The following is a 56284-nucleotide window of genomic DNA, read 5'->3' as shown; positions in this document are numbered from 1 at the left end:
TCAGCGAAGCCAACCAGTATTTCGAAAGCCTGTTCGGCTGGCCGGTGCAGGACGCTATCGGTCGAACCACGCTGGAGCTGGGCCTTTGGGTCAACCCGGAGCAACGAACGCAGCTGGTCAAGGCTACTAAGTCCAAAGGCGAGCTGATCAACATGGAGGTGCAGTTTCGCGCCAGCAACGGACAGGTTCACGACGGCATCCTCAGCGCGAAAAAGGTCGAACTCGAAGGCCAGCCTTATCTGCTGAGCACGTTCCTCGATACTACCGAACGCAAAATCGCCGAGCATGCCCTCAAAGACAGCCAGGAGCGCCTCGACCTGGCCCTGGATTCGGCGCAACTCGGCACCTGGGATTGGCACATTCCCAGCGGCATGCTTTACGGCTCGGCGCGGGCCGCCCAGTTACATGGGCTGGACCCCAAACCCTTTCATGAATCCTTCGATGCGTTTTTCGAAGGCGTACCCGACGAAGAACGCGACACCATGCGCGACGCCTACCGCAGTTTGCGCGAAGGCCCGGCCGGCAATTATCAACTGACGTACCGCGTGCAGTTGGCGGACGGCAGTTCGCGCTACCTGGAAAGCCGCGCCAGACTCTACCGTGATGACCACGGCAACCCGCTGCGCATGGCCGGCACACTGCTGGATATCACTGATCAGGTGGAACGCGAACAGCAACTGGTGGCGTCGGAAGAGAAATTCGCCACCTTGTTCCAGGTCAGCCCGGACCCGATCTGCGTCACGCGCCAGGACACCGGCCACTTCATTGAGATCAACTCCAGTTTCACTCAGACATTCGGCTGGAATACCCTCGACGTGATCGGCCGTAGCGCCGATGAAATCGGCCTGTGGGACGCTTCGGCGAAAAGCCTGCAAAGGATCGAGCGGGTCATCCGCGAACAGGGCCTGAACAATGTGGCGATCATCGTTCAGCACAAGAACGGGCAGTCTCTGACCTGCGTGATCTCCAGCCGCCAGATCAGCGTCGGCGACCAGCCGTGCATCGTCACCACCCTGCGCGACATCACCCAGCAGCAACGCTCGGAAGCGGCGCTCAAGGCCAGCGAGGAGAAGTTCGCCAAGGCCTTCCACTCAAGCCCCGACGCCATCACCATTACCGAGCGTGACACCGGACGCTACCTGGAGGTTAACGACGGCTTCTGTCGCCTGACTGGCTACCGCGCCGATGAAGTGGTCGGCCGCACGGTGTATCAAGTGGGCATCTGGGCCGATGAGAAACAACGCTCGGCGTTGCTGGCAGAGCTACAGATCAAGGGCCGGGTTCACCATCAGGAAATGCTCGGGCGCAACAAACGCGGCGAGCTGCTGACCGTCGAAGTCTCGGTGGAGCCGATCAACCTCAACGAAACCGCCTGCCTGCTGCTGACCGCCCGGGACGTCAGCCTGCTGAAAAACGCCGAAGCGCAGATCCGTCACCTGGCCTACCACGACCCGCTGACCAACCTGCCCAACCGCGCCCTGTTGATGGATCGTCTGAGCCAGCAGATCGCCCTGCTCAAGCGCCACAACCTGCGCGGCGCGCTGATGTTCCTCGATCTCGACCACTTCAAGCACATCAACGACTCCCTCGGCCACCCGGTGGGCGATACGGTGCTGAAGATCATCACCGCGCGCCTTGAAGCCAGCGTGCGCATGGAAGACACCGTCGCGCGCCTGGGCGGTGACGAGTTCGTGGTACTGCTCAGCGGTCTGGAAGGTTCGCGCAGTGACGTCAGCGCTCAGGTCCGGGAGTTGGCGGACACCCTGCGCGAACTGCTGTCCGAACCGATGTTCCTCGACGGACAGCGTCTGCAAGTGACGCCGAGCATCGGCATCGCGCTGATTCCCGACCACGGCTCAACCCCGACCGACCTGCTCAAACGCGCCGATATCGCCCTCTACCGCGCCAAAGACTCGGGCCGCAACACCACGCAGATGTATCACAACACCATGCAGAAGGCCGCCAGCGAACGCCTGCGCATGGAAACCGACCTGCGTCTGGCGCTTTCCCGGGGTGAGTTCAGCGTGCAATACCAACCCCAGGTGGATGCTCGAAACAACCGCATAACCGGTGCCGAAGCCTTGGTGCGTTGGCACCATCCGCAGCTGGGCGCGCAATCGCCCACCGAGTTCATCAAGGTACTGGAAGACAGCGGGCTGATTCTGGAAGTCGGTACGTGGATCCTCGACGAAGCCTGTGCGGCCTTCAAACACCTGATCGCCAAGGGCCTGATCGATCCGCTCGATTTCAGCCTGTGCGTGAACATCAGCCCCCGGCAATTCCGTCAGAACGATTTCGTAGAACGCATCGAACGCAGCCTCGGCAGCCACGGCCTGCCCTGCTCATTGCTGAAACTGGAAATTACCGAAGGCATCGTCATCCAGAACCTGGACGACACCATCAGCAAAATGCGGCGCCTGAAAAAACTCGGTGTGAGCTTTGCCATGGACGATTTCGGTACCGGCTATTCCTCGCTGACCTACCTCAAGCGCCTGCCGGTAGACACCCTGAAAATCGACCAGTCATTCATCCGCGACGCGACCACCGACCCCAACGATGCCGAAATCATTCGCGCCATCGTCGCCATGGCCCGCAGTCTGGAGTTGGAAGTCATCGCCGAAGGGGTGGAAACCCTGGAGCAGCTGGAGTTTTTGCAGGGGCTGGGCTGCCATTTGTATCAGGGGTATTTGCACAGCCGGCCGTTGCTGGTGGAGGAATTTCAGAAACTGCTCAAGTGACGGTAACAAAAAAGGGCGCCAGTGGATGGCGCCCTTTTCGTTGCTCTGACTCAGTGCTGCAGAGCCGGTTTTTCGGTCCCGTTGATCGGGATGCGTTTGGCTTTCGCTTCTTCCGGAATCACACGCAGCAGGTCGATACTCAACAAACCATTGCGCAGTTCGGCGGCCCTGATTTCAATATGGTCCGCCAGACGGAACGACAGTTTGAAGGCGCGCTGCGCGATGCCTTGGTACAGATAAGTGACGTTTTCGTCCGCGTCACGCTTGCCGCCACTGATGGTCAGCACACCTTTCTCCACTTGCAGGTCCAGGTCTTCTTCCTGGAAACCGGCGGCCGCTACGACGATGCGATATTGGTCATCACCATATTTTTCAACGTTGTAGGGTGGATAGGTGCTGCCTGGCTCATTGCGCAGGGCGGTTTCGAACAAATCGTTGAAACGATCGAAACCTACCGAGGAACGGAACAGTGGGGCCAGGGAAAATGCAGTACTCATGATTCAAATCTCCTGAACATAATCAGCAAGTTTTTTTGTCTCCGCGACCCGATTTCGGCATCGCGTAATCCTTAAATAAGGACCGCTGATTGCTTTTCAAGAGATTTTTTTTAAATTTTTTTTTAAGTAGATTCAGGCCGCCTCAGATACCTGCAGACCCAGTAAACGCGAGACATTATCCAGTTCGGTCTCACGACGCAGGACGGTGAACAGCTCTACCGCCTCGGGATAATTGCGGGTCAGCATCGCCAGCCACTGCTTCAAGCGGCCCGGCGATTGGCGCGGCGTCATCTGCGCCTTGGCTTGCAGCCAGAAGTCCTGAATCAGCGGCAGCAGCTCGGCCCAGGTCATCTCGACGACGTCCTCACCGGCGCGGGCGGCGGCGATTTGCCGGGCCAGATCGGGGCGCGATACCAGACCGCGACCGAGCATGATGTCTTCGACGCCACTGATCTCGCGGCAACGACGCCAGTCTTCAACACTCCAGATGTCGCCATTGGCAAACACCGGCACCTTGACCACGTCCTGCACCCGCGGGATCCATTCCCAGTGGGCTGGCGGCTTGTAGCCATCGGTCTTGGTCCGTGCGTGAACCACGATGTGTGCCGCGCCGCCTTCAGCCAGGGCCGTGGCGCAAACCAGCGCACCGTCCGGGCTGTCGAAACCGAGACGCATCTTGGCGGTCACCGGGATATGCGCGGGGACGGCACGACGGACATGTTCAACGATTTGGTTGAGCAGTTCGGGCTCTTTGAGCAGCACCGCGCCGCCACGGGATTTGTTGACGGTCTTGGCCGGGCAGCCGAAGTTCAGGTCGATGACTTCGGAACCCAGCTCGCAGGCCAGCGCGGCGTTTTCCGCCAGGCACACCGGATCGGAGCCGAGCAGTTGCACCCGCAACGGCACGCCGGAGGCGGTTCGGGCGCCAGTCAGCAGTTCCGGGCCGAACTTGTGGTAATAGGCAGGCGTGAGCAGCTGATCGTTGATCCGAATGAATTCGGTCACGCACCAATCAATACCGCCCACACGGGTCAGCACGTCCCGCAGGATGTTGTCGACCAACCCCTCCATGGGCGCCAAAGCAATTTGCATGAAAAACACACTCAACGAAAAACGTGCGGCAGTTTACTGGTTTCGGCGCGCAGAAGGTATTTCGTCAGACCGGGCGATGGCAAATGTGCGGACGCCTTCGCGGGCAAGCCTCGCTCCTACACGGCTCGATATCCAACCTGTAGGAGCGAGACTTGCCCGCGAAAGCTTCAATTAGCTCGCAACTTGCAATGCAGGGCCATAGCCCTCGATAAACTCCGCCGGCATGCGCTTGGGCTTGCCGGTCGACAGTTCGATGCACACGAAAGTGGTCTGCGCCCGCAGCAACGTCGTGTTATCGCTGGGGCGGATCAGTTGGAAGTGTCGGGTCATTTTCAGGCGCTGGTCCCAGTCGACGATCCAGGTCGCCAACTGCAACTCATCGCCCTCATAGGCTGCTGCCAGATAATCGATCTCGTGCCGTACCACCGCCATCGCCCGATCCAGCCGCCGGTACTCGACCAGATCCAGCCCAAGCCGTTGCGAGTGACGCCAGGCGCAGCGCTCGAGCCAGGTCACGTACACCGCGTTGTTCGCGTGGCCCAGCCCGTCGATGTCCTCGGCGCCCACTTGCAGATCAATGATAAACGGCGTTGCCCGATCCCAGCCCATACCCCACTCCCGGTCAGATTATTTCGACCGGGGCAGTGTAACGGAAGCTCAGGCCGATTGGCGCGATTGCAGGCTTCGACCGGCCAGCAACGAGAGAACGCCGTCGATCAGCCGCGGATCGGCCAGGACCCGTTGATGACCGCCCTCCTCCAGGCGTAACAAACGGCTGTCGAACCAGGCTTCGTGGATCAATTGCGATTCCTTGACTGGAACAAAGTTGTCGTCCTCGGCATGGACGATCAGCCCCGGCATGTCGAGCTGATAGCGCACGACATCCAGCGCAGCGGCGCGCATGCCGACGTCTTTCTCGACCTGGCGAATGAATGCAGAACGGGCTTTGGGCGGCAACCCCACATAGCTCGCGAACCCACGCAGTACCCCGAGAATTCGCGCCGGAGCGGCGATCGAGACCAGGGTTTCGGTGCGCAAGCCCAACTGAACTGCGAGCATGGCACTGGCGCCGCCCATGGAGTGACCGATCACCGCTTGCAGCGGCGGCAATTCAGCGGCCGCTTCGAGCATGGCCCGAGCGAACAGCACCACATTAGCCTCGCGACCAGGCGAACGACCGTGAGCCGGGCCGTCCAGGGCAACCACGGTGTAACCGGCATCGACCAGCGCCGTGATCAGCGCGGCAAACTGTGTCGGCCGGCCCTCCCAGCCGTGCATCAACAACACCGCTGGCCCCTGGCCCCAACGCAGCGCGGAGAGGCCGAAGCGCAAAGTGATTCGCTCGGATTTCGCCAGCAGCGGCAATTCCCAGTCACGTGGCAGCAATTGCCGCGGAGTCATAAATGCCAGACGCATCTTGCTCGCCACCAGCTTCGGCGCGAACCAGCCCAAGGTGCCATTAACGCCACGAACCCAGCTCAACGTGTTCATCGCCCATCTCCTCAGGCTGACGCCTTTAGGTCATAACACCGCCGACTTGGCGGCGCGCAGCAATCGATCGGACAACTCTCCTGGCCCCAGCGCCCGCGCCAGAGCCAAACCACCGACCATCAAGGCCATATCGGCCAAGGCTTTGTCGGCTTCTTCCGGGCTGGCCGCCAACTGCGCGACCATCAACTCAACATGTTCATTCAACGCCACACGAAATTCGTCGGGCAGACGGCCCAGCTCGCCGACGGACGCCGGAATCGGACATGCCTGCTCGGTGGAATCACGGTGTTTGCGCGACAGGTAGAACGCTGCGACCAACGCGCGACGCTCTTCGCCGGTCAACTCGGCGTCCATGTCGGCGATCAAGCCACGACGATGGCTGAGCAGCTGCTTGAACGCTTCCAGCATCAATGCGTCCTTGCTTTCGAAGTGCGCGTAGAAGCCACCGACCGTCAGGCCGGCCGCGCCCATCACTTCGCCCACGCTCGGCTCGGCCGGGCCGCGCTGAATCAGCGCTGCACTGGCAGCCTTGAGGATGCGCTCGCGGGTTTGAGCTTTTTTATCGTTCATCGTTGCCTCCGAATATTACGAGTAGAATATTATTCTCATAATAATTTTTCGCAAGTCGGGAATGCGACCGCTGGTCTGAAGAGAAATGGTTTTAAGGAAAAAGGAGAGTTGGCCAAACGCCAGACAAACAAAAGGGCCATTCAATAATTGAATGACCCTTAAAAATCCCGCAGAGCGGGTAATCGTGGCGTCCCCTAGGGGACTCGAACCCCTGTTACCGCCGTGAAAGGGCGGTGTCCTAGGCCACTAGACGAAGGGGACACAAACCCTTCTATACAATTGATCAGTGCTGAGAGCTGATCGATTCAAGGCCGGTGTGGCCAGACCTTGAACTGTAAAATTGGTGGAGCTAGACGGGATCGAACCGTCGACCTCTTGCATGCCATGCAAGCGCTCTCCCAGCTGAGCTATAGCCCCGGATTTTTCGCCTCGCGGCGGAGCGACATCTTGCAACATCGCTTCTGTAAAACTGGCGTCCCCTAGGGGACTCGAACCCCTGTTACCGCCGTGAAAGGGCGGTGTCCTAGGCCACTAGACGAAGGGGACGCAAACCCTTCTATACAACTGATCAACGCTGAGTGTTGATCGCTTCAAGGCCGGTGTGGCCAGACCTTGAAGTGTAAATTGGTGGAGCTAGACGGGATCGAACCGTCGACCTCTTGCATGCCATGCAAGCGCTCTCCCAGCTGAGCTATAGCCCCTCATCGCTGAGGACGGGGCGAATCTTAATGGCGCATCGGAAGACTGTCAAACTTATTTTCAACAATTTTCAAAATTTTTTGCCCACATAACAATCACTTACCGCCCTCCCCCCGCAAATCCGGAGTTTTTTCCCCTGTAGGAGCTGGCTTGCCAGCGAAGACGACCGCAAGATCGATGCAAGCTTCGAGGTCGCCTTCGCCGGCAAGCCGGCGCCTACAGGTGTCAGGCGATGGCGCCCAACAGCTTTTCCCACTCCTTGTTTTCCTTCTTCGACACGCCGCCCAGCAGGTCGATAGCCTGGCGCAGACGGAAACGGGTCAAGTCCGGACCGAGGATTTCCATCGCATCGAGTACCGATACCGAACTGGCCTGGCCTGTGATCGCAGCGAACATCAGCGGCATGGCGTCACGCAGTTTCAACTCCAGCGATTCGACTACAGCCTGAATCGTCGCGGTAATGCTGTCCTTCTCCCACTGACGCAGGCTTTCCAGTTTCCACAGGATCAGTTGCATCAACTGCCGAACCTGATCGCCCGAGAGCTTCTTGGATTCGAACAGCTTGGCGTCCGGATTCACGCCACCGGCGAAGAAGAAACCGGCCAGCGGTGCGACCTGGCTGAAGATTTCAACCCGACCCTGCACATGCGGTGCGATCTTCATCATGTATTCAGGGTTCAGTGCCCACTTTTGCAGACGAGCGGCGAACTCTTCCACCGGCAGGTCACGCAGCCATTGACCGTTGAGCCACGACAGTTTTTCGATGTCGAAAATCGGTCCACCGAGAGAGACACGCTTGAGGTCAAAGTTATCGACCATTTCCTGCAGAGAGAACTTCTCGCGCTCATCCGGCATCGACCAGCCCATGCGGCCCAGGTAGTTGAGCATCGCTTCCGGCATGAAGCCCATGCGCTCGTAGAACGTTACCGAGGTCGGGTTTTTGCGCTTGGACAGCTTGCTCTTGTCCGGATTACGCAGCAGCGGCATGTAGCACAGCTGTGGTTGTTCCCAGCCGAAGTACTCGTACAAAAGGATCAGTTTCGGTGCCGAAGGCAGCCACTCTTCACCGCGCAGAACGTGGGTAATGCCCATCAAGTGGTCATCGACCACGTTGGCCAGGAAGTACGTTGGCAGGCCGTCGGTCTTCATCAGCACTTGCATGTCCATGCGATCCCACGGGATCTCGACGTCGCCACGCAGCATGTCCGGCACTACGCACACGCCTTCGGTCGGCACTTTCATGCGGATGACGTGTGGTTCACCGGCGGCCAGGCGGCGCGCGACTTCTTCCTTGGAGAGCAACAGCGCACGGCCGTCGTAACGCGGGGTTTCGCCACGCGCCATTTGCTCGGCGCGCATTTGGTCCAATTCTTCGGCCGTGCAGAAGCACGGGAAGGCATGGCCCATGTCGACCAATTGCTGGCAGTACTTCTGATAGATGTCGCCGCGCTCGCTTTGACGGTAAGGACCGTGCGGGCCTCCGACGTCCGGGCCTTCGCTCCAGTCGATACCCAACCAACGCAGGGCGTCGTAAATCTGCTGTTCGGACTCGCGGGTCGAACGCAGTTGATCGGTGTCTTCGATCCGCAGGATGAACTCACCGCCATGCTGCTTGGCAAAGCAGTAGTTGAACAAAGCGATGTAAGCGGTACCTACGTGGGGGTCCCCGGTAGGCGATGGCGCGATGCGAGTGCGGACGGTGGTCATGGCATGTCTCAAAAAGAATAAAAGCGAAGATCAAACAAGAGGCGAATGGTAACAGGCGATAGCTGCCCGGCTCCAGTCAGCAGGGTATTTAAGAAGATTGATGTCTGGATTGCGCCAGGGCTTTGGACCGTGGCGCGCCTTTCGCGGGCAAGCCTCGCTCCTACAGATACGTGTAGGTCGCAAAATGGGGAACGATACAGCCCCCGTAGGAGCGAGGCTTGCCCGCGAAGAGGCCCTCACAGACAACACAAAGATCAAACGACCAACAACCGCTCCCGCAACTTGCCGATTTCGTCGCGCAGCTGCGCCGCGGCTTCGAATTCCAGGTCGCGGGCGAGCTGGTACATCTTTTCTTCCAACTGGCGAATGCGTTTGCTGATCTCGCTCGGCGAGCGCAGTTCGGCCTCGTACTTGGCACTTTCCTCGGCGGCCTTGGCCATGCCCTTGCGCTTCTTGCTGCGCGAACCCGGCACGACCGCGCCTTCCATGATGTCGGCGACGTCCTTGAACACTCCCTTCGGCGTGATGCCATTGGCCAGGTTGAAGGCGATCTGCTTGTCGCGACGACGCTCGGTCTCGCCGATCGCCCGCTCCATGGAACCGGTGATGCGATCCGCATACAGAATCGCCCGCCCATTGAGGTTACGCGCCGCCCGGCCGATGGTCTGGATCAGCGAGCGCTCGGAACGCAGGAAGCCTTCCTTGTCGGCATCGAGAATCGCCACCAGCGAGACTTCCGGCATGTCCAGACCTTCACGCAGAAGGTTGATTCCCACCAGCACATCGAAGACGCCGAGACGCAAGTCACGGATAATTTCGACCCGCTCCACGGTGTCGATGTCCGAGTGCAGATAACGCACGCGTACGCCGTGGTCGGCCAGGTAATCGGTCAAGTCTTCGGACATGCGCTTGGTCAGCGTGGTGACCAGCACCCGCTCTTCCAGGGCGACACGCTTGGTGATTTCCGAGAGCAAATCGTCGACCTGAGTCAACGCCGGACGGATTTCGATTTGCGGGTCCACCAGACCGGTTGGGCGCACCAATTGCTCGACCACTCGACCGGCGTGCTCCGCCTCGTAATTTCCCGGCGTGGCCGAGACAAAAATCGTTTGGGGACTGATGCTTTCGAACTCATCGAAACGCATCGGCCGGTTGTCCAGCGCGGACGGCAGGCGGAAGCCGTACTCGACCAGCGTTTCCTTCCGGGAACGGTCACCTTTATACATGGCGCCGACTTGCGGCACGCTGACGTGAGACTCGTCGATTACCAGCAAAGCGTCGGCCGGCAGATAGTCAAACAACGTGGGTGGCGCCTGGCCGGACTCACGCCCCGACAGGTAGCGCGAATAGTTTTCGATGCCATTGCAATAACCCAGTTCGAGGATCATCTCCAGATCGAACCGGGTGCGTTGCTCCAGTCGCTGGGCTTCCACCAGTTTGTTATTGGAACGCAGGTATTCCAGGCGCTCCTGCAATTCGACCTTGATTCCTTCGGTGGCCTCGAGCAGGGTTTCCCGCGGGGTCACGTAATGGCTCTTCGGATAGAAGGTGAAACGCGGCAGTTTGCGGATGACTTCACCGGTCAACGGGTCGAAGGCGGACAGGCTCTCCACTTCATCATCAAACAGCTCGATGCGGATCGCTTCGAAATCGGATTCCGCCGGATGGATATCAATCACATCGCCGCGCACCCGAAAGGTCGCGCGAGCGAAGTCCATGTCGTTGCGGGTGTATTGCAGGTCGGCCAGGCGACGCAATAGCGCGCGCTGGTCGAGCTTGTCGCCGCGATCGACGTGCAACACCATCTTCAAATAGGTTTCCGGACTGCCCAGACCGTAGATGCACGACACCGTGGTGACGATGATCGCGTCCTTGCGCTCCAACAGTGCCTTGGTCGCGGACAGGCGCATCTGCTCGATGTGGTCGTTGATCGAGGCATCCTTCTCGATGAAGGTGTCGGACGACGGTACGTAGGCTTCGGGCTGGTAGTAGTCGTAATAGGAGACGAAGTATTCAACCGCGTTGTTCGGGAAGAACGCCTTGAATTCGCCATACAACTGCGCGGCTAGCGTCTTGTTGGGCGCCAGCACCAGCGTCGGGCGCTGTATCTGGGCGATCACGTTGGCGATGCTGAAGGTCTTGCCCGAGCCCGTCACACCGAGCAACGTCTGGTGCGCCAGCCCGGCCTCAATGCCCTCGACCATCAGGCGGATGGCTTCCGGCTGATCGCCGGCGGGCTCGAAGCGGGTGATTAGCTGGAATTCAGACATACATACCTCTAGTTCACTCTTGTCCGGTTACACCGGACAGGAACGAGAAAGACCGCAAACGACCGATGTCGCCCGAGGAAAAAACTGGATTGTGCTCAATGTGGAGCCGATTGCCATCGCTTTCAAGGTAAACGTCCTACATCGGGTAGAACCTTTGACGACATCACTCGACCAACGATCGAAAAATAATTCGAAAAACTTACCGTAAAAGCCGAATCGCCTGTCGCCATCAATCGCTGATGACCTCTATACTAGCTCCCCGTTTGTGCACCGCTCTAGTGCATTCGGCTGGAGCGCGACACGTCCCTCCACACTCCATTCAGAGCCGCCGCAATAATGAGCCTGTTCTCCGCTGTCGAAATGGCACCACGCGATCCAATCCTGGGCCTCAACGAAGCATTTAATGCCGATACCCGTACCAACAAGGTCAACCTGGGGGTCGGTGTTTACTGCGACGAGGAGGGGCGAATTCCACTCCTGCGCGCCGTTGTCGAAGCCGAGACGATTCGCGCCGCTCAACACGTTTCCCGTGGTTACTTGCCGATCGACGGCATCGCCGCCTACGACCAGGCCGTGCAGAAACTGCTGTTCGGCAATGATTCGCCGCTGATCGCTGCTGGCCGGGTCATCACCACCCAAGCCGTCGGCGGTACCGGCGCGCTGAAAATCGGTGCCGACTTCCTCAAGCAACTGTTGCCGAACGCCGTTGTAGCAATCAGCGACCCGAGCTGGGAAAACCACCGCGCGCTGTTCGAAACCGCCGGTTTCCCGGTGCAGAACTATCGCTACTACGACGCTGCGACCCACGACGTTAACCGCGCCGGCTTGCTGGAAGACTTGAACGCCCTGCCGTCCGGCTCCATCGTTGTGCTGCACGCTTGCTGCCACAACCCAACCGGCGTGGACCTGAGCCCGACGGACTGGAAAAACGTGCTGGAAGTGGTCAAGGCCAAAGGTCACGTGCCATTTCTCGACATGGCCTACCAGGGCTTTGGCGACGGTATCGATGAAGACGCCGCGGCCGTGCGCCTGTTCGCCGAATCGGACCTGACCTTCTTCGTCTCCAGCTCGTTCTCCAAATCTTTCTCGCTGTACGGCGAGCGCGTTGGCGCCCTGTCGATCGTCAGCGAATCGAAAGAAGAAAGCGCGCGCGTGCTGTCGCAAGTCAAACGCGTGATCCGCACCAACTACTCCAACCCGCCGACCCACGGTGCAAGCATCGTCGCCGCCGTGCTGAACAGCCCGGTACTGCGCGCTCAGTGGGAAGAGGAACTGGCAGAAATGCGCCTGCGGATTCGCGGCATGCGCATCCAGATGGTCGACCTGCTGGCGAAAAACGCTCCCCAGCGCGACTTCAGCTTCGTCGGTCGCCAGCGCGGCATGTTCTCCTACTCCGGCCTGACGGTTGAGCAAGTGACCCGTCTGCGCAACGAGTTCGGCATCTATGCCCTGGACACCGGCCGCATCTGCGTTGCCGCGCTGAACCAGAGCAACATCGACGCCGTGACCAAGGCCATCGTTCAGGTGATCTGAGTCGTTGCGTGATTGAAAACGGGAGGCCACATGGCTTCCCGTTTTTTTATGGATCGCAGATAAATCTCAAAGCAGCAGCTGCGCCCTTTAAACTCCACTCAAATCAGATGTGGGAGCGAGCCTGCTCGCGATAGCGGTCTTTCTGCCACATAGATACAAGAGATGCCTCCGCCAGCAGGCTCGCTCCCACAGGTTTTGTGTACACCCGAGAATTCTTGAGAACCCACATGAAAAACGATGACCTACGCGCCGACCGCGACGAGCTGGACCACTTCGTGCCCCGCTCCTCGGCCAAACGCGGTAATAACCTGGTGCTGCAAATAGCTGCGGGCGTATTCCTTGGCGGTCTGGCGTTGTGGCTGGTGCAACTGGCCGCCACGACGCTGTACGCCAAACTGATGCTCGCCACCATTACCTTCGGCGGTTAGACCAGTTCGTTCGCGCGTTGGCTGGCCGCGTCGTCGTAAGCCACATAAAGCAACTCGGCCACCTGGCTTTTGATCGCTTTGGTGCTTTCCAGGCCCAGGACAAAACCTTCGGCCTTGCCGCCCGCGCGGTTCAATTCGCCAGCGGTGCTGGCCTGAGTGATAGCGTCGAACAGTTTCTCGGCGTGCGGACCAACGCCTTTGGGCAGGCTGATCTGAGCGATGCTCATGCGAACACCCCGCTGTTTTGAGGTGTGAGGGCTGGGTGATTCATGGCGCATACCTTTTCGGCTGAGGGCCGGCAGCGCGTGTCACCACTTCCGGGCGACCATGGTAGACCTCTAACGCGTTTCTGGTAACCGCCGATGGCCAATAACCCCCTCTGATCCGATGAAAACCTCAAACAGCCAACAGAGGCTTGACTTCTCTTTTTGAATCAGTAACATAGACGCCATTCCGCGATAGCTCAGTTGGTAGAGCAAGTGACTGTTAATCACTGGGTCCCTGGTTCGAGTCCAGGTCGTGGAGCCAGACAAGGTTCCAGAGAAAGCTTTAAAAATCTCTGAAACCACCGAAAAACCCGCCTTCTGGCGGGTTTTTTCGTTTTGGCGCTCCGTCGGATCTGGTGGGTACCAGCCGTTTTAAGGGTAGAGTTTGGGATAAAGGTCAATTCGGTCGCGCACTACTACTCCACTCTCCAACGCCGCTTGCCTTCGGCCAAGCCCACAGACCGCGCCTACAAGCTTTTCGACGGCGACGGCCTTTACCTCCTAGTCCAACCCAATGGCCGCAAAGGCTGGCGTCTCAGATACGTCAAACCTGATGGCCGGGAAGGACTGACCTCATTCGGCAACTACCCCATCGTTGGCCTCGCCGATGCGCGCCGCAAGCGCTTGGAGGTCAAGCGAATGCTGGCGGATGGCATTGACCCCATAGGCGCCAAGAACCAAGCCAAGACGGACGCTCTGATCAAAGGCCGCACCTTTGAAAGTGTTGCCCTCGGCTGGCACACGGAAATGTCAGCCAAGTGGGCACCGGACTATTCCAAGATAGTGATGAGTCGCCCCAAAACTCACCTCTTCCCGCTAATCGGCGCCCGCGCCATTGTCGACCTTGATACCCACGACCTTATGCGGCCCCTGGACGCGATTAAGAAGCGCGGAACGATAGACATTGCTTTAAGGGTACAAAACTACCTGCAGAGCATCATGCGCGAGGCAAAGCGACTCCGGCTTATCACCGTAAACCCTGCTTACGACCTCGTAGGCTCGATCAAAGCCTCGCGGGTCGTCCACCGCCCCGCCTTATCCTTATCGCGCTTGCCTGAATTGCAGGAGCGGATCGACACCTATAAAGGCCGCGCACTTACCCGGCTGACGGTCTTGTTGTCGCTGCACGTGTTTGTACGCTCCAGCGAGATGCGCTTCGCCCGCTGGAGCGAGTTCGACCTCAAACGTGGCGTCTGGGAAATACCCGACACGCGACCAGCGTTGGAAGGCGTACCCTTTTCCACAAGGGGTACGAAGATGGCAGGCGATATCCATCTTGTACCCTTATCGCCGCAAGCGATCGCCCTGCTCGAGCAGATCCACGCAATCACAGGCAAATTTGACTTGGTGTTCGCAGGCGATACCAAGTCTTGGAAACCAATGTCCGAAAACACCGTGAACAGCGCGCTTCGGAAGATGGGGTACGACACCAAAACCGAGATCTGTGGCCATGGCTTTCGTTCGATGGCCTGCAGCGCACTGATCGAGTCGGGTTTGTGGACGGACACAGCCATCGAGCGGCAGATGAGCCACAAGGAACGCAACAACGTCCGAGCGGCCTACATCCACAAGGCTGAGTTCATTGAGGAGCGCAGACTGATCATGAACTGGTGGAGTCGCTACCTTGAGGCTAATCAGCAGAAGCATGTCAGCCCACGCGAATTCGCCAATCAGACGAGTGCGAATGTCACTCGACTAAAAGCAAAACGTGGCGCAACTGAGTAAGCGCTCGGTTCTCATATCTCAGTGATCCGCTTGTCCACGCGGGTCCATCCAGACAGGGCTGCAAAGCCGCCCTGTCTGGATGGACCTCACTTAAAAAATCTAAAGCCCACGCAATTGTCTGTGGAAAACCACTGATTTCCATTAGTGGATAATTTCATCCACAGCCGCAGAACTCCCGAAAATTCGAGCCTTGACCCGAATTCTCCACAGGCGTAGAAAAGGTCGGGCAAAGCGCTGTCGTTGACAGCAACCCAGGTAGCCAAAACCTTTAAGGCTACGCCACGCCGTGGTGGTTCTCCCAAAGTACGATTAGCGTCCGGCGGCTCGCACGGTCACTCACCGAGTGATGGATGCCCACTTCAGATCATTGCCATGCGGCAAATACATCCCCCTACCCAACTGCCCTGCAGCAACCTATCCGCGCGGCCATTTCACTGCGCCAACCTGCGCCCGTCTCTTACTCCCGGAAAGAGACAGGCGCTCCTACCACTGCTGCAGCCCACCTCGTACAAGGCTTTGCGGCATTCCCCCTCGTGACAATCGGCGTTACAAACACCGAAGTCACCAGCAACAGCGATGCAGATGATGGTGCCGCAGCCCAGGGAATGGACTGCACCTGACTGACAGTCAGGCATGCCCCGGTCATCGCATCACTGCCTTCACCCGACTCAGGATCTCGCGGCGCCGGTCTCGTCAGCCAGCGCAGCCTCCACCCGCCCACTTCCTCGGAAGTGTTCAGGAGGCCAGATCATGAGATGCCCAAGCTCCCGGTCGTAAGGAGTCGCCAGTCCCGCGTTAGTGGACAACCCTCACAGGTCGCAGGGGCCTTGATCCCTGATAACACTCAGCATTCATGGCGGGATGACGTGGGGAAGGTTTTAAAGGTTTGGCTTCGAGAGGAGTTTGATCATGGCATTGGTGGGTAGACGGGGTTGTCCAGTGTGAATAGACCCATGACGGTGCTTCGCGGCAATCAGTATGTGAGCGTCTCGACGATGCCTGACAGCAAGTGGTGCTGACAATCAACAGTCCAGTAATCGTCATCCACATGAAGCGATTTTCCTATTGTTCGGGAGCAAATTATCAATACCTTCGATTGCGTTGATAGTGAAAATCAGTACGAGCACATTGTTTACCTACCAACTGGATGGTAGTTTATTAACAAGTTTTTAGATAACTGTAATCAACACCATCCCTGTGAGAACCCCATGCACGATTGGAAGCAAACCCGCAAAGACATCAATACTCGCTTGGTAGAACTAAACGGCCTGTCTCCGGAAACAATGAAAGGCATGGCGTCGCTCGGCGCTGCCGGCGGCAAGACCAATCACCTGAACGCGAAGACCCGGGAACTGATCTCCCTCGCCGTGGCCGTGACCACCCGCTGCGACGGTTGCATCGCCTTCCACGCCGCCGAAGCCAAGAAACTTGGCGTCACCAGTGAAGAAGTCGCCGAAGCACTGGGCGTGGCAATCAACATGAACGCCGGTGCCGCGTTGGTGTACAGCACACATGTGCTGGATGCATTCGATAAGTCGTAAATCAAACGCTGACTTTCAACCTGTTAACGACTTCGAGACTAATCATGAATAAGCTGCTCACCCCTTACGATCTGTCCGGTACTGCGCTAAAAAACCGGGTCGTCATGGCCCCCATGACCCGCACCCGGACGCTAGACAACATCCCTAACGAGTTCACCGCGCTGTATTACGCACAGCGCGCTTCTGCTGGTCTGCTGATCACCGAAGGCCTGCCGATTTCCGACGAAGCCCGTGGCTACCTGTACACCCCAGGTATTTATGCCGACGAACACTTGCCAAGCTGGCGTCAGGTCACCGACGCGGTGCATGCCAAGGGCGGGAAGATCTTCGCGCAGTTATGGCACGTTGGCCGTATGTCCCATATTTCGGTGCATGGCATGGTTCCGGTTTCTTCGGGTACTCAGCCGGCGGTCGATACCACGGTATATGCCTGGATCGAGCCTGGCGAATCCGGTCCTGTGCAACCCAGCGTGCCCCGTGCGCTGGAAACGGATGAAGTGAAACGTGTCATCACTGACTTTGTGAAGTCTGCGCGCATGGCGATGGAGGCCGGTTTTGACGGTATCGAAATCATGGCTGCCAACGGGTTCCTGTTCGATCAGTTCCTCAGCAGCGCCTTGAACACCCGTACCGACCAGTACGGTGGCTCGATCGCCAATCGCCAGCGCTTTCTGCTGGAAACCATTGACGCGATTTCTGCCGAAATCGGCGGCTCGAAGATTGGCGTACGGTTCTCGCCGTTTGGCCGCCTGTATGACTTTGGTGTGTACGAAGGTGAAGCAGAAACCTGGATGAGCATGGCGGCAGCGCTTAATGAACGCGAACTGGCCTACGTCCACCTGAACTACCAACCAACCATCGTCGCCGCTGAAACGCCGCCGGGGTTCGGCGCCGCGTTCCGTGAAGCCTACAAGGGCACCTTGATGGCCGCCGGTGGGTTTAACCAAGCCCTCGCTGAGTCGGAACTGGTTAAAGGTGAACTCGACTTGATCGCCTTCGGTACGGCCTACATCGCCAATCCCGATTTGGTAGAGCGCATGCAGAACGGCTGGCCACTGGCAGAGGGTGATCGCGCGACTTACTACGGTGTCAGCGATCGCATTGCCAAGGGTTACACCGACTACCCGGAATACGTTGCAGCCAAAGCCTGATTATTCGCTGTTTCACCACCGCCCACTTCAGACATTAAGGATCACACCATGCCTCTCGTTACCATCAAAGGCATTGAAGGCGTTTTTACCGACAAGCAGAAAGCCGAAGTCATCCAGAAAGTGACGGACGCCATGGTGTCTGTGGAAGGTGAAAACATGCGCGCCCTCACCTGGGTCATCTTCGAAGAGGTCAAAAGCGGAGATTGGGGAATCGCTGGCGAACCCGTGACTGCGCAGGACGTATTGAAACTGCAAGTAGGTAAATAAAGGGTTCCATCCCCAAAAAGCGACTCTCTGGTCGGTGGGCATCTTCATGCCCAACGACCAGAGAGTTTTTTCGTTCTGAATGAACTCGCGATTTGTCGTGGAATGCTCCCAATGATTCTGATCATTTACGCTCACCCTTACCCCGACAAATCCAAGGTTAACGAGGTGATGCTCAAGCCAATAACCCGGATGTGGTCATACGCTCCCTTTATGACCTGTACCCGGACTTCAACATCGATGTCCAAGCCGAGCAGCAAGCCCTAGAACAGGCTGAGCTTCTGGTCCTGCAACATCCGCTGTACTGGTACAGCTGCCCGCCGCTGCTGAAATTGTGGATCGATAAAGTCTTCACCCAAGGGTGGGCCTATGGCAAAGGCGCCACCGCACTCAAAGGTGAGAGCTTGTTGTGGGCCGTGACCACCGGCGGCGAGCACGACCAGTTCGACATGGGTGACCACCCCCGGGTTTTCGGTGCTTGCCCACCCCCTGCATGCGACCGCGACCTACTGCCAGATGCGCTGGCTGACGCCTGTGACTGTCCACGGTGCTCCTCGCCCCTGCTTTCGCATTGTCCTTGGGCCGCAGGGCATTGGAGCAACTGGGCATTGGTCGTTACGAAGCCCGAGAACGAGCGGATCGATTCCGTCGCCTGAACCTGGAGATGCTGGAAATAATGGCCGCGCAGCCGGTGGATGATACCGAGTTCAAGCATGACGCCTACAAACGGGCCAACGCGCTGTTAACGGAAATCTTCAACGAAGACCGCGCTCATCCCATCGTTAACTGGTCCGGGGCAAATCCACACCCGTGGGATGAAAAAGAACGCCAGGCTGATCAGCCTGACCGCTGATGGAGGAGGTTCGGTTAAATCGCCTCTTCCAACTCCGCAAGAATGGCTTTTTTCATTGCTCCAACTGAACGGGATCCGGGCATGACCCGCAGCAACCGCCCCTCATGGAACACCGCCAAGGATGGCACCGCCCGGATACCGTACATTTGCGCGATCGTCGGAGACACCGCCACATCAATCTTTGCAAAAGCCGCCAGGGAGTGAAGTTTTTCTTCCAAAGCATGAAAGACCGGCTTCATCTCCTGACAAGGCTTGCACCAGGACGCAGAAAACAGCACGACGCTGCTGCCTTTGGCCACATAGCGGGCGAAATGCTGAGCACTCAACTCAACGATACGACTCATTTGGATCTCGCTCTCAATACGGATGAAGGGCGGCACAACCCGGTGCCGCACTGCTTCTACTGATCAAACTTTGCAGCCATCTATGCCGCAGACTTGACCGCTGAATGCGTCATCTTCGACTTTCGACTTCTCCTGCATCTTGTTCAGCGCTTCAAGAAAAGCAGCCTCAGGCTGAGCACCGGACAATGAGAAGGCATTGTCGAATACAAACAAAGGCACGCCCGAACCTAGTTGCGCGGGGATATGTTCGTCCTCCTCCATCTCTACGCGCAATTCAGCGGATGACCACGCCCGTTGAATTGACGCGTCCAAAACACCTACAGCCTTGGCTATGGCCTCCAGGCTGCCGCGATCAAACAGCGACTGACCATGGGAGGTGCTTTGCTCATACAGCGCCTCGACCAGGCGTTTTTTAACGGCTTCGTCCGCAACCGCCTTGACCAGTACATGGGCATCTGCAGTATCGCCAAACAGCATGCTGTCAAAGCGATAATCAAGCCCATCGGCCCGGCCATATTTACTGACGGTGTTCATCATCGCGACAGCGGAATCCGGATTGCCGAGCTTGCGTTTAAGGGCAGCGATCATAGGCTCTGGTGCGTGATTCGCCGCCAGACGATAGGCTCTGACGTTGACTTGTACATTGTCTTTTTCAGCAAATTTATCGAGCGCCTGCTCGAATCGACGCTTGGCTACCCAGCACCAAGGGCAAACAAAATCAGACCAGATATCCACTGCATATTTTTTCAAAGAAGTTTGCATGACTCGTCCTGTACTCAAAGAAATCAAGACCGCGTTACCAGCGTTTCAAGCAAATGATCGAAGCCTGCCAACGGGTCGGTTGATCGGCCCAATGTCCAATCGATAAGGCTCGCGCCCTCTAGGCTGCTCAGCAGCATGAACGCGTAGGTCTCAACGGGTTTGTCCAGCGACCAGTTGCGCTGCCGGCCCCCTGCATTGAGGGTGACCTGAAGCCAATTGAGCTGGGTATCAAAGAACGCCCGAGTGAGCCCTTGCAGCGACAGCGGCAGTGCCGCCATTTCTGCCGCCAGGGCACCACACAAGGGCAGCAGCCCCTCGTTGGCGCTGATGATGAAAAGCCGGGCAAAACCACGAAGCCGCAACAACGGATCAGTATTCATTTCTTCGATCGAACTGAGGTTCGCATCGAAGCGTTTGATGTAGTCCTTGATCAGCTCCGCGCCCAGACTTTCCTTGGTCGGGAAGTGATGGTGAATACTGGCTTTTCTAATACCGATCTGCGCCGCAAGATCGGCATAACTGAACGCGGAATAGCCCTTGGAGCGCATTTGGGTTTCCGCGACTCTCAACAGCGCTGCTTTTGTCGTGATCGACATTGAAGACTCCTGCGGCCAGCATCAGCCTTCTTTCACTTGAACTGAGTGAAGGCGTGAAAACTCCCACGATGGGAGCTTTCATCAGGCCGCGCTCGCCACTGTGGTCAGGCCCGAACAGCCATAATTCCAGCATCCACGTCCCAGATTGCGCCGGTCACCCAGGACGTCTTGTCCGACAGCAGGAACAGGATGGTGTTGGCGACGTCTTCAGGAACGCCGACTCGTCCCAACGGGTGGAAATCGTTCAGCGACTTCATCGCTTCCGGGATCGCCTCTTTGTCCATGAACCCTTCATAGATCGAGGTGTGAACGATCCCTGGCGAGACGGCGTTGACCCGGATACCCGAGTGAGCCAATTCAATTGCCAGGTTGCGTGTCAGCGCATGCAGACCTGCCTTTGCCATGGAGTAGGCAGAGGCCGGCGAACCTGCCAATGCAGCCTGTGCACCGATGGATCCGACGTTGACAATTGCCCCTTCAAGCTTGGCGGCCAGCATGTTCTTGACCACAGCCTGAGTGATGAAGAAGGTTGCACGGTTCAGAGACAGGTACATGTCGTACTCGGCCTCATCGTGCTCGGTGAACGGCTTGGGAATAAAGATCCCGGCGGAGTTCACCATCAGGCTGATATCGCTATGGTTGGCATTGATTTCCTTGCGAACTAAATTCATGCCCTCTTCAGTCATCAGGTTGGCGACGATCACCGACACAGGGCCCAGCGGACTCAGCTCGTTACGCACCGCATCGGCCTTGTCTTGCTTGCTGCCGGTGAGCACCACGCTGCCGCCTGCCTTGAGCACCATGCGGGCCGTTTCCAAGCCCATGCCACTGGTGCCACCGACAACTAGCAGTTTTTTACCTTTGAAAAAATCGTTCATTGCAGACTCCGGTTATCCAGAACTAATTAGGGTCGGCACCAAGGCGGCTGGCTGCCTGCTGGTGCACGCAAGGTTTGAATCTCTTTGAAACGAGCGAATCAGCCCTCACGCACTTCTAGGGTCGGCACCATACGGATAGCTTTCGAAAAATTGGCGTAGTTGACAGAGGTTTTGAGCACCACGTTGTGCAGCTCTTCAACGCGCTCACGGGAGGCGTCGGTGTGCAGTCGAATCATCACACTCACTTCGTCGTAGCCCGGGTTGACGCTCTCGTCGAGGCCCAGGAAGCCTCGCAGGTCGAGGGTGCCGTCAGTCTCGATTTCCAGGCTGTGAATCTTGATCCCCATCATCGCGGCATTGGCGGCATAACCGACCGACATGCAGGCGTTGAGAGCGGCCATCAGCAGCTCTTGAGGGTTAGGCGCAGTGTTTTGGCCCAGCAACTCATTAGGCTCATCGGCGACGATTTCGAAATCCCGCGAATAGGTTTCACCGGCCAGACTGTAGCGATTGACTTTGGCCACAGAGCGAGTCTGGCCCTTCCACTGAGTCTTTACGTTGAAGCTCGCGTGGCGTTTGGTCGCATCCTCAGCAACGCCTTGGGCAAACTGCTGGAGTACGGCGACATCGATACCATTCAGGTTGTTGCTCATGTGTTCATTCCTCTTCGGATGGACCGGGCGCTCGGCCCGGAAGAGAAACAAGCCTACCAACTAGTAGGTTTGTGATCAAGAGATTATTCTTCTAACCAATCCCCCCCAAAAAAACAGCTTCGACAGAGTTTTCCTGAATAGGGATAACTGCGATAACAATGCAGTAATTTCTACTTAATCTTGTACTTCTGGTCACACACCGGAAGTGTAGACATGGGTAGGTATCCGCAACCCAAACGCGAGACCAGACGTACGCTCGTCAGATTGAGTGCACACAAAAAGAATTCAGAGAGTGTGAGCTGAGCGGCTGAAACCACTTACGAGGCGGGAAAACGGACCGAGCCAGCAGGGGCAGAATCGGTCGTTTTATGACGCAGAAAAAAGCTGATCGAACCTCAGTGATGCGTTTCGGTAACCCGAAGTCCATCTAAAATGAAATCAAATCCAGAAGACTGTTCGTAATTGTCGTTCAGCGCCCAAGATACAAAGCTGCCACCTTCCAACGTATTCAAGATGAACCTGGCAACCTTCACGCCGTCCAGCTCAGCTTTGAGTTCCCCTGCCGCTTGGCCCAGTGCGATATTGGCCTGAAGCCAATTGAGATGGATTTCGAAAAAGTCTCGCGTCAATTCCTTTAGGCTTTCAGGCAAAGCCAGCAATTCCGCCGCCAGGGCGCCGCAGAGCGGAAGCATCGCGTTTTTACTGCTTTGCGCGAACATCAAGGCGAAGGCATTGAACCGATCGATAATGCCGGTATTTTCATCGTTGATGCATTCCAGCTGATTCTTGAACCGGAACAGATAACTCTCAACGATGGCAATCGCCAGACTTTCTTTGGTGGGAAAGTGGTGGTGAATACTCGCCTTCTTGATACCGATGTCTTCCGCCAGATCGGCATAGCTGAAGGCTGCGTAGCCCTTGGTACGCAACAGAATCTCAGCGCTGGTCAGGAGGTCGGAACGTGTACTCATGATGCCGTTTCCAAATTTATCAATGCGGCATCATAAATTAGTACTTCTTCATAAGACAGCGCTCAGGTTGCGCACCTATGAACCACCCTCTGGAATCGGCCACAAGCAGTCAGCCGTTTCACAGCGCTGCATTCTCCTCAGTGAAATAGGCCTAACGTTAGGTTGCTAACTTTCTACTGTCGCCGCTGCCGTGCTCATGAGGTACTGAAAGAACTCGCATAAAATACTGTCTTGATTAGGATAATCGTAGGGATAGAGATTTTATAAATCAGCATTAATTTATTGTAAAAACAGGTACTTAAGTTTTCATTCGAGTCCAGGTCGTGAGCCAGACAGCAAGATCGAAAAGCCCCTGAATCGAAAGGTTCAGGGGCTTTTTTGTGGCCGTCATAAAGTCAAAAGATCGCAGCCTGCGGCAGCTCAGGGGATCGCATCACACACGAATCTCCTGAGCTGCCGCAGGCTGCGATCTTTTGATCTACCGCCTTTTTACCGGATACCGCCGTCAGACATGCTCACTGCTTTTCGCCGGCATCGCCCTTGGCTCGGCATGCCCATGGTCCGCCTCCACCACCGGAATCTCATTCCCGTCGCAGTCACGCAGCTTACCTTCGCTGAAGTAATCCCCTTCCCGCAACGCCGCCAGATCCTGATAGCGCAAGACGCGCTCGGTACCGGCCGCAAACACCGATTGTTGGTCCGAATTGCCGGCAGTGAGGTGGTTGAAGGTCAGGTTCAGCACGATGGCCATGATCGCCGAGGAACTGATACCCGAGTGGAAGATCGTCGCAAACCAGTTGGGGAAGTGCTCGTAGAAGTTCGGTGCGGCGATGGGGATCATGCCGAAGCCGATGGAGGTGGCGACGATGATCAGGTTGACGTTGTTGCGGTAGTCGACCTTGGACAGCGTCCGAATGCCGCTGGCCGCCACGGTGCCGAACAGCACGATACCGGCGCCGCCGAGGACGGAGGTCGGCACGGCGGCGATGACCCGGCCCATGAAGGGCAGCAATCCGAGCACCACCAGGAACACACCGCCGGTGGCCACCACGAAACGGCTCTTGATCCCGGTCACGGCCACCAGCCCGACGTTCTGGGCGAAAGCACTCTGGGTGAAGGAGCCGAAGATCGGCGCGATCATGCTCGACAGCATATCGGCGCGCAGGCCGTTGCCCAGGCGTTTGGAGTCGACTTTGGTGTCGATGATTTCACCGACGGCCAGAATGTCCGCCGAGGTTTCCACCAGGGTCACCATGATCACGATGCACATCGACAAGATTGCGGCGAAATGGAAGGTCGGCATGCCGAAATGAAACGGCGTCGGGAAGCCGAACATCGGACCTTGGGCGACGGACGAAAAGTCCGCCATGCCGAGGAACACCGCGATGACAGTGCCAATGACCATGGCCAGGAGAATCGACAAACGAGAGATGGTCGCACTGCCGATCTTGCTCAGTAGCAGCACTAGCACCAGCGTCACCGCCGCCAGACCAATGTTTGCCATGCTGCCGAAGTCCGGGGCATGGCTGTTGCCGCCCATGGCCCAGCGCGCGGCCACCGGCATCAGCGTCAGGCCGATCGTGGTGATCACAATGCCCGTCACCAGCGGCGGAAAGAACTTGGTGATTCGTGAGAACACCGGCGTGACCAACAAGCCAATCAGCGACGCGGCAATCACCGCCCCGAGAATCGACTGAAAGCCGCCCTCCCCACCACTGCTGACAATCGCCACCATGGTCGCAACGCCAGAGAACGACACGCCCTGCACCAGCGGCAACTGACAACCGAAAAACGGCAAACCCAGGGTTTGCAGCAATGTCGCCAGCCCCCCTGCAAACAATGAAGCAGCAATCAACAAACCGATGTCCGCCGGCGAGAGCCCGGCCGCCTGGCCGATGATCAAAGGCACCGCAACGATACCGCCGTACATGGTCAGAACGTGTTGCAGGCCATAAGCCATATTCGCGCCGATCCCGAGATTTTCATCTTCAGGCCGTTGGTGTGAAACATGGGGCATTTTCATGGTTGGGGGAATCCCTGGTTTTTGTTGTGCGCACACTGTATTCAAAACTCAGGACAAATGTCTATAGAGTTGTATACAACTAACCAGTCAGATTATGGACATGTGTCCATGCCACCCTTTTGCCCATGCGCCTCCAGCCTGAACCTCTTCATTCCTAAAGACGCCTGGATCGACAAAAGAAAAAGGGGTGGATTGATCAAATCCCCCCCTTTGCGTGGAGCTCAACTTACTTGCTACACAGGCTCAATCAACCGATCAAGCACCCGCTTCAACACTTCCTGTGCCGGCACTCGAATCCCGAATTCACTTTCCAGTAACCCGATCAACTCATCCACATCCGCTACCTCCCGCCGTTCGCTCTCGCTGCCCATGCGATGAATCGCAAAACTGCCGTTATTCAGTGTGCGTCGCCATCCCTCCCCCGTCCGCGCCACCATCAGTTGTTTCACGAAGGACGATTCGGGGTGGGTCGAGACATACCAGTTGCCGAGGGTGTAATCGATGTCTTCCTGACGCTGCAGATCGAAGATGTACATCGCCCGCCATTCACCTCCAACGTTGGCGCGCAAGGTGTAGCCATCGGCATGCGGTTCGATGCGATAGGGTTCGTGGGGGGTGAATTGCTCGGCTTCGGTATCCAGCATCAGCGGTGCGGTGGGCACCATGCCGCCGAAGCCGACGTCAGTGATGTAGCGCACGTCGTCGAGGGTCACCAGACTCAAGCGGTGGGTGCGAGCGGTCCACGCGCCTTCAGACTGGCCCATGACCACGCGACCGGTGATGCCACGTGCGTCGAAGCCCAGAGTCTGAAGCAAGGCCAGGAACAGGTTGTTGAGTTCGTAGCAGTAGCCACCGCGACCGTCGTGCAGGACTTTCTGCTCTATGGACGGCAGATCGATGCGCACCGGTTCGCCCAATAACGTGGTGAGGTTTTCGAACGGGAAGGCACCGGTGTGGCGCAGTTGCAGTTGGCGCAGGGTTTCCAGGGTAGGCGCCGGGGGTGCGTCGAAGCCCAGGCGTTGCAGGTACAGCGCAAGATTCGTCAGTCGTGTCTCGCTCATCGCTCAATCCTTTATGCAGAGTTCCGCGGATCGCTCCGCCGATGGGCGCCATGTATAAGGGAAAACACGGTCGGACTGACAATTGATTTAGCCAATCGCCGCACACGCCAAGACTATCGCCGTTTGCGCGCCCCCAATCGAATCCATGCCGGCGCATGATCGCTGGCATGAGGTTCGTTACGAACCCAGGCGTCGACGCCGGCCTCTTGCAGGTAAGGACTCAGTACCGGGTTGAGCAGCAGATGATCGATGCGCAACCCCGAGTTTTTCTGCCAGTGCTGACGGAAGTAATCCCAGAAGGTATAGATTCGCTCTTCCGGATACAGATGACGCAGGGAATCGGTCCAGCCCTGATCCAGCAATCGCTGATAACACGCGCGACTCTCGGGTTGCAGCAGCGCGTCCTTGAGCCAGGAGCGCGGGTTGTAGATATCCAGATCGGTGGGCACCACGTTGTAGTCGCCGGCCAGCACCACCGGATGGTCGCTGCTCTGCAGGTCCTTGGCGTGCGAGATCAGCCGCTCGAACCACGCCAGTTTGTAATCGAACTTCGGTCCCGGCTGCGGATTGCCATTGGGCAGATACAGACAACCCACCACAATCCCGTGCACGGCAGCTTCCACGTAGCGGCTATGGGTATCGCTGTCATCACCCGGCAAACCGCGCCGGCTCTCCAATGGTTGCGCATCGCGCGCCAGAATCGCCACCCCGTTCCACGACACCTGGCCGTGCCAGACGGCGCCATACCCGGCCGCCTCCAGTTCGGCGACGGGGAATGCGCCGTCCACCGATTTGAGTTCCTGCAAGCAGGCGACGTCTGGCTGCTCCCGCGCAAGCCAGGCCAATAGATTCGGCAAGCGGGCGCGCATGCCGTTGACGTTGAAGGTGGCGATTTTCAGGTTCTTCATGATCCGACGCTCGCAACGGATTGGGCGATATCCAGTTGTGACCGGGGTGCGCCACGGCAGTTGCCATGGCGCACGAAACAGGCGACTAAAGGTGCGTGCCCTGCGCTGCAAAATCCTCTCTTGATGCCTTGAGCAATGGCAGCAGCGCATGCTTGTCCACCGGCCGACTGAGATAGAACCCCTGCACTTCATGGCACTGGTCCGAGATCAGGAAGTCCAGCTGCTCCAGTGTTTCGACGCCCTCTGCGGTGACGGTCAGCCCCATGGCCTTGCCCAGATTGATGATCGCCTGCACCACGGCGCGGTCATTACTGCCGTTGCTCATGGACGCAATGAAGCGCTTGTCGATTTTGATCCCATCGAACGGATACGTGCGCAGGTAACCCAGCGAAGAATAACCGGTGCCGAAGTCGTCCATGTTCAGCCGTACGCCCAACTCCTTGAGCGCAGTCATGGTCGCCAGGGCACCATCGACGTCGATGAGCATCACGTTTTCAGTGATCTCCAGTTCCAGTCGACTGGCGGGCAATCGGCTGTGGATCAACGCCTCCCGGACATCCTCGATCACATCGCTACGGGCAAATTGCACCGGCGACAGGTTGACCGACACCATCATCGCACCGGGCCAGGTCAGGGCCGTCTCACACGCCTCGCGCAACACCCAACGGCCTAATGGCACAATCAGATCGGTCTGCTCGGCCAACGGAATAAACGCATCAGGGCTCAACAAGCCTTGCACCGGATGCTGCCAGCGCAGCAGCGCTTCGACCGAGACGATCTGCTTGCCATCGATGTGATAACGCGGCTGGTAATGCATCACGAATTCGTTGTGCTTGATCGCCTGACGCAGGTCGCTTTCCAGTTGTCGGCGATGCTGGATCTGATCGTTCATGTGCGCCGCAAAGTAGCGCCAGGTCTTCTTGCCATTGGACTTGGCCTGATACAACGCGATATCGGCACAGCGAATCAGCTCCTCCGCAAGGTGCCCCTGGCGCCGACTCAGGGCGATACCGATGCTCGCGCCAATGTGCAGCGTGTGGTGATCGTGATGAATCGGTTGATGCAGGCTGTCGAGCAAGCGCTCGCAAAACCGGTCGATTTCCGCGTGGCTGTCCATGCCGTGGAGCGCCAGCACAAACTCGTCGCCACCCAATCGGGCAACCAGATCGATGTCCCGCGTGCACTCGCGCAAACGAATGGCAACCTCCAGCAATACCGCATCGCCGGCCGGGTGACCGAGGGAATCGTTGATCGGCTTGAAGTTATCCAGGTCGATCATCAACAGCGTCAGCGCCGCCGATTGCTCTTTCAGCGCCAGCGCGTCTTCGAGATAGCGCGCCAGTTTGTTGCGGTTCGGCAGGCCAGTCAGTGCGTCGTGCATCGACAGGTGCTGGATCTGCGCATGGGCGGCGACCTCATCAGTGATGTCGCTGGCCGTCCCGCGAAAACCCAGCACTGTGCCCTTGCGCTGGATCGGTCGCGCCGACACCCGACAGACCCGTTGTTGTCCGGACTGATCGCGATAGGAACAGCGCAAGTGGCTGACGGCCTGTTCTTCATCGAGCTTGTTCAGCCACAGCGACAAGGGCGTTGTGTCGCAGTTGAGCAGTTGCCCGATGTTCTGCCCCAGCCATTGCTGATCGGAAAACCCGGTGACGGTGCTGAAGCGCCCCGACAGATAAGTGATGCAATGCTGATCGTCGATTTCCCAGATCCAGTCAGACGCGGCCTCGGCCACCGCACGAAAGCGTTCTTCACTGGCCTCCAGCGCCTGGTTCGACAAATCGAGGCTGGTGTAACTGGCATCCACATGCCCGGACGTGCGCAGGACATATCGAAAGAAGTAAGCGGTCAACAACCCCAGAATCAGCAGCGCCCCGCCCAGTGGCGGCAGCAGCGACCAGAGCAATTGGTGACCCGGCTGCTCGAGCCGGGAGACCAGGCTGTAATCGGTGCCGGCAAGGGCAACGGCCGGTTGACCGGGCGCAATAGTGCCGTCGGACATCAGGCTCAAGTCATGCAAACCGTAATCGGCACTCAAGGTACTGAGCTTTTCAGGGATTAACTGATCGACGTATATCAGCATCGAGGTGCTCTTGGGATCGACCGCCGGGCGTTCGTCATTGGGCACGATCGCGGCTGCCGTCAACAGCGCCGGTTTGCCTTCGAACAAGGTGTACCGGCTGACGGGCTCGATGAGGCTCTCCTGACTTTGAAGCTCCTCTATAAGCGTCGTCATAGAGGTCGACAAATAGGTTGTCGCCTCATCCTGAACCAGCAGCCCGCGCACCACGGCGTATTTGGTTCGCTGACGATCGACCACGAAAACGCCATCGTAGAGGTCCATGGTGAACAGGGTTTTACCCAGGTTCTGCTCGACGTAGGCCCACTGCACATCGACCTCGCCGTTCAGATGATCGTAGGCCGTCGTCCAGTTGGCATAACTGGTGATGTAGTTTTTCGTCGCGGTGATACGGTTTTCCAGCGCGCGCTGGGTATAAAACGTGGTCTTGGCCAGGTCCTCGGCATCGAGCCGCCCGGCAATGCTGAACAGAGCCATCAGCGCGATCAACACCCCGACCACAAACAGCAGGCCGACGACGAATATCAGGTTGCGGGTAATCGGTGTATGACGCGCAGGTGCAGCGGTGTTAGAGGCACTCAAATCCATGCACTTGATCCTGTCAATCGATCGCCTTATCGGGTGAGACCGGCGGGGTCTGGTCTGTCGTCATGACAGCCAGGCTCTCCACAGACCATAGCAGCCATGCTCGGTCATCGCCCCTGAATAACGCAAGTCGTTGTCGCACTTGAAGAACAGATCACATCGCCATTGTCAATCGATGGCCGCACGCCTCATCGGTCCGAACGCATCAGCGCCTCGGCGCCTCCTTCCATGGACAACACCGCCGAACGATTTCGTCCCGAATGCTTGGCCTGATACAGCGCCGCATCCGCGCGTTTGATCAACATTTCGGTGCTGTCGTGCCCTGTCGGTACAAACGAATAACAGCCAAGGCTGACCGTCACGTAGCCCGTGGGTGAGCCGCTGTGGATGATGTTCTTGTCCATGACGCTGCGGCGGATCTGCTCGGCGATCGTCAGCGCACCATGGATGTCGGTGTCCGGCAGCAACACCGCAAACTCTTCACCGCCGTAGCGCACCGCCAGATCGGCTTTGCGGTGACAGCAACTCTTCAGTGCCCGCGCCACTTCGGCCAGGCAATGGTCCCCGGCCACATGACCGTAGGTGTCGTTATAGCGCTTGAAATAATCGATATCGAGCATGATCAGGCTCAGCGGACTCGACCGCCGGGCACCGCGCCCGAACTCGACCTCCAGCGCCCGCTCGAACAGTCGACGGTTGGCCAACCCGGTCAGGCTGTCATGGGTAGCGATCAGTTCGAGGGTTTTCTGCGCCTTGCGCAAATCCGCCTCGATGCGCTCGCCCGCACGCACCTGATGAATGAACACCCAACCGAACAACCCCACGCCGAGGACGACCAGAGCGACGATCACACTGGATTGAATCGCCGTGTCGTACCAGCCCTTGAGGATCGCGTCTTTGGAAGATGCCGCCGCGACCACCACTGGATAGGCATCGAGCTGACGGTAGCCATACAACCGGACGATGCCATCCACCACCGAGTCGATCATGGCGTTGCCGGATGTCGCGCTGGGCAGAAGTTTCTGAAAAATCTCGCCCTGGACCAATGAGGTGCCGATCTGCGATTCCACAAACGGCCGTCGCGCCAGCAGTGTTCCATCGGTCAATCCCAAAAACATCGCACCGTTATCATCGATACTGAAGCTTTTGAAGAACTGATCGAAGTACGACATCTTGATCCCGGCCAGCAACACGCCCTGAAAACCGCCGCTCTTGTCGTCTATCCGCTTGGAAACCGGAATGATCCACTCGCCATTTTCCCGACTGCGAATTGCCGGGCCGATGTGCGCAAGGGATGACGCGTTTTGCTGGTGAAACCGGAAATAATCACGGTCCGCCACACCTGGACCACGGGGCAGGTTCTTGAACGACGTAACGACCCATTGCCCCTGCCTGTCGAACAGAAATATCCCGTGCAATTGATGCAGCGCCTGCACTCGCCGCGCGAAGGTTTTCTGCAAGCGTGGCGTCTGGGCAGCGTCGAAACCCTCAGCCTGAATCCAGTCCACCAGACTGGTCAGCACCAGATCGGCTTTCATGAACGTGTCTTCGGCCTGCTGTGCCATGGCCCGGGTCAGGTTCGACGAAGACACCTCGGCCAACGCCAGATCGTGACGGCGCGACTGCTCCAGTTGCAGGTAAAGCAGCCCACAGAGGCAGAGGCATACCGCTGCAATAAACAGCACCGCAGCTTTGAGCAGGGGCAGCCGCTTCAAGGCACCATCGGGCACGTGGTGCGGATCGGGAATGGGGATAGGCAAAAGCGAGTCCTGAAAGGATAAGGCAGGGGCAGAGGCCCAAAACGCTTATTTTTTGTGCGCTTAGTCTACGGGGTTGTGCGGGGTAAACGGAGGGTTGGGGGATCAATGGTCGTGACGCTATGCTGTTGAGCGACGCAATGAACGGCGCGGCATCCCGCCTCGTTTTGTCACGCAGGCGTTTCAATCACATGACGCAAGGCAAAACCGCATTATCTTGAAGGAGCTACGATTAACTGACATCACGACAGGAAATCGAAATGAGTAAAGCAGACGAGCTCGCCGAGAAGCTGAAACAATCCCGGCAAACCAGTGCCGACGCGACCATCGCCGATCAGGCCATCGACAGCTGGCCTGCCCAGGTCTACGAGCTGTATCACCGAATTGAAGCCTGGCTGCAGCCACTGATCGAAGTGGGCCTGAAGCTGCGACGCAATTCCACTCACGTGTTCGAGAGGGCTCCGGACGGGGCGAGTTACGATTACGCCATCGACCAACTGCTGATCGAAGGCAACCACCACAGCATCACCTTCGACCCTGTCGCTCGCTTCACCGCCGACGGTGCCGGGCGGATCGAGATTCATTCGACAGACAAGGAACTCGCCCTATTGCGAACCGTGGACGAACACGGCGAGACGCATTGGTGGCTTCAGGCGATCGAACAGTCCGGACAACAACCGGATGCGATCGCGCTGACGGAGCACAATCTGCTGCTGGCGGTACAAGAAGGCCTGGGGCTTTAAAGCTTGCTTTGCCCCACCGCCATCGAGGGAGGCACCGCTCGCCTCCCGTCCAGCGACGGCCACTCCGAAGGCAGATTCAGTGCCCGCAACACCGGGTTATCGTACCCATACACATCGGGCTTGAACGTCACTCGCCCATCAAGGCTCAGGTCTACCGTCCAGTAGGCCAATAGCACCGGCACTTTCACGGGGAGCCTGATGTTCTCTGTCTTGCCGTTGACCAGCTGCTTTTGAATCCCTGCGCTGTTCCAGCGAACCGGGTCGTTGAACAACAGCTCCACCAACTGCAGCGGGTTTTCTACCCGAATACAACCGGAGCTGGTCGCGCGGTTGGATTGCGCAAACAACTCGCGATGGGGCGTGTCGTGCAGGTAAATGGCGTAGTCATTGGGAAAGCGAATGACCACCTGCCCCAACGAGTTATCCGACCCTGCATCCTGACGCAGCGTAAGGCCGCGCGGGTTGTCCCAATCGACGGTCAACGGGTCGAGCACATTGCCTTCTCGATCGATCACCCGAATCCGGTTTGCATCAAGATAACCGGGATTGTTGCGAATCTTGGGCAGCATATCCTTGACCAGAATGGTCGGCGGCACGGTCCAGGTCGGGTTGAACGTGACGTAGGTGATCTCCGATTGAAAAATCGGCGTGCTGCGATACGGTTTTCCCACCTGCACCCGGGAGCGCCATATCAGCTTGCCATCGCGATAGAACGAAACCTTGTACCCGGCGATGTCGACGATGACAAAGGTGCCCTGAAGCTTGTACAGCAGCCACCGCGCCCGCTCCATGTTCACGCGGACCTGGTCGATTCGCGCCTCGACCGGTACATTCAGCGCCGCGAGTGTCGCCGGCCCTGCCACACCGTCCGCACCGAGGTATTGCTCGGCCTGATACTTCTTCACCGCCGCCATGACGGAGTCGTCGTAGTCGGAGCGCGCGTTCTTTTTCGCAGCCAGGTAACCACCCGCCACCAAACGGGCTCGCAACTGCGCAACCGAGGCGTCGTCCATACCCGGCCTGAGTGTCTGCCCGCCTGGAATCTTTGGCCAGCCGCCACTGTCGCGAACCCTGCGCAGTTGCGCCAGGCCCTGCCGCAACGTGCCATAAATCGCTTCTTGGGGCGGCGCCTGGGCGAACGCGCGCGCGACGTCATGGCTGTCGAGGGCGGCGAAGAAAAGATTGACGTCCTCCCGAGGATCGATGCCAACCGGATCGAAATTCCAATGGATGTCCAGCCGCGAAGGGTCGACCTTGCCGCGCCGCAGTTGCAGCAGCGCCGTGATAAACGTCTGGGTCGCGGTGATATCAAAAGCAGCCTGTTGCCCGGGGGTTGGCGCTGTTGTCTGCATCGACGTTCTGGCCGTGACCAGTTCGGCAATCCGAAAATCCTCAGGGTCCAGGCCATCGACCCCGGTGTCGCTCAGGCTTTTCAACAACTGGACGACATCGTCATCGTCCGTCCAGGCGGCGCGATAGCCACGATGGCTATAAAAGTCCATCACCGCTCGATTGACGTCGACCCGTTGATGACCCGGCGATGTAAGCAACGGCGGAAACGCCGAACGCAATGGCGCCAGCGTCGACTGAATCGCTTGAGCAACGTAATCGCCAGGCGCCGCATCCGCAACGACGCTAACGGGAGATGGCGGCTCAATCGGCGAAGTTTCCGCAATTGCCATGCCGCTTATCAGAAAGCCCATAAAAAATATGCGGCTTATGACGAATAACCTTGTTAACTGCCCCATGGATAATCCTTAATCTCCCGTTTTCAACCGGCTAGCGTCGTGCGCGCTGCTAGACTCGAAATTATCAGATGAGACTTGCATATGGCCCTAGACCGCTGCGGCTTTTTAATCACGGCCCTGTTGCTGACCGCTTTTACCTTACCAGCAGCCTACGCCGATTCGCTTGAAGCCGCGCTGATCAAAGCGGCCCCGAATGCCAACGCCAAGGTGATTGCCTTGGCCGTACGCGCCTCCCAATGTAGCCGGGCTCGAAGCACAGCCCCGGCTCAAAGACTAGCAGTCATCGATTATTCCCTGCCCTCGACCGCGCAACGTCTTTGGGTGTTTGACCTTAAACAACGCAAATTGTTGTTCCACGAACTGGTCGCCCACGGTCGCAACAGCGGCGAAAACATGGCCCGTCAGTTCTCCAACCGCAATGCCAGTTACGCCACCAGCCTGGGTTTGTACCGAACCCAGTCCAGTTATGTCGGGCAGAACGGCTATTCGTTGCGCATGGAAGGTCTGGAACCGGGTTTCAACGACAACGCTTTCGAACGGGCGATCGTGATTCATGGCGCGCCGTATGTCAGCCCCGACCTGGCGCGGGCGAATGGCCGAATCGGCAGAAGCCTGGGTTGCCCGGCGGTGAGGCCTGCGATTGCACATCAGCTGATCGACTCGATGAAAGATGGGCAGCTGTTGTTTTCTTACTATCCGGATCAGCGCTGGTTGAAGTCTTCTTCGTATATCAATTGCGGTAATGCCACCGTGGCGGACTCGGCCAGGCCGACTGGAAATCATTGAACACGGAGTGAAACTGTCAGAAATGTAATCTTCGCCTCAGTCTGCTGAAAGGCGCCGCCCACTATCCTCCTCTTATAGAAGTTCTCTTCCTCCGCTCAGGATGGACCTGAGGGCTTCACCAGATTGACGGACGGGAAAAACGGCATGCATTCCAACACCTCAAGACGCACCTTCGTGAAGGGCCTCGCCGCTGGCGGAGTCCTCGCTGGCCTCGGGCTGTGGCGCACGCCGGTCTGGGCGGTCACCAACCCTGGCGAACCAAACGTGATGGCCGGTACCGAGTTCGACCTGTTCATCGGCGAAACTCCGGTCAACATCACTGGCAACCCTCTCACCGCGATGACCATCAACGGCGGCATTCCCGGCCCTCTGCTGCGCTGGCGTGAAGGCGACACCGTCACGTTGCGGGTGAAGAACAAACTCAAGGACACCACCTCGATTCACTGGCACGGCATCTTGCTGCCGGCCAACATGGACGGCGTACCGGGCCTGAGCTTTCACGGCATCGAACCGGATGGGATGTACGTCTACCAGTTCAAGGTCCGGCAGAACGGCACTTACTGGTACCACAGCCATTCGGGCTTTCAGGAACAGTCCGGGGTTTACGGACCATTGGTGATCGACGCCAGGGAGCCAGAGCCGTTCCAGTACGACCGCGATTACGTGGTGATGCTGACCGACTGGACCGACGAAGATGCCGTCGGCCTGATGAGCAAACTCAAGAAACAATCGGACTACTACAACTACCACAAGCGCACCGTGGGCGATTTCATCCACGATGTCAGCGAGAAAGGCTGGGGCTCGACGGTTGCCGATCGCAAGATGTGGGCCGAGATGAACATGAACCCCACCGATCTGGCTGACGTCAGCGGTGCCACTTATACCTACTTGATGAACGGCCAGGCGCCGAACATGAACTGGACCGGCGTATTCCGCCCCGGCGAAAAGCTGCGACTGCGTTTCATCAACGGCTCGTCGATGACGTACTTCGACGTGCGCATCCCCGGCCTGAAAATGACCGTGGTCGCGGCAGATGGTCAATACGTCAAACCGGTGAGCGTCGATGAATTCCGCATCGCGGTGGCAGAGACCTTCGATGTGATCGTCGAGCCGACCCAGGACGCCTACACCCTGTTCGCGCAATCGATGGATCGAACCGGTTATGCGCGAGGCACGCTTGCGGCGAAGGCCGGGTTGTCGGCGCCGGTGCCACCGCTGGATCCACGACCGCTGGTGACCATGGATGACATGGGCATGGGCGGGATGGATCACGGTGACATGGCGGGGATGGATCACAGCGGCATGGCTGGCATGCAATCCCATCCCGACACGGAAAAAGACAACCCGCTGGTGGACATGCAAGCCATGAGCACCTCGCCGAAACTCGACGACCCGGGCCTTGGCCTGCGCGACAACGGCCGCCGCGTGCTGACCTACTCCGACCTGCGCAGCACCTTCGAAGACCCGGATGGCCGCGAACCCGGCCGCACCATCGAGCTGCATCTGACCGGCCACATGGAGAAGTTCGCCTGGTCGTTCGACGGCGTGAAATTCTCCGACGCCGAACCGCTGCGCTTCAAGTACGGCGAGCGAATCCGCATCGTCCTGGTCAACGATACGATGATGACTCACCCCATTCATTTACATGGTATGTGGAGCGACCTCGAAGACGAGAACGGCCAGTTCATGGTGCGCAAACACACCATCGACATGCCACCGGGATCAAGGCGCAGCTATCGGGTCACCGCCGATGCGCTCGGCCGCTGGGCCTATCACTGCCATCTCCTGTACCACATGGAAATGGGCATGTTCCGTGAAGTTCGCGTGGAAGAATGAGGCGCTACCCATGACCAGACTGATTCGCTCTACCCGCCTCGCTTTGGCGCTCGCTGGCCTCACGGCTTCTTCAGCCATGGCCGCTACCGATGACATGCAGGGCATGGACCATAGCCAGATGCCGGGCATGGATCACAGCCAAATGCAGAGCATGGACCACAGTCAAATGCAGAGCATGGACGACGGCCAGATGCAGCCCGCCGCGCCGACCCAAAGCCGCACGCCGATCCCGGCACTGACCGATGCCGACCGCGCCGCCGTGTACGCCAGCCCTGCCGGCCACGCCGTACATGACACCGCACTCAACTATTATTTCCTCGCCGACAAACTCGAATGGCAGGACGCCGACGACGGCAGCGCATTGGCGTGGGATCTGTCCGGCTGGATTGGCGGCGACATCGATCGCCTGTGGCTGCGCTCCGAAGGCGAACGTGTCAATGGCAAAACCGAAGATGCGGAAGTCCAGGCCCTCTGGGGTCACGCCATCTCCCCCTGGTGGGACGTGGTGACCGGCGTGCGTCAGGATTTCAAACCCGGCGATCCGCAAACCTGGGCCGCGTTCGGCGTGCAAGGCATGGCGCTGTACAACTTCGAAGCCGAAGCCACGGCCTTCATCGGCGAAGGTGGCCAGACCGCCGCACGGCTGGAAGGCGACTACGACATCCTGCTCACCAACCGGCTGATTTTGCAGCCGACCGCCGAGCTCAACGTCTACGGCAAAAACGACCCGCAACGGGGCATCGGCTCCGGGCTGTCCAACACCGAAGCCGGCCTGCGATTGCGTTATGAAATCCGCCGGGAATTCGCGCCCTATATCGGCGTGACCTGGAACCGCACCTATGGCAAAACCGCCGATTACGCCAAGGACGAAGGCGAGGACCGCAGCGAAGCCCGCCTCGTCGTCGGCGTTCGATTGTGGTTCTAAATGTATTAACTCAAAAACCTAAAAATCAACCGCTTAAAGCGGTAAGAGGCCTTGCATGCGCACAATCAAAACCACCGCTATTGCCATCGCACTTTCCACCGGGCTGCTCATGAGCGCACTGGCTCAAGCCCATCCGAAACTGCTCTCCTCTACCCCGGCTGAAGGCGCGGAAGGCGCAGCACCGAGCACTATCGAACTGCGCTTCTCCGAAAACCTCGTGACCCAATTCTCCGGCGCCAAACTGGTCATGACGGCCATGCCCGGCATGGCCCACTCGCCCATGCCGATGAAGGCCAAAGTCTCCGGCGGCAGCGACCCGAAAACCATGGTCATCACCCCGCTCTCGCCACTGCCCACCGGCAGCTACAAAGTCGAATGGCGCGCCGTGTCTTCGGACACTCACCCGATCACCGGCAACGTTACGTTCAAAGTGAAGTGATGGATGAGCGACTCAATCAGCATTGCCCTGCGCTTTGCGTTGTATATGGATCTGATGCTGTTGTTTGGGTTGGCGCTTTTTGGGCTGTACAGCCTTAAAGGGCAAGAACGGATGTCGGGCGCAGTGTTGCCGTTCCGGTCGATGTTGGCGGGGACGGCAGTGCTGGGTGTGGTGTTATCCGTTGCCAGCATGCTGATGATGGCGAGTGCCATGAGCGGGGAATCGGACTTCGCCGAGTTGCGTCCGCACATCGAGATGATGATGCTTGAAACGGACGTGGGATTGGCCTGCATGGCTCGCACCGTTGCGCTGGTGGTCGCTGGTTTAGCGGTGATGCTCCGTGCGCCTGGCTTCAGCTTGTGGGTCGCGGCTTTTGCCGGCGGTATCGCCCTCTCCAGCCTGGCCTGGAACGGGCATGGCGCGATGGATGAAGGCAGTCGTCGTGATTGGCATTTCGCGGTAGACATTCTGCACCTGCTGGTGGCGGGGGCATGGTTGGGTGCATTGGTGGCGTTTGCCCTGATGGCGAAAACCAACGCTCTGCAAACTGAAGCCCACATCAGGTTGCTGGCACGCGCGGTCAATCGATTTGAGGTGATTGGCGCGGTCATCGTGGTGGTCATCACGGTGACGGGGGTTGTGAATTATCTGTTCATCGTCGGGCCGAAGCTGGATGAAGTTTTTCTCACTACTTATGGGGTTTTGCTGTTCATCAAAGTGGTGCTGTTTGCCGGGATGCTCGTGCTTGCCGCGTTGAACCGGTTTCACCTTGGGCCGTTTTTGGAGCGGTCGCTGCAGAACGGGCAATACACGGTCGCCGCCAATGCGCTGCGGCGCAGTGTGGTGGTGGAGTTGGCAGCGGCGGTGTTGATTGTGGGACTGGTGGCGTGGCTGGGAACGTTGAGTCCGGAAATGGAAATGGCAGCGCAATAAGCCTGGAGACATTATTTGATGTGGATCAACAACGCCCTCAGGTCGTAGCGTAAGTTCGGGATTATTCCCTTCTATCGGGAACACGACATGCTCTGATCCGCAGCTGCCTAGCGCTGCCGATCCCCCTGATATTGTGGAGATTGTCATGCACAGCTACGTCAAATCGCTCATAGCCGCACTGCTCATCAGCAGCCCATTGCCAGTGCTGGCCACCGACGAACATCACCCCGAAACAGCGCCTGCCGCCCCTATGAGCGACGCCACCCAATCCACGCCCATGCAAGACAAGGCCATGAGCGAACAGATGCAGAAAATGCAGGCGGCCCACGACAAAATGATCGCCGCCAAAACCCCGGCCGAGCGCCAGGCGGCGATGCAGGAAGCCATGACCACGATGAAAAACAGCATGGGCATGATGCACGACCATTGCACAGGCATGGGAATGGGGATGGGCAAAGGCATGTCCGGCGGCAAGGACGGCCAAGGCACGGCGATGATGGACATGATGATGAAAATGATGGATCAGCAATCCAGCATGATGAAGATGCCGATGGGCCAATAAATCTCATTCGTCGCTGAGGTTCGCATTGGCCGGTTTGGCAGGACGAAACCTCAGGACACTTTCGTCAGAATGGAGCTCGCCACATGAACCACTCACCGCCCTCGACGCCTCCAGCCCCCTCCTTCTGGCGCAGCAAACCCGGCATCGCACTGGGCATGCTGCTAGTGATCGGTCTGTTTTACCTGGCCCGCGAGCATTACGGCCATATCTCTCCGATTCTGCCCTACTTGATTCTATTGCTGTGCCCGCTGATGCACCTGTTTGGCCATCACCACGGTGGCAGGCACTGACCCATGCATCGCCATAACGGACATCCGGATGACCTCAAGTCACCTGCTCAGACGCAGCAGGCACCGGAGTCGGCGGCGACCGAAAAAGAGTACACCTGCCCCATGCACCCGGAAATCCGCCAACGCGGCCCGGGTACATGCCCCAAGTGCGGCATGACCCTGGAACCGGTATTGCCCGAACTGGAGGAAGCAAGCAATCCTGAGCTCGAGGACTTTTCCCGGCGCTTCTGGTGGACCCTGCCACTGACTCTGGCCGTCACCGCGCTGGCCATGGGTGGTCATGCCTTGAGTCTGTTTCACGGCGCTACACAGAACGGGGTCGAATTGGTGCTCGCCGCGCCTGTCGTGCTGTGGGCCGGCTGGCCGTTCTATGTGCGCGGCGTGCGCTCGATCATCCAGCTCAGCCCCAACATGTGGACGCTGATCGGCCTCGGTACCGCCGCAGCCTTCCTCTACAGCCTTGCCGCCACGCTGGCACCCGGCCTGTTTCCAGCCACCTTCATGATGGATGGCCGGATTGGCGTGTACTACGAAGCGGCGGCGGTGATCATCTCCTTGACACTGCTCGGACAAATGCTCGAACTCAAGGCGCGCTCGCAAACCTCGGCCGCAATCAAATCGCTGCTCGGCCTGGCGCCCAAGACCGCGCGCCGGATCAACGCCGATGGCAGCGAAGCGGACATTGCCCTGAGCCATGTGCACAGCGGCGACACCTTGCGCGTGCGTCCCGGTGAAAAGGTCCCGGTCGACGGTGTGGTGCTGCAGGGGGAAAGCGCGGTGGACGAGTCCATGCTCACAGGCGAGCCGGTCCCCGTGATGAAACGCCCTGGCGACGGGCTGATCGGCGCCACGCTCAATACCCACGGCAGCCTGGTGATGCAGGCGCAGAAAGTGGGCTCATCGACCGTGCTCGCGCAAATTGTGCAGATGGTGGTCCAGGCACAACGCTCCAAGGCACCGATGCAACGCCTGGCAGACGTGATTGCCGGCTATTTCGTCATGGCAGTGATCGTCATCGCCGTTCTGACCTTTGTCGGCTGGGGGCTGTGGGGGCCGCAACCGAGCTGGGTGTTCGGCCTCATCAATGCGGTGGCCGTGCTGATCATCGCCTGCCCGTGCGCCCTCGGCCTGGCCACACCGATGTCGGTGATGGTCGCCACCGGTAAGGCTGCCAGCAGCGGCGTGCTCTTCCGGGATGCGGCGGCGATCGAGAACCTGCGCAAGGTCGACATCCTGATCGTGGACAAAACCGGCACCCTTACCGAAGGTCGCCCGGCGTTCCACAGCGTCGAACCTGCGCCGGGCTACAGTGCCGACGAAGTGCTTCGCCTGGCCGCCAGCCTCGACCAGGGCAGCGAGCACCCGTTGGCCCATGCCATCGTCGAGCGCGCTCGCACCAACGGCCTGGTGTTGAGCACAGCGCAGACGTTCGAATCGGCGTCAGGGATTGGCGTGCGCGGACAAGTCGACGGGCACCGTGTTCAACTGGGCAACACCGCCCTGATGGCTGAAGCCGGCGTCGCCATCGAAACCCTGCAGCCCCACGCTGAGCAGCTGCGCAGCGACGGAACCAGCATCATGTACCTGGCCGTGGATGGCGTGCTCGCAGGGCTACTCGCCGTCGCCGACCCGATCAAACCCACGACCCGGCTCGCCGTCGAACGCCTGCAAGCCGATGGCGTACAGGTAATTATGGCGACCGGAGACGGCCTCACCACCGCCCGCGCCGTCGCCCGCCAACTGGGCATCGAAGAAGTCCACGGCGAGGTCAAACCTCAGGACAAGGAGCGCTTGGCCGCCGGATTGCAGGAACGCGGGCACCGTGTGGCAATGGCCGGCGATGGCATCAACGACGCCCCGGCCCTCGCCCGTGCCGACGTCGGTATCGCCATGGGCACCGGCACCGATGTCGCCATGAACAGCGCTCAAGTCACCCTGGTCAAGGGCGACCTGCTCGGCATTCTGCATGCCCGCAGTCTGTCAGTGGCAACCGTACGCAACATGCACCAGAACCTGGCTTTTGCCCTGGCTTACAACGCCATGGGCATCCCCCTCGCCGCCGGATTGTTCTACCCGCTGACCGGGCATCTGCTGTCCCCGTTGGTGGCTGCACTGGCCATGAGCGTGAGCTCTGCCTCAGTGGTGTTTAACGCCTTGCGCCTGCGCCAGGCCTCGATTGACTGAGCACGAAACAAGCGCTTGACCTTGCCATCGTGACAAGGTCAACGATGACTTCAAGCGCTGATGGGCGCCGCCACCAAAGAGGTTTTATCCATGAACAGTATTGAACTGCAAGTTGAGGGCATGAGCTGCGGCAGTTGCGTCAAACACGTCAACGCGGCGCTGCAACCGCTGGCGGGGGTTGGCGAGGTGACTGTCGATCTGGACCATGGCCGGGTCAAGGTGACGGGCGATGTACAAAGCAAGGTGTTGATCTCGGCGCTGACGGAGGCTGGTTATCCGGCAAGTCTGCTAGCCGCAGACAGTGATGAGCGTGTCAGGAAAACGTCCGGGTTCGGGGGCTCCAGTTGTTGCTGTCATTGAGCCGGGCCATCGGTGGATGTCGTGGCATCGTGCGTCCGCTGCGGCCTCTCCACTGTGATTGGATGACAGTCAAGAAGCGGTTTCACTACACTGATCCCGCCTTGCCCCCACTCCATCACAAAAGCCCGATAACAATGAAAAACCTAAAAAGCACAATGATGCTCTGCGGCCTGCTCGCGCTAGCCAACGGCGCTCAGGCACAGGAAAACCCTTCGCATCTGGACTCCGTCCTGCAACAAGGCCAACTGCGGGTTTGTACGACAGGCGACTACAAACCCTATACCTACAAAGCTGAAGACGGCGAATACTCAGGGATCGACATCGCCATGGCCCGCTCGCTGGCCGACAGCCTGGGCGTGAAGGTTGAGTGGGTCCAGACCACCTGGAAAACCCTGATGCCCGACATGCTCGCGGGCAAATGCGACATCGGCGTCGGCGGCATCTCCGTCACACTGGAACGCCAGAAAAAAGCCTTCTTCAGCACCACACTGGATGTCGACGGCAAAATCCCGTTGGTGCGCTGCGAAGATCTGGCGAAATACCAGACCATTGAACAAATCAACCAACCTTCGGTTCGCCTGGTCGAACCAGCCGGCGGCACCAACGAAGCCTTCGTCCACGCCTTTCTGCCCAAGGCGCAATTGCGGCTGCACGACAACGTGACCATCTTCCAGGAGCTGCTGGATAAGAAGGCTGACGTGATGATTACCGATGCTTCAGAGGCGCTGTATCAGCAGAAGCTCAAACCCGGTTTGTGCGCGGTGAACCCGACGCAATACATGCAATATGGGGAGAAGGCTTATCTGTTGCCGCGTGATGACATTAGTTGGAAGTTGTATGTCGACCAGTGGCTGCACTTGGCCAAGGTGACGGGGAATTACCAGAAAATTCTGGGTCAGTGGATCGCGGTGCCAGAGGCGAAATAGCTCGCTACATACACCATGTAGCAGCTGCGTTCGATTGCACAGCAGTCGCAAAATCAGAACGCGCGATGTATCAGGCAGATCACGCAACGGCGGGAACACCTCAGCCGTTGCGTCCCCCTTAATCGTGCAGCAAGTTCGAGCTGTATTCATTAAAGCTGTTGCCGATGGTGCTTCCGCCGAGGTTTAACTTGTTGGGGCTATGGCCATCGAACTGTTGGCAATGCACCATCACCATGGCTACAAACGAGTCCAACCTCCAAAAAAGCAACGTCCTACACGACGTCAGGAATTGTCCGTACACTTGCGCATTGCTGTGCCTTTGTCACGAGGCTTATAGTCCAGCCGACGCCCATATGGCGTGTCACGCCTTTCGGGGTGGCCCTTGCACTTCAAAGCCCTGGGGGGGAAGGCTGCGCAGGTCGCAGTTCAGTGGCCGCTGTTTGTCTGAGTTCGATTAATCACATAAGCTGGTCAGTATGAATACACATCCCTCGGAGGCTCCGATGGCCACCACCAAAAAAGTCGACAAACCCAACAAAAAGGCCGTTCCGCATGAGCTGACATTCCTTGATGTTCGGCAAGCCGCGCGTGATGGGCAGAAAGTGTTCGATACCTTTGTGATTACTGGCAAGCTGCCCGTTACAAAGTAGGCTTGGATGCCGGCAATCAAAATCTCTGTGCTTTTTGAAGAAATAAACAATTGGCAAAACTTCGCTGCGCACTTTTATAACTACAAGGTATGCGGCGAACTGCCTGCTATTTTCGGTCGAGACGAAAAGCTCGACTTAAGCGAGATGCATCATATCCATCTGGCGAACTCGCAAGAAACGCAAGTTCGCTGGGCCAAGATCAACCGTCAGTATTACCGCACGGCGCAAGCGAATGATTCTGATAATGACTTCTGGCTCATCTACGCCTATGACTATTTCAGGGATGAGTATCTGTTGCTGACGATTATCGGACCAGATGCCCACAATCGCAGCGAATGGTCGTCGTTCTTGCGGACGATGCACAGTGACATCATAGATCCCTGGATATTGGGCAAACTCAGCTACCCCGATTTAGACGACTGTTGAAAGGAAAAAATGGGACTGATCTATTTACCCGCGCTATCTCGCTGAATCCCTCCCATTTCCCGTGTTCACTCCTCCTGAACTACCGCAGCAAGACTCACCTGAGCCCCGCAAGCCCAATCCTGATAAACTCCCCACCTCCCAGCCTCACCCATTCCAGAAACGCCAATGCCCCCAATCACTGCCACACCCGCCCCGCTCTCCCGCCGCTTTTCCGTCGCCCCCATGATGGACTGGACAGACCGCCACTGCCGTTTCTTCCTACGCCTACTCTCCAAACACGCCCTCCTCTACACCGAAATGGTCACTACCGGCGCGCTCCTCAACGGCGATCACGAGCGCTTCCTGCGTCACAACGAAGCCGAACACCCGCTCGCCCTGCAACTCGGCGGCAGCGTTCCCTTGGACCTGGCAGCCTGCGCACGCATGGCCCAGGAGCACGGCTACGACGAGGTGAATCTGAATGTCGGCTGCCCGAGTGATCGGGTGCAGAATAATATGATCGGCGCGTGCCTGATGGGGCATCCGCAGTTGGTGGCTGATTGTGTGAAGGCGATGCGTGATGCGGTGTCGATTCCGGTGACGGTGAAGCATCGGATCGGGATCAATGGGCGGGACAGTTACGAGCAGCTGTGTGATTTCGTCGGCACGGTTCGGGATGCCGGGTGCACGAGTTTTACCGTGCATGCGCGGATTGCGATTCTGGAGGGGTTGTCGCCGAAGGAGAACCGCGACATTCCACCCCTGCGCTATGACGTGGCGGCGCGGTTGAAGGCGGATTTTCCGGAGTTGGAGATTATTCTCAACGGCGGGATCAAGACACTGGAGGCTTGTCACGAGCATCTGCAGACGTTTGACGGCGTGATGCTGGGCCGTGAGGCGTATCACAATCCTTATGTGATGGCTGAGGTGGATCAGCAGCTGTTCGGCAGCAAGGCGCCGGTGATCAGCCGGGCCGAGGCACTGGCGCAGTTGCGGCCTTATATTGCCGAGCATTTGCTGGCGGGTGGCGCGATGCATCACATCACTCGGCATGTGTTGGGGCTGGGCACCGGCTTTCCGGGGGCGCGCAAGTTTCGGCAGTTGTTGTCGGTGGATATTCACAAGGCTAAAGAGCCTTTTGCGTTGCTGGATCAGGCGGCGGAGTTGTTGGAGGGGCGCTGAATCCCCTACCGCTCTTGTTTCGTTAAAAAATGGCAGCGTTGAAATCGTGGCCGCCACTTGTTCGGCCCGAGCGCTCAAAGGTCTAATCCGCAACCGGCTAAACCGGTATGCATTGAGGACATGGCCCAGGCCTGCTCAGCACGCTAACCGTCACTTGCATTGAACCTGCCCCCCATTTCAGCATCGTATTTACCGACACCCCGCCCCGCCTTTCAAACATCCGTTTTCAGGATGTTGCCGCAGGGGCCATCGATACACGTACACGCCCTTGAGTGGCTGCAAGCGCTCGGGTAATGTCATTGGACCCATAGGACAGAGCACGCTCATGACTTCCAAGCTGGAACAACTCAAACAAATGACCACCGTGGTTGCCGACACCGGCGACTTCGAAGCAATCGCTCGCGTTAAACCCGTGGACGCCACCACCAACCCTTCCCTGCTACTCAAAGCGGCAGCCATTCCTGCCTATGCCGAGTTGCTGAACGCTTGCGTTCACGACTGCAAAGGCGATGTGGGCCTGGCCAGCGACCGTTTTGGCGTTGCGGTAGGGCAAGAAATTCTGAAGGTTGTACCGGGTCGTATTTCCACTGAAGTGGATGCGCGCCTGTCGTTCGACACTGACGCCGTATTGAAGCGTGCGCACCGTCTGATCGACCTGTACGAAAAGGCCGGCGTTGGCCGTGACCGTGTGCTGATCAAGATCGCTTCGACCTGGGAAGGCATTCGTGCCGCCGAGAAGCTGGAAAAAGAAGGCATTCAGTGCAACCTGACGCTGCTGTTCTCCTTCGCTCAGGCTGCCGCTTGCGCCGATGCCGGGGTGTTTCTGATTTCGCCATTCGTGGGCCGCATCTACGACTGGTACAAGAAATCCACCGGCAACGACTACACCGGCGCGGATGATCCGGGCGTGCAGTCGGTGACGCGTATCTACAACTACTACAAGGCCAACGACTACAAGACTGTGGTGATGGGCGCGAGCTTCCGTAATCTGAATCAGATCGAGCAGTTGGCCGGTTGTGATCGTCTGACCGTTAGCCCGGATCTGCTGGAGAAGCTGGCGGCGGATACTGGCAAGCTGGAGCGCAAATTGGCGCCGGGGCATGCCGGTGAAGCGCGTCTGAGCTTGAATGAAGCGCAGTTCCGTTGGTTGTCCAACGAGGATGCGATGGCGACTGAGAAGCTGGCTGAGGGGATTCGTCAGTTTGCTCGGGATCAGGAGAAGCTTGAGGCGTTATTGCAGGCCAAGCTGTGATCTAGTTCAGCGCAATGCAAAAAGGGCGAACCTTGATGGGTTCGCCCTTTTTTTGTGCGTCGACGGTGGTATTGAATGGGCTTCGCGCTGAAGGATGTGGCGATCGTTATGGCGCCTTCGCGGGCAAGCCTGCTCCTACAGGGTTTATGGTATGGCTGAGATCGGTGTGGGAGCGAGCCTGCTCGCGATGGGGTCTGAGCGCCCCCCATCACTTCAAAGGATCAGTGACGCTCCAGCGCATTCACCAGGTCATGAAACGCCTCACGGTTGGAGTCGTTCAGGCCCATAAGGATTTTGTGCGCTTCGAGGACTTTGACGCGCACCACTTCTTCGGACTGATCCTGATCTGGCAGGTCGGTCAGGCATTCAGGGCATGGGATCGGGCGGTCAACGATGTTGAACACTTGCTCGAAGCCCATGGACTGCAGCAGACGGGTGATGTCTTCGTGGGTGGTGACGACGGTCGGCAGCAGGCCGACCTTTTGCCGCGACAGGATCGACAGTTTGGCCAGCAGGCCCAGGGTGGTGCTGTCGATGCTGCGGGTTTCGGTCAGGTCGATCACGATGGCGTTGAAATTCAACGCGGTGAAGATCCGCTCAATAGTCGCATCCAACGCCGAACACAGGGTCAGGCGAACTTCACCGACGAACTTCAGGACGAAGGTGCCGTCCTGCTCGGCGAACTGGATTCTACCGGTACTCATTAAAGATTCCTGCTCAACACCAACAGGGCGATATCATCCGGCATCTCCCCTAGCGTGGCCAATCCAAAAATCTGGCGCAGACCATCCAGGCTGCCGCCCGCTGCCTTCACCCGTTGAGGCAAAGCAGCTTCTTTATCTTTGAGTGTGGGTTCTGGCAAAAGGTCCAAAATGCCATCAGACATCAGCGTCAGGCTGAACACTGACGGCAATTCCAGTACGTGGTCTTCATAGGTGGCTTCATTGAAGAGGCCCACCGGCAGACCGCGCCCTTCCAGATAACGAACACTGTCTGGCGTGTACAACACAGGCAACGGCAGATGACCGCCGATGCTATAGGTCAACAAACCGGTCTCCTCGTCGATGACTCCACCGACCATTGTGACGTGTTTACCCAGCTTACAACTGATCAGGCCCCGGTTGATATGACCAAGAACCTCTGAAGGCTTGAATTCTGGCAACGTGCCGTTGCGCTTGGATTCGAACAGCAAGCGCGTGGTCATGAACTTCAACAGAACGGTGACGAAGGCTGAAGAGGCGCCATGACCGGAAACGTCCGCCAGGTAGAACGCTACTCGACGCTCGTCGACCCGAAAGTAATCGACGAAATCGCCCGACAGGTACAGCGACGGGATGATCTGATGCGCAAACTGGAACTCGTTGATTCTCCAGGGGCTGACCGGAAGCATGTTCATCTGCACCTGGCGACCGGCGTTCTGGTCTTCCTGGAGCAGGTTCAGGCTGGCTTCGAGCTCCCGGTTAGCCTTTTCCAGCTTCTCGCGGTAGCGCTGATTTTCCAGCAGCAGGCGCGCGCGATCCAGGGCTCGGCGCACGGAATGCTCGAGCACAGCCAGATCTTCGAGAGGCTTGATCAGGTAGTCCGCCGCGCCCAGGCGCAGAGCCTCGACCGCGTCGTTCATCACGCCGGCGCCCGACACCACGATTACCGGGGTTTGCGGCGAGAGCTCAGTGACCTGGCGAATGAGTTCGAGTCCGCCCATCTGCGGCATGCGCAGATCGCAGATGACCAAGTCGGGCTTGTCTTGCTCGAATACCTGAAGACCCTGCTGGCCATTGCTGGCCTGCAGGACACTGAAACCACTGTCTTCCAAGTAGGCCGCGAGGCTCGCGCGCACTACTTCGTCATCATCGATTATCAGCAGCGTGGCACTGGTTTTTGGCATGTGGGCAAACGGCGCCAGAATTAGGTTGGCGTAGCAGGCTGGGCATTGGCCCTGCACATACTACTGGATTCGCTATCTAGCCTCTCTGCCGCACCGTTTTCGAGCGTTTGCCCTACTCACAGGTACACCAAAGGTGCCCTTCTAAGGCGCAGACGGTACTCCCATCCGCGAGGCGTTTCAAGCTCACGCCGATGGTCGCTTGACGACTTTACTTGTCAAATCACCGGGAGTTATAAGAACAGGCAAAACCGTAACCCAAAGGAAGGATTGAGCCCATGAGCCAAACAGAGGCCTTGAGGCCGATACCGAGGTGGTGTGATTGAAAAAAAACCGATCCAACCTGCAAACCAAACGAAAGAAGGCGGCCAATTGGCCGCCTTCTTCGCTTTACCGGTCGAGATTTAAAAATCGTCTTCGACCTGGCCGTCCTTGACCTTGAATTCGCGGTTTTGCAGGTATGCATTGCGAATGAAGGTGTATTTGTCGCCGCTGATCAGTTTCTCGGCCGACAGCAGGTTGGCGCGGGTGTCGAGGATGTTCAGGCCGAAGATCGAATTACGCACCGGCACATCGTTGATGTAGCGATACGGGCCGGTATAGCCGTCGATATATTTGGAAGGCGCATCACGCAGGGTGCTTGGGCCCAGAAACGGCAGCATCAGGTATGGGCCGCTGCCCACGCCCCAATAACCGAGGGTCTGGCCGAAGTCTTCGTCGTTGCGATGCAGGCCCATCTGAGTGCCCACGTCGAAAAAGCCCAGCAGGCCGAAGGTGGTGTTGAAGATCAAACGCGCGGTGTCGACGCCAGCCGCGGCGGGCTTGACCTGCAACACGTCATTGGCGAGGTTGGTCACATCGCCGACGTTGCGGAACATGTTGTGGATGCCATCTTCCAGAAACTGCGGCGTGACGAACTGATAGCCCTGAGCCAACGGCTTCAGCCCGTAGGTGTCGATAAAATCGTTGAGTTTGTAGATCGGGCGGTTAATGCTTTCCCAAGGATCTTCTTCCGTGGCAGCCTGAGCCGCAAACGGAACCAGCAATACACTGGCACACATACAAAGCTGAGCGAGTCGATTGCTCCAGCGCATAGAGAAACTCCTTGGATTGTACTGACGCGGGCGCTCGGCCCAGTCGCAAAAGCCGCTAGTATATGACGGAAAACCCGGTTTAGGCAGCATCGTGCGCGATGGCCTGCGGCTGACTCCTCCTGACTGTGAGCGCTTCACATCAGTGTCACTCAACTGTCACCGTCCACGAATAGTCTTGCGACTATTTCAAGGATGTTGATATGCCACGCGCCGAAACCCCGCCTCTCATCGCACCCAGCCTGACCGCTGTACTGTTCGGCCTCAGTGGATGTCTGGTGGATTTCGGCGCACGCACTCGCCAATCCGGCACATTGACTGCCGAACATGCCGAAGTCACGCCCGGCGCCTTGGATAGCCTGTCCAGTTTGCAGCACCAACAGATTCCTTGCGCCTGGCTTGATGAACTGCCCCCTTCCCTCAGCCACTCGCTGGCCACGGCACTCCCGAACTGGATCAAACCTTCGCAACACCCCGCAACAATCAATCCATGGCCAGCCCCGAATGCCTGCTGGCAAGCCTTGATGGCGTTGAATGTCGATCGTCTGGACGGCTGCGTGCTGGTCAGCGGCGAACCGCGCCTTCTGCAATCAGGCCTGAATGCCGGACTGTGGACCATTGGCCTGGCGTCCTGCGGCTCGCTGTGCGGTCTGGCGCCAAGCGAATGGCAGGCCTTGAGTCAAAAGGAACGGGAACACCTGCGCGGCAAGGCGACAATGCAGTTGTTCGGCCTGGGCGTGCATTCGGTGATCGATCATCTGGGCGAACTCGACACCTGCCTCGCCGATATCAGCCTGCGCCGGCTCAAGGGCGAAAAGCCCTGATCGAGATCATGCAGTTTGCCCGGGAGTGGATTAATCTAAAGGTCAGCCATAGACCTTTGGCGCGCCGCTGCGGTCTATGCCAGTGCCTATCGATAAAAGGAAGAACGCCATGCCTGCCCGCGAACTGCAAGAACAGCTCAACAAACTGCGCGAGCAATTGGAACAGAATCCACCGCTTTCAGAAGCCGAGCGCGCCGACCTGCACGCGCTAATGGAACAGATCGAACTTGAACTTGAACTGGAAACCAAAACCCAGGACACCAACCTCGCCGACAATGTGAACCTGGCCGTCGAGCGCTTCGAACTCGAACATCCCACGCTTGCCGGCACCTTGCGCAACATCGTGCAAGCCTTGGGCAACATGGGGATTTGAATCCGTCAAATACAAAAAAGCCCCGCTATCGATAGCGGGGCTTTTTAATGTCTGCACGGATCTATTGTGGCGAGGGGGCTTGCCCCCATTGGGGCGCGTAGCGGCCCCCAATGATTTGCGACTGCTTCGCAGCCGAACGGGGCGATGCGGCGGTCCGACAAGCCCCCTCGCCACAGGTTCCGTACCTGACTTCAGCCTTACTGACGGACCAGGCGATGGTTCGGCAGTTGTACTTCTTCGGTGCTGCGATACGGGTTGATGTCTAACCCGCCACGACGCACATAGCGCGCATACACGGTCAGTTTCTCCGGTTTCAGCAACCGTTGCAGGTCGAGGAAAATCCGCTCCACGCACTGCTCATGGAAGTCCGAGTGCTGACGGAAGCTCACGATGTATTCCAGCAAACTGGCGTGATCGAGCGCCGCGCCGCGGTACTCCACCGCCACGCTGCCCCAATCCGGCTGGCTGGTGACCGGGCAGTTGGACTTGAGTAAATGGCTGTGCACGCACTCTTCAACAATGCGCGACTCATCGCACCGCAGCAATTCCGGGCGCGGGTGCTCATAGTTGCTGACGCTGATGTCCAGATCATCGATGCACACACCCGGCAACGCCACGACGCCTTCTGCTTCAACCTCTTTCAGGCTGCGAATGCGCACGCCCACCGGTTTACCGGCAGCGGCCGAGAGGTCTTTCGCCAGCGTTGCTTCAAGGCTCGCGGTATCGGCAAACGCTGTTTGGTTCAGCGAGTTGAGGTACAGCTTGAACGACTTCGATTCGATGATGTTCGGCGAATCCGCCGGAATGCTGAATTCGCCAATCGCCACCACAGGCTTGCCGGATGGCAACAGCCACGACAGTTCGAAGCAGTTCCAGAAGTCCACACCCTTGTACGGCAGGGTTTCAGCCGTCAGGCCCAGCTCGGCCCATTTCGCGGTACGCGGGATCGGGAACAGCAAGGACGGCGTGTAGGTGGCGATGTATTCGCTGGATTTGCCCAGCGGCGAATGTTCGGCTGCGGGATGCATGGCGGAAACCTGACTAAAGAATCAGCGGATTCTACCAGCCTTTGCTCCCGCCTTTGAGTGCTTACTGACTGACTGTCAGTTTGCCGACCATACCGGCCTGATAGTGGCCGGGAACATTGCAGGCAAATTCCAGGTGGGTGGCCTTGGTGAAGGTCCAGGTCAGCTCGGCGGTTTTACCCGGTTCCACCAACACACTGTTCGGGTCATCGTGTTTCATCCCATGCCCTCCGGAGGAATGCCCCATTCCGGCCATTGAGCCGTGGTCCATGGTCTTCATGCCTGTAGGCATTAGCATGCCGCTTTGCTGCATCTGGAGCATTTCCTGCTGGTGCCGGGCATGCATCGCCGCGTCACCCAGGTTGAATTCGTGCAGCAACTGGCCTTTATTCACTAGCACAAAGCGAACGGTCTCACCGGCCTTGATCTCGATGGCTTTCGGATTGAACGACATATCGCCCATTACCACTTCAACGCTACGAGTAGCCCGGGCGGCCGAGGCCGATTGACCGAAGTCGTAGGACTGCACCGGCGAGGCCTCTAGCCCTACACTCAGTGTCAGCAAGCAAGCGGCCAACACCAGACGCTTTCGCAAAAACATAGTCGTACTCCAACAAGATGAGGTTCAGCTTGTGGGAAACTCTAACCCGCGGGCTCTGCCGGCCACCTGACAGGCAGATTACAACTTTGTCAGATTGACCTTTATCGCCGCCGCCCACGGTATAACGCCCCCGTTCCAACTGCCCGAGTCGCCCATGAAACTGCTGATTGTCGAAGACCAACCGAAAACCGGCCACTACCTGCGCCAAGGCCTGACCGAGGCCGGTTTCAACACCGAACTGGTGGCTGACGGCAGTACCGGCCAGCAACTGGCGTTGAGCGGCGATTATGCCTTGTTGATCCTCGATGTCATGCTGCCCGGCCGCGATGGCTGGCAGATTCTGCAAGCAGTGCGCGGCGCCGGCCTGGACACACCGGTACTGTTTCTTACAGCCCGAGACGCGGTGGAGGACAGGGTTCACGGACTGGAACTGGGTGCCGACGACTATCTGGTCAAACCGTTCGCCTTCTCCGAACTGCTCGCGCGGGTTCGTAGCCTGTTGCGTCGCGGCAGCACCACGCCTCAGGAAACCAACCTGCAACTGGCTGACTTGCGCCTGGACTTAATCCGCCGCCGGGTCGAGCGCAACGGTCATCGCATCGACCTGACCGCCAAGGAATTCGCCCTGCTGGAAATGCTCCTACGGCGTCAGGGCGAAGTTCTACCCAAGTCGCTGATTGCTTCTCAGGTGTGGGACATGAATTTCGACAGCGACACCAATGTTATCGAAGTGGCGATCCGCCGTTTGCGCCTGAAGATCGACGATGACTTCCCGAACAAGTTGATCCACACCGTGCGCGGCATGGGCTACGTCCTTGAAGAGCGCCCTGCCTGATGCGCCGACTGTCTTTGAGCAGCCGTCTGGCGCTGCTGTTTGCGGCCTGCACCGCCGTGGTGTCGTTGATTGCCGGCGTGTTGTTCAGCCGCGCGAGCGAGGCGCACTTTGTCGAATTGGACCAACAGTTGCTCAACGGCAAACTGATGGGTGTGCGCCGGGCGCTGGAGGACATTCAGCCCAGCGAAGCCGAGGCCCGATTGACCAATGAATTGGGCCGACAAGCCGATCTTTCGCTGCGCATCATCGGCAGCGACGGACAACATTTGTACGACAGCTCAGCCCGTTTACCCAAAGACTTGCCGCGCCAGCCGGGCCTGTCGACGATGAGCGACGACGGCACCGACTATCGCGTCCTGAATGCACCGCTATTCCTCGATAAACCCGATTCACCGCAACTGACTTTGCTGCTGGACATCACCCATCACCAACACTTTCTGCAACGCATGCAGCATCTGATTTGGCTGACGGTCGGTTTGTCGGCCCTGGCCACCGCCCTGCTCGGCGCCTGGGCAGCGCGCAGTGGTTTGCGCCCGCTGCGGCGCATGAGTGCAGTCGCCAGCGGTGTTTCGGCGCAATCGCTCAACGCCCGCCTGCCGGAAGCCGACATGCCGCCGGAACTCGCGGAAATGGCCCACAGCTTCAACGCCATGCTCGGACGCCTCGACGACTCTTTTCAGCGTCTCTCGGCCTTCTCTGCCGACATCGCCCATGAACTGCGCACACCGCTGTCGAACCTGCTGACCCACACCCAGGTCACCCTCACCCGCCCTCGCCCCATTGAGGATTACCGTGAAGCGCTGCACAGCAACCTCGAAGAACTGCAATGGATGGCGCAACTGGTCAACGACATGTTGTACCTGGCCAAGGCTGACCACGGCTTGCTGATGCCCAAACGCGAACCGCTGGAACTGGCCGAAGAAGCCGATGCGCTGCTGGAGTTCTTTGCACCGCTGGCCGAGGACGCCCAGGTGAAGTTGAGTCGTGACGGCAGCGCGAGTATGCAGGGCGACCGCAGTATGTTGCGTCGCGCGCTGTCCAATTTGCTCGACAATGCGCTGCGGTTTACCCCGGTCGGTGGCGAGGTGCGGGTGAAGATTGTCGAGCAGCCGACTGGCTTGAGCCTGACCGTTGAAAACAATGGTGAAGGGATTTCTGAAGACTTGTTACCGCGCTTGTTTGACCGTTTCTACCGGGCAGACCCGGCGCGTCGTGAAGGCAGCAGTGAGCATGCGGGGTTGGGATTGGCGATCACCCAGTCGATCATCTGCGCCCATGGTGGGCAGATTCGTTGCGAATCGGATAACGGATGGACGCGGTTTGTGATTGAGTTGCCACGAACCTGATCGTTCCCACGCTCTGCGTGGGAATGCAGCCAGTGACGCTCTGCGTCACATCAAGAGCCGAACGCAGAGCGTCCGTTGAGGCACTCCCACGCGGAGCGTGGGAACGATCATCGGTGACTTACGAATACCGCAACGCCGTAGCCGGCTCGACTTTCGCCGCCCGCCACGCCGGATACACCGTCGCCAAAAAGCTCATGATGAAACCGGCGGAACAGATCAACAACACATCCGCCCCCTGCAGTTCCGATGGCAGGTTACTGACAAAGTACACATCGGAACTGAAGATGTGTTGCCCGCTGACCCGCTCCATCCAGCTCACCAGCTCACTGACGTTCAACGCTGCGATCACGCCAAGCACGCCGCCAATCAAAGTACCGACAACCCCGATCACCGTGCCCTGAACCATGAAAATCGCCATGATCTGCCGAGGCGTCGCGCCGATGGTGCGCAGGATCGCGATGTCCGCGCCCTTGTCGTTCACCACCATGATCAGGGTGGCGATGATGTTGAACGCCGCCACAGCGACGATCATCAGCAAAAGCAGACCGATCATGGTTTTTTCCATCTTCATCGCGCTGAACAGACTGCCCTGGGTGTGGGTCCAGTCGTCAGCCTTGTAAGCGGCGCCCAGGCCTGTCGCGATGTCGCTCGACACCTGCGGCGCTGCGTACAGGTCCTTCACCGCCAGGCGCACGCTCTGCACCTGATTCGGCTGCCAGTGTTGCATTTGCGCAGCATCGGCGAGGTGGATCAGCGCCATCGAACCGTCCAGCTCGGCGCCCACCTTGAACACGCCCACCACGTTCAGCCGCTGCATGCGCGGGGTAATCCCGCCCGGTGCGGTGCTGATTTCCGGCACGATCAGGGTGATCTTGTCGCCGACATTCAAGCGAAAGCGCCGCGCAGTGATCTCACCGATCACCACGCCAAACTCGCCTGGCTTCAAGGCATCGAGACGTCCCTGAACAATGTGCTTGGCAACAATCGAGACTTTGCCTTCCAGCGCCGGGTCGACACCGCTGACCTGGATCGGCTGCATCGTGCCCTTGTAAGACAGCATGCCTTCCATCTCGGTGAACGGCACGGCGGCGGTGACTTCAGGATTTTTCATCGCCGCGGCGGCCACCGGCTGCCAATCATCGATAGGGTTCACGCCGACGATGGTCGCGTGGGGCACCATGCCGAGGATGCGCGAGCTCATTTCGCGCTGGAAGCCGTTCATCACCGACAGCACCACGATCATCGCCAGCACGCCCAGGGCGAGGCCGATCATCGAGGTCATCGAGATGAAGGATACAAAGCGATTGCGGCGCTTGGCGCGGGTATAGCGCGTGCCGATAAAGATCGATAACGGTCTGAACATTCGCTGGGGCACCGTATAAAAATAAAAGACCCGACGCACTGTTCAGTACGCCGGGTTTCGGTCAATCAGATGGGTGTCAGGTAACCTTCCTGCAAATGCAGGACGCGATCCATCTGGCGAGCCAGGTTCATGTCGTGGGTCACCACCAGGAACGCGGTGCGCATCGAGGTGCTGAGTTCCAGCATCAAATCCTGAATGCCTTGGGCAGTGTGCGAGTCGAGGTTGCCGGTCGGCTCGTCGAGCATCACCAGGCCTGGCTTGTTCACCAGGGCGCGGG

The 56284-nt window shown here is 58.4% G+C and carries 52 protein-coding genes, 5 tRNA genes and 3 pseudogenes (2 of these 60 only partly in view); 29 read left to right on the top strand and 31 right to left on the bottom strand.

Annotated elements, in window-relative coordinates; translation table 11 throughout:
• On the top strand, positions 1-2738 hold the 3' portion of the coding sequence (locus CKW20_RS06180; RefSeq protein ID WP_095052125.1) for a bifunctional diguanylate cyclase/phosphodiesterase. It extends 541 nt beyond the left edge of the window; 2738 of the gene's 3279 nt are visible here — the last part of the coding sequence; its start codon lies off the left edge, out of view; its stop codon occupies positions 2736-2738.
• Positions 2739-2788: 50 nt separating this feature from the next.
• On the opposite strand, the gene CKW20_RS06175 is transcribed toward CKW20_RS06180, so the two are convergent.
• The 11 genes from CKW20_RS06175 to uvrB form a co-directional block, all read right to left on the bottom strand.
• Entirely contained in the window at positions 2789-3235 is a 447-nt protein-coding gene (locus CKW20_RS06175; RefSeq protein WP_095052124.1) for an Hsp20 family protein, read from the bottom strand.
• Positions 3236-3367: 132 nt separating this feature from the next.
• The gene (locus CKW20_RS06170) at positions 3368-4327 is read right to left on the bottom strand and encodes a tRNA-dihydrouridine synthase (RefSeq protein ID WP_038980070.1); all 960 of its coding nucleotides are present in this window, start codon (positions 4325-4327) and stop codon (positions 3368-3370) included.
• Between the two features lie 171 nt (positions 4328-4498).
• The gene (locus CKW20_RS06165; RefSeq protein ID WP_095052123.1) at positions 4499-4936 is read right to left on the bottom strand and encodes a thioesterase family protein; all 438 of its coding nucleotides are present in this window, start codon (positions 4934-4936) and stop codon (positions 4499-4501) included.
• A 48-nt stretch (positions 4937-4984) separates the two neighbouring features.
• Complete coding sequence (locus CKW20_RS06160) at positions 4985-5818, bottom strand: alpha/beta fold hydrolase (protein WP_095052122.1); 834 nt, start codon at positions 5816-5818, stop codon at positions 4985-4987.
• A 30-nt stretch (positions 5819-5848) separates the two neighbouring features.
• Complete coding sequence (locus CKW20_RS06155) at positions 5849-6388, bottom strand: TetR/AcrR family transcriptional regulator (protein ID WP_095052121.1); 540 nt, start codon at positions 6386-6388, stop codon at positions 5849-5851.
• 185 nt (positions 6389-6573) lie between these two features.
• Positions 6574-6649 (bottom strand) — tRNA-Glu (locus tag CKW20_RS06150).
• A gap of 80 nt (positions 6650-6729) precedes the next feature.
• A tRNA-Ala gene (locus CKW20_RS06145) sits at positions 6730-6805 on the bottom strand.
• A gap of 53 nt (positions 6806-6858) precedes the next feature.
• Positions 6859-6934, bottom strand: a tRNA-Glu gene (locus CKW20_RS06140).
• A gap of 79 nt (positions 6935-7013) precedes the next feature.
• Positions 7014-7089 (bottom strand) — tRNA-Ala (locus tag CKW20_RS06135).
• A gap of 223 nt (positions 7090-7312) precedes the next feature.
• Positions 7313-8794, bottom strand: coding sequence for a glutamate--tRNA ligase (gltX, locus tag CKW20_RS06130; protein WP_095052120.1), 1482 nt, complete (start codon positions 8792-8794; stop codon positions 7313-7315).
• A 254-nt stretch (positions 8795-9048) separates the two neighbouring features.
• Positions 9049-11064 (bottom strand): excinuclease ABC subunit UvrB, encoded by a 2016-nt coding sequence (uvrB, locus tag CKW20_RS06125; protein WP_095052119.1) that lies wholly within the window; start codon positions 11062-11064, stop codon positions 9049-9051.
• 336 nt (positions 11065-11400) lie between these two features.
• On the opposite strand from uvrB, the gene CKW20_RS06120 reads away from it, so the two are divergent.
• Positions 11401-12597, top strand: a complete 1197-nt coding sequence (locus tag CKW20_RS06120; protein ID WP_095052118.1) for an amino acid aminotransferase — start codon at positions 11401-11403, stop codon at positions 12595-12597.
• Positions 12598-12824: 227 nt separating this feature from the next.
• On the top strand, positions 12825-13025 hold the full coding sequence (locus tag CKW20_RS06115; RefSeq protein ID WP_095052117.1) for a hypothetical protein: 201 nt from the start codon (positions 12825-12827) through the stop codon (positions 13023-13025).
• Here CKW20_RS06115 and CKW20_RS06110 read toward each other — a convergent pair.
• Entirely contained in the window at positions 13022-13252 is a 231-nt protein-coding gene (locus CKW20_RS06110) for a hypothetical protein (protein ID WP_095052116.1), read from the bottom strand. The genes CKW20_RS06115 and CKW20_RS06110 overlap by 4 nt on opposite strands.
• Before the next feature lie 225 nt (positions 13253-13477).
• Here CKW20_RS06110 and CKW20_RS06105 point away from each other — a divergent pair.
• The 7 genes and pseudogenes from CKW20_RS06105 to CKW20_RS06070 all read left to right on the top strand — a co-directional run.
• Positions 13478-13553: transfer RNA gene (locus tag CKW20_RS06105), tRNA-Asn, on the top strand.
• 138 nt (positions 13554-13691) lie between these two features.
• Positions 13692-15016 (top strand): annotated as a pseudogene (locus CKW20_RS06100) (tyrosine-type recombinase/integrase).
• 1208 nt (positions 15017-16224) lie between these two features.
• The gene (locus CKW20_RS06090; protein ID WP_095052115.1) at positions 16225-16557 is read left to right on the top strand and encodes a carboxymuconolactone decarboxylase family protein; all 333 of its coding nucleotides are present in this window, start codon (positions 16225-16227) and stop codon (positions 16555-16557) included.
• A gap of 44 nt (positions 16558-16601) precedes the next feature.
• The gene (locus CKW20_RS06085; protein WP_095052114.1) at positions 16602-17708 is read left to right on the top strand and encodes an alkene reductase; all 1107 of its coding nucleotides are present in this window, start codon (positions 16602-16604) and stop codon (positions 17706-17708) included.
• Between the two features lie 48 nt (positions 17709-17756).
• Positions 17757-17975, top strand: a complete 219-nt coding sequence (locus CKW20_RS06080; protein WP_095052113.1) for a 4-oxalocrotonate tautomerase family protein — start codon at positions 17757-17759, stop codon at positions 17973-17975.
• 111 nt (positions 17976-18086) lie between these two features.
• Positions 18087-18524, top strand: a pseudogene (gene kefF / locus CKW20_RS06075) (glutathione-regulated potassium-efflux system oxidoreductase KefF); the annotation flags it as partial.
• A 16-nt stretch (positions 18525-18540) separates the two neighbouring features.
• Positions 18541-18825 (top strand): annotated as a pseudogene (locus CKW20_RS06070) (glutathione-regulated potassium-efflux system protein KefC); the annotation flags it as partial.
• A 14-nt stretch (positions 18826-18839) separates the two neighbouring features.
• On the opposite strand, the gene CKW20_RS06065 reads toward CKW20_RS06070, so the two are convergent.
• The 11 genes from CKW20_RS06065 to CKW20_RS06015 form a co-directional block, all read right to left on the bottom strand.
• Positions 18840-19169 (bottom strand): co-chaperone YbbN, encoded by a 330-nt coding sequence (locus CKW20_RS06065; RefSeq protein ID WP_095052112.1) that lies wholly within the window; start codon positions 19167-19169, stop codon positions 18840-18842.
• Between the two features lie 63 nt (positions 19170-19232).
• A complete protein-coding gene (locus CKW20_RS06060; RefSeq protein ID WP_095052111.1) occupies positions 19233-19931 on the bottom strand; it encodes a DsbA family oxidoreductase in 699 nt (232 codons plus the stop codon).
• 23 nt (positions 19932-19954) lie between these two features.
• On the bottom strand, positions 19955-20527 hold the full coding sequence (locus CKW20_RS06055) for a TetR/AcrR family transcriptional regulator (RefSeq protein WP_095052110.1): 573 nt from the start codon (positions 20525-20527) through the stop codon (positions 19955-19957).
• A 104-nt stretch (positions 20528-20631) separates the two neighbouring features.
• Positions 20632-21405: an SDR family NAD(P)-dependent oxidoreductase gene (locus CKW20_RS06050; RefSeq protein ID WP_095052109.1), complete on the bottom strand. Its 774-nt coding sequence runs from the start codon at positions 21403-21405 to the stop codon at positions 20632-20634.
• 98 nt (positions 21406-21503) lie between these two features.
• Entirely contained in the window at positions 21504-22058 is a 555-nt protein-coding gene (locus CKW20_RS06045) for an OsmC family protein (protein WP_095052108.1), read from the bottom strand.
• A gap of 395 nt (positions 22059-22453) precedes the next feature.
• Positions 22454-23029 carry a TetR/AcrR family transcriptional regulator gene (locus CKW20_RS06040; protein WP_095052107.1) on the bottom strand — a complete coding sequence of 192 codons (576 nt, stop codon included), beginning with the start codon at positions 23027-23029 and terminating at the stop codon, positions 22454-22456.
• A gap of 505 nt (positions 23030-23534) precedes the next feature.
• Positions 23535-25052, bottom strand: a complete 1518-nt coding sequence (locus CKW20_RS06035; protein ID WP_095052106.1) for a nucleobase:cation symporter-2 family protein — start codon at positions 25050-25052, stop codon at positions 23535-23537.
• Positions 25053-25285: 233 nt separating this feature from the next.
• Positions 25286-26113: an arylamine N-acetyltransferase gene (locus tag CKW20_RS06030; protein ID WP_095052105.1), complete on the bottom strand. Its 828-nt coding sequence runs from the start codon at positions 26111-26113 to the stop codon at positions 25286-25288.
• 113 nt (positions 26114-26226) lie between these two features.
• Positions 26227-27021 (bottom strand): exodeoxyribonuclease III, encoded by a 795-nt coding sequence (xth, locus tag CKW20_RS06025; protein WP_095052104.1) that lies wholly within the window; start codon positions 27019-27021, stop codon positions 26227-26229.
• Positions 27022-27106: 85 nt separating this feature from the next.
• A complete protein-coding gene (locus CKW20_RS06020; RefSeq protein ID WP_095052103.1) occupies positions 27107-29692 on the bottom strand; it encodes an EAL domain-containing protein in 2586 nt (861 codons plus the stop codon).
• Between the two features lie 185 nt (positions 29693-29877).
• Entirely contained in the window at positions 29878-31449 is a 1572-nt protein-coding gene (locus CKW20_RS06015; RefSeq protein WP_095052102.1) for a GGDEF domain-containing protein, read from the bottom strand.
• Between the two features lie 257 nt (positions 31450-31706).
• On the opposite strand from CKW20_RS06015, the gene CKW20_RS06010 reads away from it, so the two are divergent.
• Positions 31707-32189, top strand: a complete 483-nt coding sequence (locus CKW20_RS06010; RefSeq protein ID WP_095052101.1) for a hypothetical protein — start codon at positions 31707-31709, stop codon at positions 32187-32189.
• Here the strand turns inward: CKW20_RS06010 and CKW20_RS06005 are convergent.
• Positions 32186-33937, bottom strand: a complete 1752-nt coding sequence (locus tag CKW20_RS06005; RefSeq protein WP_095052100.1) for a murein L,D-transpeptidase — start codon at positions 33935-33937, stop codon at positions 32186-32188. The genes CKW20_RS06010 and CKW20_RS06005 overlap by 4 nt on opposite strands.
• Positions 33938-34018: 81 nt before the next feature.
• Between CKW20_RS06005 and CKW20_RS06000 the strand changes: the two genes are divergently transcribed.
• From CKW20_RS06000 to tal, 14 genes are all read left to right on the top strand, one after another.
• On the top strand, positions 34019-34723 hold the full coding sequence (locus CKW20_RS06000; protein ID WP_095052099.1) for a murein L,D-transpeptidase catalytic domain family protein: 705 nt from the start codon (positions 34019-34021) through the stop codon (positions 34721-34723).
• A gap of 144 nt (positions 34724-34867) precedes the next feature.
• Entirely contained in the window at positions 34868-36559 is a 1692-nt protein-coding gene (locus CKW20_RS05995; protein ID WP_095052098.1) for a copper resistance system multicopper oxidase, read from the top strand.
• 10 nt (positions 36560-36569) lie between these two features.
• Positions 36570-37484: a copper resistance protein B gene (locus tag CKW20_RS05990; protein WP_095052097.1), complete on the top strand. Its 915-nt coding sequence runs from the start codon at positions 36570-36572 to the stop codon at positions 37482-37484.
• 55 nt (positions 37485-37539) lie between these two features.
• Positions 37540-37923 (top strand): copper homeostasis periplasmic binding protein CopC, encoded by a 384-nt coding sequence (gene copC, locus CKW20_RS05985; RefSeq protein ID WP_095052096.1) that lies wholly within the window; start codon positions 37540-37542, stop codon positions 37921-37923.
• A gap of 3 nt (positions 37924-37926) precedes the next feature.
• Positions 37927-38856 (top strand): copper homeostasis membrane protein CopD, encoded by a 930-nt coding sequence (copD, locus tag CKW20_RS05980; protein WP_095052095.1) that lies wholly within the window; start codon positions 37927-37929, stop codon positions 38854-38856.
• 145 nt (positions 38857-39001) lie between these two features.
• Complete coding sequence (locus CKW20_RS05975; protein ID WP_095052094.1) at positions 39002-39418, top strand: hypothetical protein; 417 nt, start codon at positions 39002-39004, stop codon at positions 39416-39418.
• An 83-nt stretch (positions 39419-39501) separates the two neighbouring features.
• Positions 39502-39708, top strand: coding sequence for a DUF2933 domain-containing protein (locus tag CKW20_RS05970; protein WP_095052093.1), 207 nt, complete (start codon positions 39502-39504; stop codon positions 39706-39708).
• A gap of 102 nt (positions 39709-39810) precedes the next feature.
• Positions 39811-41892: a copper-translocating P-type ATPase gene (locus CKW20_RS05965; RefSeq protein WP_256585003.1), complete on the top strand. Its 2082-nt coding sequence runs from the start codon at positions 39811-39813 to the stop codon at positions 41890-41892.
• Between the two features lie 90 nt (positions 41893-41982).
• On the top strand, positions 41983-42252 hold the full coding sequence (locus CKW20_RS05960; RefSeq protein ID WP_095052092.1) for a heavy-metal-associated domain-containing protein: 270 nt from the start codon (positions 41983-41985) through the stop codon (positions 42250-42252).
• Positions 42253-42386: 134 nt separating this feature from the next.
• The gene (locus CKW20_RS05955) at positions 42387-43178 is read left to right on the top strand and encodes a transporter substrate-binding domain-containing protein (RefSeq protein ID WP_095052090.1); all 792 of its coding nucleotides are present in this window, start codon (positions 42387-42389) and stop codon (positions 43176-43178) included.
• Between the two features lie 503 nt (positions 43179-43681).
• Positions 43682-43828 carry a hypothetical protein gene (locus CKW20_RS29525; RefSeq protein WP_176466857.1) on the top strand — a complete coding sequence of 49 codons (147 nt, stop codon included), beginning with the start codon at positions 43682-43684 and terminating at the stop codon, positions 43826-43828.
• A 6-nt stretch (positions 43829-43834) separates the two neighbouring features.
• Entirely contained in the window at positions 43835-44254 is a 420-nt protein-coding gene (locus CKW20_RS05950) for a type II toxin-antitoxin system YafO family toxin (RefSeq protein WP_095052088.1), read from the top strand.
• A gap of 165 nt (positions 44255-44419) precedes the next feature.
• The gene (dusA, locus tag CKW20_RS05945; RefSeq protein ID WP_095052086.1) at positions 44420-45415 is read left to right on the top strand and encodes a tRNA dihydrouridine(20/20a) synthase DusA; all 996 of its coding nucleotides are present in this window, start codon (positions 44420-44422) and stop codon (positions 45413-45415) included.
• A gap of 325 nt (positions 45416-45740) precedes the next feature.
• Positions 45741-46667, top strand: coding sequence for a transaldolase (gene tal, locus CKW20_RS05940; RefSeq protein ID WP_095052084.1), 927 nt, complete (start codon positions 45741-45743; stop codon positions 46665-46667).
• 221 nt (positions 46668-46888) lie between these two features.
• Here tal and rssC read toward each other — a convergent pair whose 3' ends face one another.
• From rssC to CKW20_RS05925, 3 genes are all read right to left on the bottom strand, one after another.
• Positions 46889-47371 (bottom strand): anti-sigma factor antagonist RssC, encoded by a 483-nt coding sequence (gene rssC, locus CKW20_RS05935; protein WP_007897104.1) that lies wholly within the window; start codon positions 47369-47371, stop codon positions 46889-46891.
• A complete protein-coding gene (gene rssB / locus CKW20_RS05930) occupies positions 47371-48552 on the bottom strand; it encodes a two-component system response regulator RssB (RefSeq protein ID WP_095052082.1) in 1182 nt (393 codons plus the stop codon). The genes rssC and rssB overlap by 1 nt, the downstream gene beginning before the upstream one ends.
• Positions 48553-48953: 401 nt before the next feature.
• A complete protein-coding gene (locus CKW20_RS05925; protein WP_095052081.1) occupies positions 48954-49643 on the bottom strand; it encodes a VacJ family lipoprotein in 690 nt (229 codons plus the stop codon).
• A 200-nt stretch (positions 49644-49843) separates the two neighbouring features.
• Between CKW20_RS05925 and CKW20_RS05920 the strand changes: the two genes are divergently transcribed.
• A complete protein-coding gene (locus tag CKW20_RS05920; RefSeq protein WP_095052079.1) occupies positions 49844-50464 on the top strand; it encodes a phosphatase in 621 nt (206 codons plus the stop codon).
• Positions 50465-50573: 109 nt separating this feature from the next.
• Positions 50574-50837 carry a DUF4404 family protein gene (locus CKW20_RS05915; RefSeq protein ID WP_095052077.1) on the top strand — a complete coding sequence of 88 codons (264 nt, stop codon included), beginning with the start codon at positions 50574-50576 and terminating at the stop codon, positions 50835-50837.
• Between the two features lie 197 nt (positions 50838-51034).
• Here the strand turns inward: CKW20_RS05915 and queF are convergent, their stop codons facing one another.
• Together queF and CKW20_RS05905 are read right to left on the bottom strand one after the other, a co-directional pair.
• On the bottom strand, positions 51035-51865 hold the full coding sequence (gene queF / locus CKW20_RS05910) for an NADPH-dependent 7-cyano-7-deazaguanine reductase QueF (RefSeq protein ID WP_095052076.1): 831 nt from the start codon (positions 51863-51865) through the stop codon (positions 51035-51037).
• Between the two features lie 61 nt (positions 51866-51926).
• Positions 51927-52463, bottom strand: coding sequence for a plastocyanin/azurin family copper-binding protein (locus tag CKW20_RS05905; RefSeq protein ID WP_095052074.1), 537 nt, complete (start codon positions 52461-52463; stop codon positions 51927-51929).
• 154 nt (positions 52464-52617) lie between these two features.
• Here CKW20_RS05905 and CKW20_RS05900 point away from each other — a divergent pair, with 154 nt between their 5' ends.
• Together CKW20_RS05900 and CKW20_RS05895 are read left to right on the top strand one after the other, a co-directional pair.
• Complete coding sequence (locus tag CKW20_RS05900) at positions 52618-53298, top strand: heavy metal response regulator transcription factor (RefSeq protein ID WP_095052072.1); 681 nt, start codon at positions 52618-52620, stop codon at positions 53296-53298.
• Positions 53298-54644: a heavy metal sensor histidine kinase gene (locus CKW20_RS05895; protein ID WP_095052070.1), complete on the top strand. Its 1347-nt coding sequence runs from the start codon at positions 53298-53300 to the stop codon at positions 54642-54644. Before CKW20_RS05900 ends, CKW20_RS05895 begins: the two co-directional genes overlap by 1 nt.
• A 118-nt stretch (positions 54645-54762) precedes the next feature.
• On the opposite strand, the gene CKW20_RS05890 is transcribed toward CKW20_RS05895, so the two are convergent.
• Both CKW20_RS05890 and lolD read right to left on the bottom strand, forming a co-directional pair.
• Positions 54763-56007 (bottom strand): lipoprotein-releasing ABC transporter permease subunit, encoded by a 1245-nt coding sequence (locus CKW20_RS05890; RefSeq protein ID WP_095052069.1) that lies wholly within the window; start codon positions 56005-56007, stop codon positions 54763-54765.
• Positions 56008-56072: 65 nt separating this feature from the next.
• Positions 56073-56284, bottom strand: partial view of a lipoprotein-releasing ABC transporter ATP-binding protein LolD gene (gene lolD / locus CKW20_RS05885; protein ID WP_020700644.1) — the final stretch only. Its footprint extends 472 nt past the window's final position; the window shows 212 of its 684 coding nt (coding positions 473-684); its start codon lies off the right edge, out of view; the stop codon is at positions 56073-56075.

Origin of the sequence: Pseudomonas sp. Irchel s3b2, from assembly GCF_900187445.1 — a bacterium.
GTDB lineage: Bacteria > Pseudomonadota > Gammaproteobacteria > Pseudomonadales > Pseudomonadaceae > Aquipseudomonas.
This window is presented reverse-complemented; position numbering and strand designations above follow the sequence as displayed.

What these genes read in the sequence shown, in the direction of transcription:
- copC (WP_095052096.1), top strand. Translation starts at nt 37,540, where the DNA reads ATGCGCACAATCAAAACCACCGCTATTGCCATCGCACTTTCCACCGGG.
- CKW20_RS05970 (WP_095052093.1), top strand. Translation starts at nt 39,502, where the DNA reads ATGAACCACTCACCGCCCTCGACGCCTCCAGCCCCCTCCTTCTGGCGC.
- rssC (WP_007897104.1), bottom strand. Translation starts at nt 47,371, where the DNA reads ATGAGTACCGGTAGAATCCAGTTCGCCGAGCAGGACGGCACCTTCGTC.
- gltX (WP_095052120.1), bottom strand. Translation starts at nt 8,794, where the DNA reads ATGACCACCGTCCGCACTCGCATCGCGCCATCGCCTACCGGGGACCCC.
- CKW20_RS05915 (WP_095052077.1), top strand. Translation starts at nt 50,574, where the DNA reads ATGCCTGCCCGCGAACTGCAAGAACAGCTCAACAAACTGCGCGAGCAA.
- CKW20_RS06060 (WP_095052111.1), bottom strand. Translation starts at nt 19,931, where the DNA reads ATGCAAACTTCTTTGAAAAAATATGCAGTGGATATCTGGTCTGATTTT.
- CKW20_RS05955 (WP_095052090.1), top strand. Translation starts at nt 42,387, where the DNA reads ATGAAAAACCTAAAAAGCACAATGATGCTCTGCGGCCTGCTCGCGCTA.
- CKW20_RS06020 (WP_095052103.1), bottom strand. Translation starts at nt 29,692, where the DNA reads ATGGATTTGAGTGCCTCTAACACCGCTGCACCTGCGCGTCATACACCG.
- CKW20_RS05965 (WP_256585003.1), top strand. Translation starts at nt 39,811, where the DNA reads ATGCACCCGGAAATCCGCCAACGCGGCCCGGGTACATGCCCCAAGTGC.
- uvrB (WP_095052119.1), bottom strand. Translation starts at nt 11,064, where the DNA reads ATGTCTGAATTCCAGCTAATCACCCGCTTCGAGCCCGCCGGCGATCAG.
- CKW20_RS06050 (WP_095052109.1), bottom strand. Translation starts at nt 21,405, where the DNA reads ATGAACGATTTTTTCAAAGGTAAAAAACTGCTAGTTGTCGGTGGCACC.
- xth (WP_095052104.1), bottom strand. Translation starts at nt 27,021, where the DNA reads ATGAAGAACCTGAAAATCGCCACCTTCAACGTCAACGGCATGCGCGCC.
- CKW20_RS06120 (WP_095052118.1), top strand. Translation starts at nt 11,401, where the DNA reads ATGAGCCTGTTCTCCGCTGTCGAAATGGCACCACGCGATCCAATCCTG.
- CKW20_RS06030 (WP_095052105.1), bottom strand. Translation starts at nt 26,113, where the DNA reads ATGAGCGAGACACGACTGACGAATCTTGCGCTGTACCTGCAACGCCTG.
- CKW20_RS05960 (WP_095052092.1), top strand. Translation starts at nt 41,983, where the DNA reads ATGAACAGTATTGAACTGCAAGTTGAGGGCATGAGCTGCGGCAGTTGC.
- rssB (WP_095052082.1), bottom strand. Translation starts at nt 48,552, where the DNA reads ATGCCAAAAACCAGTGCCACGCTGCTGATAATCGATGATGACGAAGTA.
- CKW20_RS06110 (WP_095052116.1), bottom strand. Translation starts at nt 13,252, where the DNA reads ATGAGCATCGCTCAGATCAGCCTGCCCAAAGGCGTTGGTCCGCACGCC.
- CKW20_RS05920 (WP_095052079.1), top strand. Translation starts at nt 49,844, where the DNA reads ATGCCACGCGCCGAAACCCCGCCTCTCATCGCACCCAGCCTGACCGCT.
- CKW20_RS06085 (WP_095052114.1), top strand. Translation starts at nt 16,602, where the DNA reads ATGAATAAGCTGCTCACCCCTTACGATCTGTCCGGTACTGCGCTAAAA.
- CKW20_RS06035 (WP_095052106.1), bottom strand. Translation starts at nt 25,052, where the DNA reads ATGAAAATGCCCCATGTTTCACACCAACGGCCTGAAGATGAAAATCTC.
- CKW20_RS05905 (WP_095052074.1), bottom strand. Translation starts at nt 52,463, where the DNA reads ATGTTTTTGCGAAAGCGTCTGGTGTTGGCCGCTTGCTTGCTGACACTG.
- CKW20_RS06065 (WP_095052112.1), bottom strand. Translation starts at nt 19,169, where the DNA reads ATGAGTCGTATCGTTGAGTTGAGTGCTCAGCATTTCGCCCGCTATGTG.
- CKW20_RS06160 (WP_095052122.1), bottom strand. Translation starts at nt 5,818, where the DNA reads ATGAACACGTTGAGCTGGGTTCGTGGCGTTAATGGCACCTTGGGCTGG.
- CKW20_RS06010 (WP_095052101.1), top strand. Translation starts at nt 31,707, where the DNA reads ATGAGTAAAGCAGACGAGCTCGCCGAGAAGCTGAAACAATCCCGGCAA.
- CKW20_RS06155 (WP_095052121.1), bottom strand. Translation starts at nt 6,388, where the DNA reads ATGAACGATAAAAAAGCTCAAACCCGCGAGCGCATCCTCAAGGCTGCC.
- CKW20_RS06170 (WP_038980070.1), bottom strand. Translation starts at nt 4,327, where the DNA reads ATGCAAATTGCTTTGGCGCCCATGGAGGGGTTGGTCGACAACATCCTG.
- CKW20_RS05895 (WP_095052070.1), top strand. Translation starts at nt 53,298, where the DNA reads ATGCGCCGACTGTCTTTGAGCAGCCGTCTGGCGCTGCTGTTTGCGGCC.
- CKW20_RS05990 (WP_095052097.1), top strand. Translation starts at nt 36,570, where the DNA reads ATGACCAGACTGATTCGCTCTACCCGCCTCGCTTTGGCGCTCGCTGGC.
- tal (WP_095052084.1), top strand. Translation starts at nt 45,741, where the DNA reads ATGACTTCCAAGCTGGAACAACTCAAACAAATGACCACCGTGGTTGCC.
- CKW20_RS06040 (WP_095052107.1), bottom strand. Translation starts at nt 23,029, where the DNA reads ATGAGTACACGTTCCGACCTCCTGACCAGCGCTGAGATTCTGTTGCGT.
- CKW20_RS06000 (WP_095052099.1), top strand. Translation starts at nt 34,019, where the DNA reads ATGGCCCTAGACCGCTGCGGCTTTTTAATCACGGCCCTGTTGCTGACC.
- copD (WP_095052095.1), top strand. Translation starts at nt 37,927, where the DNA reads ATGAGCGACTCAATCAGCATTGCCCTGCGCTTTGCGTTGTATATGGAT.
- CKW20_RS05900 (WP_095052072.1), top strand. Translation starts at nt 52,618, where the DNA reads ATGAAACTGCTGATTGTCGAAGACCAACCGAAAACCGGCCACTACCTG.
- queF (WP_095052076.1), bottom strand. Translation starts at nt 51,865, where the DNA reads ATGCATCCCGCAGCCGAACATTCGCCGCTGGGCAAATCCAGCGAATAC.
- CKW20_RS06165 (WP_095052123.1), bottom strand. Translation starts at nt 4,936, where the DNA reads ATGGGCTGGGATCGGGCAACGCCGTTTATCATTGATCTGCAAGTGGGC.
- CKW20_RS05995 (WP_095052098.1), top strand. Translation starts at nt 34,868, where the DNA reads ATGCATTCCAACACCTCAAGACGCACCTTCGTGAAGGGCCTCGCCGCT.
- CKW20_RS06175 (WP_095052124.1), bottom strand. Translation starts at nt 3,235, where the DNA reads ATGAGTACTGCATTTTCCCTGGCCCCACTGTTCCGTTCCTCGGTAGGT.
- CKW20_RS05975 (WP_095052094.1), top strand. Translation starts at nt 39,002, where the DNA reads ATGCACAGCTACGTCAAATCGCTCATAGCCGCACTGCTCATCAGCAGC.
- CKW20_RS06080 (WP_095052113.1), top strand. Translation starts at nt 17,757, where the DNA reads ATGCCTCTCGTTACCATCAAAGGCATTGAAGGCGTTTTTACCGACAAG.
- CKW20_RS06115 (WP_095052117.1), top strand. Translation starts at nt 12,825, where the DNA reads ATGAAAAACGATGACCTACGCGCCGACCGCGACGAGCTGGACCACTTC.
- CKW20_RS05890 (WP_095052069.1), bottom strand. Translation starts at nt 56,007, where the DNA reads ATGTTCAGACCGTTATCGATCTTTATCGGCACGCGCTATACCCGCGCC.
- CKW20_RS06090 (WP_095052115.1), top strand. Translation starts at nt 16,225, where the DNA reads ATGCACGATTGGAAGCAAACCCGCAAAGACATCAATACTCGCTTGGTA.
- CKW20_RS29525 (WP_176466857.1), top strand. Translation starts at nt 43,682, where the DNA reads ATGGCCACCACCAAAAAAGTCGACAAACCCAACAAAAAGGCCGTTCCG.
- CKW20_RS06005 (WP_095052100.1), bottom strand. Translation starts at nt 33,937, where the DNA reads ATGGGGCAGTTAACAAGGTTATTCGTCATAAGCCGCATATTTTTTATG.
- CKW20_RS05925 (WP_095052081.1), bottom strand. Translation starts at nt 49,643, where the DNA reads ATGCGCTGGAGCAATCGACTCGCTCAGCTTTGTATGTGTGCCAGTGTA.
- CKW20_RS06055 (WP_095052110.1), bottom strand. Translation starts at nt 20,527, where the DNA reads ATGTCGATCACGACAAAAGCAGCGCTGTTGAGAGTCGCGGAAACCCAA.
- CKW20_RS05950 (WP_095052088.1), top strand. Translation starts at nt 43,835, where the DNA reads ATGCCGGCAATCAAAATCTCTGTGCTTTTTGAAGAAATAAACAATTGG.
- dusA (WP_095052086.1), top strand. Translation starts at nt 44,420, where the DNA reads ATGCCCCCAATCACTGCCACACCCGCCCCGCTCTCCCGCCGCTTTTCC.
- CKW20_RS06045 (WP_095052108.1), bottom strand. Translation starts at nt 22,058, where the DNA reads ATGAGCAACAACCTGAATGGTATCGATGTCGCCGTACTCCAGCAGTTT.